The 57671-nt window shown below is 69.0% G+C and carries 47 protein-coding genes (1 of these 47 running past the window's edge); 34 read left to right on the top strand and 13 right to left on the bottom strand.

The window, feature by feature from the left end; translation table 11 throughout:
• From RQG77_RS15305 to RQG77_RS15260, 10 genes are all read left to right on the top strand, one after another.
• Window positions 1-414 carry the final stretch of a LacI family DNA-binding transcriptional regulator gene (locus RQG77_RS15305; protein ID WP_311245501.1) on the top strand. 606 nt of this gene lie to the left of the window's left edge, so only the last 414 of its 1020 coding nucleotides appear in the window; its start codon lies off the left edge, out of view; its stop codon occupies window positions 412-414.
• A complete protein-coding gene (locus RQG77_RS15300) occupies window positions 411-1958 on the top strand; it encodes a sugar ABC transporter ATP-binding protein (protein WP_311245500.1) in 1548 nt (515 codons plus the stop codon). Before RQG77_RS15305 ends, RQG77_RS15300 begins: the two co-directional genes overlap by 4 nt.
• A gap of 180 nt (window positions 1959-2138) precedes the next feature.
• Window positions 2139-3140 (top strand): substrate-binding domain-containing protein, encoded by a 1002-nt coding sequence (locus tag RQG77_RS15295; RefSeq protein ID WP_311245499.1) that lies wholly within the window; start codon window positions 2139-2141, stop codon window positions 3138-3140.
• Between the two features lie 95 nt (window positions 3141-3235).
• Window positions 3236-4843 (top strand): sugar ABC transporter ATP-binding protein, encoded by a 1608-nt coding sequence (locus RQG77_RS15290; RefSeq protein ID WP_311245498.1) that lies wholly within the window; start codon window positions 3236-3238, stop codon window positions 4841-4843.
• On the top strand, window positions 4840-5907 hold the full coding sequence (locus tag RQG77_RS15285; protein WP_311245497.1) for an ABC transporter permease: 1068 nt from the start codon (window positions 4840-4842) through the stop codon (window positions 5905-5907). The genes RQG77_RS15290 and RQG77_RS15285 overlap by 4 nt, the downstream gene beginning before the upstream one ends.
• On the top strand, window positions 5904-6941 hold the full coding sequence (locus tag RQG77_RS15280; RefSeq protein ID WP_311245496.1) for an ABC transporter permease subunit: 1038 nt from the start codon (window positions 5904-5906) through the stop codon (window positions 6939-6941). Before RQG77_RS15285 ends, RQG77_RS15280 begins: the two co-directional genes overlap by 4 nt.
• A gap of 166 nt (window positions 6942-7107) precedes the next feature.
• On the top strand, window positions 7108-7398 hold the full coding sequence (locus RQG77_RS15275) for a type VII secretion target (RefSeq protein ID WP_053097891.1): 291 nt from the start codon (window positions 7108-7110) through the stop codon (window positions 7396-7398).
• Window positions 7398-8708, top strand: a complete 1311-nt coding sequence (locus RQG77_RS15270; RefSeq protein WP_311245495.1) for a putative T7SS-secreted protein — start codon at window positions 7398-7400, stop codon at window positions 8706-8708. Before RQG77_RS15275 ends, RQG77_RS15270 begins: the two co-directional genes overlap by 1 nt.
• Window positions 8705-9205, top strand: coding sequence for a hypothetical protein (locus RQG77_RS15265; RefSeq protein WP_311245494.1), 501 nt, complete (start codon window positions 8705-8707; stop codon window positions 9203-9205). The genes RQG77_RS15270 and RQG77_RS15265 overlap by 4 nt, the downstream gene beginning before the upstream one ends.
• On the top strand, window positions 9205-9489 hold the full coding sequence (locus tag RQG77_RS15260) for a WXG100 family type VII secretion target (RefSeq protein WP_311245493.1): 285 nt from the start codon (window positions 9205-9207) through the stop codon (window positions 9487-9489). The genes RQG77_RS15265 and RQG77_RS15260 overlap by 1 nt, the downstream gene beginning before the upstream one ends.
• 1 nt (window position 9490) lies before the next feature.
• On the opposite strand, the gene RQG77_RS15255 is transcribed toward RQG77_RS15260, so the two are convergent.
• Genes RQG77_RS15255 through RQG77_RS15245 form a run of 3 tightly spaced genes read right to left on the bottom strand, consistent with a single transcriptional unit; the run spans window position 9491 to window position 14499 of the window.
• A complete protein-coding gene (locus tag RQG77_RS15255; RefSeq protein ID WP_396653421.1) occupies window positions 9491-11359 on the bottom strand; it encodes a glycoside hydrolase family 127 protein in 1869 nt (622 codons plus the stop codon).
• A complete protein-coding gene (locus tag RQG77_RS15250) occupies window positions 11356-12246 on the bottom strand; it encodes a carbohydrate ABC transporter permease (protein WP_311245491.1) in 891 nt (296 codons plus the stop codon). Before RQG77_RS15250 ends, RQG77_RS15255 begins: the two co-directional genes overlap by 4 nt.
• 21 nt (window positions 12247-12267) lie before the next feature.
• Window positions 12268-14499: an extracellular solute-binding protein gene (locus tag RQG77_RS15245; RefSeq protein ID WP_311245490.1), complete on the bottom strand. Its 2232-nt coding sequence runs from the start codon at window positions 14497-14499 to the stop codon at window positions 12268-12270.
• Window positions 14500-14689: 190 nt separating this feature from the next.
• On the opposite strand from RQG77_RS15245, the gene RQG77_RS15240 reads away from it, so the two are divergent.
• On the top strand, window positions 14690-15712 hold the full coding sequence (locus RQG77_RS15240) for a LacI family DNA-binding transcriptional regulator (protein ID WP_311245489.1): 1023 nt from the start codon (window positions 14690-14692) through the stop codon (window positions 15710-15712).
• Between the two features lie 87 nt (window positions 15713-15799).
• Here the strand turns inward: RQG77_RS15240 and RQG77_RS15235 are convergent, their stop codons facing one another.
• The gene (locus tag RQG77_RS15235) at window positions 15800-16645 is read right to left on the bottom strand and encodes an NAD(P)-dependent oxidoreductase (protein WP_311245488.1); all 846 of its coding nucleotides are present in this window, start codon (window positions 16643-16645) and stop codon (window positions 15800-15802) included.
• Between the two features lie 58 nt (window positions 16646-16703).
• Between RQG77_RS15235 and RQG77_RS15230 the strand changes: the two genes are divergently transcribed.
• The 5 genes from RQG77_RS15230 to RQG77_RS15210 all read left to right on the top strand — a co-directional run bounded on the left by RQG77_RS15230 (window position 16704) and on the right by RQG77_RS15210 (window position 22900).
• Window positions 16704-17717 carry a LacI family DNA-binding transcriptional regulator gene (locus RQG77_RS15230; RefSeq protein WP_311245487.1) on the top strand — a complete coding sequence of 338 codons (1014 nt, stop codon included), beginning with the start codon at window positions 16704-16706 and terminating at the stop codon, window positions 17715-17717.
• 273 nt (window positions 17718-17990) lie between these two features.
• Window positions 17991-18728 (top strand): L-ribulose-5-phosphate 4-epimerase, encoded by a 738-nt coding sequence (locus RQG77_RS15225; protein WP_396653420.1) that lies wholly within the window; start codon window positions 17991-17993, stop codon window positions 18726-18728.
• Window positions 18725-20368: an FGGY-family carbohydrate kinase gene (locus RQG77_RS15220; RefSeq protein ID WP_311245486.1), complete on the top strand. Its 1644-nt coding sequence runs from the start codon at window positions 18725-18727 to the stop codon at window positions 20366-20368. The genes RQG77_RS15225 and RQG77_RS15220 overlap by 4 nt, the downstream gene beginning before the upstream one ends.
• 49 nt (window positions 20369-20417) lie before the next feature.
• Window positions 20418-21941: an L-arabinose isomerase gene (araA, locus tag RQG77_RS15215; RefSeq protein ID WP_311245485.1), complete on the top strand. Its 1524-nt coding sequence runs from the start codon at window positions 20418-20420 to the stop codon at window positions 21939-21941.
• On the top strand, window positions 21941-22900 hold the full coding sequence (locus tag RQG77_RS15210; protein ID WP_311245484.1) for an aldose 1-epimerase family protein: 960 nt from the start codon (window positions 21941-21943) through the stop codon (window positions 22898-22900). Before araA ends, RQG77_RS15210 begins: the two co-directional genes overlap by 1 nt.
• Before the next feature lie 168 nt (window positions 22901-23068).
• On the opposite strand, the gene RQG77_RS15205 is transcribed toward RQG77_RS15210, so the two are convergent.
• Window positions 23069-23734 carry a type 1 glutamine amidotransferase domain-containing protein gene (locus tag RQG77_RS15205; protein WP_311245483.1) on the bottom strand — a complete coding sequence of 222 codons (666 nt, stop codon included), beginning with the start codon at window positions 23732-23734 and terminating at the stop codon, window positions 23069-23071.
• 94 nt (window positions 23735-23828) lie between these two features.
• Between RQG77_RS15205 and RQG77_RS15200 the strand changes: the two genes are divergently transcribed.
• The gene (locus RQG77_RS15200; RefSeq protein WP_311245482.1) at window positions 23829-24728 is read left to right on the top strand and encodes a LysR family transcriptional regulator; all 900 of its coding nucleotides are present in this window, start codon (window positions 23829-23831) and stop codon (window positions 24726-24728) included.
• 185 nt (window positions 24729-24913) lie between these two features.
• On the opposite strand, the gene RQG77_RS15195 is transcribed toward RQG77_RS15200, so the two are convergent.
• Complete coding sequence (locus RQG77_RS15195; RefSeq protein ID WP_056313942.1) at window positions 24914-25501, bottom strand: antibiotic biosynthesis monooxygenase; 588 nt, start codon at window positions 25499-25501, stop codon at window positions 24914-24916.
• A 202-nt stretch (window positions 25502-25703) separates the two neighbouring features.
• Here RQG77_RS15195 and RQG77_RS15190 point away from each other — a divergent pair, with 202 nt between their 5' ends.
• A complete protein-coding gene (locus RQG77_RS15190) occupies window positions 25704-26888 on the top strand; it encodes a thiolase family protein (protein ID WP_311245481.1) in 1185 nt (394 codons plus the stop codon).
• A gap of 85 nt (window positions 26889-26973) precedes the next feature.
• Here the strand turns inward: RQG77_RS15190 and RQG77_RS15185 are convergent, their stop codons facing one another.
• A complete protein-coding gene (locus tag RQG77_RS15185; RefSeq protein WP_311245480.1) occupies window positions 26974-27879 on the bottom strand; it encodes a hypothetical protein in 906 nt (301 codons plus the stop codon).
• 585 nt (window positions 27880-28464) lie between these two features.
• On the opposite strand from RQG77_RS15185, the gene pulA reads away from it, so the two are divergent.
• Window positions 28465-34497 carry a pullulanase-type alpha-1,6-glucosidase gene (gene pulA, locus RQG77_RS15180; protein WP_311245479.1) on the top strand — a complete coding sequence of 2011 codons (6033 nt, stop codon included), beginning with the start codon at window positions 28465-28467 and terminating at the stop codon, window positions 34495-34497.
• A gap of 60 nt (window positions 34498-34557) precedes the next feature.
• On the opposite strand, the gene RQG77_RS15175 is transcribed toward pulA, so the two are convergent.
• Together RQG77_RS15175 and RQG77_RS15170 are read right to left on the bottom strand one after the other, a co-directional pair.
• Window positions 34558-35523: an aldo/keto reductase gene (locus RQG77_RS15175; RefSeq protein WP_311245478.1), complete on the bottom strand. Its 966-nt coding sequence runs from the start codon at window positions 35521-35523 to the stop codon at window positions 34558-34560.
• Window positions 35523-37583: a beta-galactosidase gene (locus RQG77_RS15170; RefSeq protein ID WP_311245477.1), complete on the bottom strand. Its 2061-nt coding sequence runs from the start codon at window positions 37581-37583 to the stop codon at window positions 35523-35525. The genes RQG77_RS15175 and RQG77_RS15170 overlap by 1 nt, the downstream gene beginning before the upstream one ends.
• A 218-nt stretch (window positions 37584-37801) precedes the next feature.
• On the opposite strand from RQG77_RS15170, the gene RQG77_RS15165 reads away from it, so the two are divergent.
• From RQG77_RS15165 to RQG77_RS15150, 4 genes are all read left to right on the top strand, one after another.
• On the top strand, window positions 37802-39304 hold the full coding sequence (locus RQG77_RS15165) for a CoA-acylating methylmalonate-semialdehyde dehydrogenase (protein WP_311245476.1): 1503 nt from the start codon (window positions 37802-37804) through the stop codon (window positions 39302-39304).
• Between the two features lie 68 nt (window positions 39305-39372).
• On the top strand, window positions 39373-40581 hold the full coding sequence (locus RQG77_RS15160) for an acyl-CoA dehydrogenase family protein (RefSeq protein ID WP_311245475.1): 1209 nt from the start codon (window positions 39373-39375) through the stop codon (window positions 40579-40581).
• Window positions 40578-41480, top strand: a complete 903-nt coding sequence (mmsB, locus tag RQG77_RS15155) for a 3-hydroxyisobutyrate dehydrogenase (protein ID WP_311245474.1) — start codon at window positions 40578-40580, stop codon at window positions 41478-41480. The genes RQG77_RS15160 and mmsB overlap by 4 nt, the downstream gene beginning before the upstream one ends.
• A gap of 46 nt (window positions 41481-41526) precedes the next feature.
• A complete protein-coding gene (locus RQG77_RS15150) occupies window positions 41527-42303 on the top strand; it encodes an enoyl-CoA hydratase-related protein (RefSeq protein WP_311245473.1) in 777 nt (258 codons plus the stop codon).
• A 118-nt stretch (window positions 42304-42421) separates the two neighbouring features.
• Here the strand turns inward: RQG77_RS15150 and RQG77_RS15145 are convergent, their stop codons facing one another.
• The 3 genes from RQG77_RS15145 to RQG77_RS15135 are packed head-to-tail and all read right to left on the bottom strand — an operon-like array spanning window position 42422 to window position 43882.
• Window positions 42422-42865 (bottom strand): YdeI/OmpD-associated family protein, encoded by a 444-nt coding sequence (locus RQG77_RS15145; protein ID WP_311245472.1) that lies wholly within the window; start codon window positions 42863-42865, stop codon window positions 42422-42424.
• Entirely contained in the window at window positions 42862-43344 is a 483-nt protein-coding gene (locus RQG77_RS15140) for an SRPBCC family protein (protein WP_311245471.1), read from the bottom strand. The genes RQG77_RS15145 and RQG77_RS15140 overlap by 4 nt, the downstream gene beginning before the upstream one ends.
• 1 nt (window position 43345) lies before the next feature.
• The gene (locus RQG77_RS15135) at window positions 43346-43882 is read right to left on the bottom strand and encodes a MarR family transcriptional regulator (protein WP_311245470.1); all 537 of its coding nucleotides are present in this window, start codon (window positions 43880-43882) and stop codon (window positions 43346-43348) included.
• A gap of 131 nt (window positions 43883-44013) precedes the next feature.
• Between RQG77_RS15135 and RQG77_RS15130 the strand changes: the two genes are divergently transcribed.
• The 3 genes from RQG77_RS15130 to RQG77_RS15120 are packed head-to-tail and all read left to right on the top strand — an operon-like array spanning window position 44014 to window position 47559.
• A complete protein-coding gene (locus tag RQG77_RS15130; RefSeq protein ID WP_311245469.1) occupies window positions 44014-44790 on the top strand; it encodes an electron transfer flavoprotein subunit beta/FixA family protein in 777 nt (258 codons plus the stop codon).
• Between the two features lies 1 nt (window position 44791).
• Window positions 44792-45763: an electron transfer flavoprotein subunit alpha/FixB family protein gene (locus RQG77_RS15125; RefSeq protein WP_311245468.1), complete on the top strand. Its 972-nt coding sequence runs from the start codon at window positions 44792-44794 to the stop codon at window positions 45761-45763.
• 2 nt (window positions 45764-45765) lie between these two features.
• Window positions 45766-47559 carry a cytochrome b/b6 domain-containing protein gene (locus tag RQG77_RS15120; protein WP_311245467.1) on the top strand — a complete coding sequence of 598 codons (1794 nt, stop codon included), beginning with the start codon at window positions 45766-45768 and terminating at the stop codon, window positions 47557-47559.
• 113 nt (window positions 47560-47672) lie between these two features.
• Here RQG77_RS15120 and RQG77_RS15115 read toward each other — a convergent pair whose 3' ends face one another.
• Window positions 47673-48179, bottom strand: a complete 507-nt coding sequence (locus RQG77_RS15115; protein ID WP_311245466.1) for a GNAT family N-acetyltransferase — start codon at window positions 48177-48179, stop codon at window positions 47673-47675.
• Between the two features lie 130 nt (window positions 48180-48309).
• Between RQG77_RS15115 and RQG77_RS15110 the strand changes: the two genes are divergently transcribed.
• The 8 genes from RQG77_RS15110 (at window position 48310) to rocD (ending at window position 57560) form a co-directional block, all read left to right on the top strand.
• Window positions 48310-48870 carry an acyl-CoA thioesterase gene (locus RQG77_RS15110; RefSeq protein ID WP_311245465.1) on the top strand — a complete coding sequence of 187 codons (561 nt, stop codon included), beginning with the start codon at window positions 48310-48312 and terminating at the stop codon, window positions 48868-48870.
• Between the two features lie 4 nt (window positions 48871-48874).
• Entirely contained in the window at window positions 48875-49699 is an 825-nt protein-coding gene (locus tag RQG77_RS15105) for an SDR family NAD(P)-dependent oxidoreductase (protein WP_311245464.1), read from the top strand.
• A 49-nt stretch (window positions 49700-49748) separates the two neighbouring features.
• Window positions 49749-53444: a bifunctional proline dehydrogenase/L-glutamate gamma-semialdehyde dehydrogenase gene (locus RQG77_RS15100; RefSeq protein WP_311245463.1), complete on the top strand. Its 3696-nt coding sequence runs from the start codon at window positions 49749-49751 to the stop codon at window positions 53442-53444.
• A 96-nt stretch (window positions 53445-53540) separates the two neighbouring features.
• On the top strand, window positions 53541-53975 hold the full coding sequence (locus tag RQG77_RS15095) for a hypothetical protein (RefSeq protein WP_311245462.1): 435 nt from the start codon (window positions 53541-53543) through the stop codon (window positions 53973-53975).
• Window positions 53975-54205 (top strand): helix-turn-helix transcriptional regulator, encoded by a 231-nt coding sequence (locus tag RQG77_RS15090; protein WP_311245461.1) that lies wholly within the window; start codon window positions 53975-53977, stop codon window positions 54203-54205. The genes RQG77_RS15095 and RQG77_RS15090 overlap by 1 nt, the downstream gene beginning before the upstream one ends.
• Window position 54206: 1 nt before the next feature.
• Window positions 54207-55250 (top strand): NAD(P)-dependent alcohol dehydrogenase, encoded by a 1044-nt coding sequence (locus RQG77_RS15085; protein ID WP_311245460.1) that lies wholly within the window; start codon window positions 54207-54209, stop codon window positions 55248-55250.
• Between the two features lie 220 nt (window positions 55251-55470).
• Complete coding sequence (ddaH, locus tag RQG77_RS15080) at window positions 55471-56358, top strand: dimethylargininase (protein ID WP_311245459.1); 888 nt, start codon at window positions 55471-55473, stop codon at window positions 56356-56358.
• Window positions 56355-57560, top strand: a complete 1206-nt coding sequence (gene rocD / locus RQG77_RS15075) for an ornithine--oxo-acid transaminase (protein ID WP_311245458.1) — start codon at window positions 56355-56357, stop codon at window positions 57558-57560. The genes ddaH and rocD overlap by 4 nt, the downstream gene beginning before the upstream one ends.
• Window positions 57561-57671 lie beyond the last annotated feature (111 nt).

Here is a 57671-nt window from a genome sequence, read left to right as displayed (position 1 = left end):
CGCGCTTTTCACACGAGGGCCAAGTCGTGGGGCATCCGTGAACGGCCCATCGTCGTCGGAGACTGGTCGGCCGATTTCGCGTACGACTTCGCGAAGGGCCTCACGCGGCTGCCGGACTACACGGCGATCTTCGCCGCCAACGACGACATGGCGATGGGGCTGATCCACGGGCTGCACGACAGGGGCTTCGAGGTGCCGAGAGACCTCAGCGTGGTCGGGTTCGACGACATCCCGCTCGCGCGGCACTTCATCCCGCCGCTCACGACGGTGCGCCAGGACTTCGGAGCGCTGGGCGTCGCGGTGGTCGAGATGCTGCGTGCGGCCATCGAGGGCCGTGACATCCCTACGCTCACCCGGATCCCCACCGAGCTCGTCGCCCGCGGCTCGTCCGCCGCACCCCGGGAGGTGCGATGACACCCGTCCGTGGTCCCGAGCCCGTGGTGCGGCTCGAGGGCATCACGGTCGAGTTCCCCGGTGTGCGCGCGCTCGACGGCGTCGACTTCCGCCTGTTCCCCGGCGAGGTGCACGCCGTGATGGGAGAGAATGCCGCGGGCAAGTCGACACTCGTCGCGGTGATCACCGGCACGCTCTCTCCCGAAGAGGGCGTGGTGCTGGTCGACGGCGAGCCGCGACGCTTCTCGGGAGTCGCCGACAGCCGAGCGGCCGGCATCGCGACGGTGTTCCAGGAGGCGCAGCTGAGCCCCAACCTCAGTGTGGCCGAGAACGTGATGCTCGGGCGTGAGCGCCGGGGCCGGTTCGGCATCGACTGGCGCAGGACCAGGGCGGATGCCGCCGAGGCGCTGGCCAGGCTGGGGCTCGACGACCTCGACCCCAAGACGCCGCTGTCGATGCTGACGCCGGCGCAGAAGCAGCTGGTCGCTCTCGCTCGCGCGGTCGTCGACGACCCGAGGGTGCTCATCCTCGACGAACCCACCTCGAGCCTCGACGTCGCCGAGGTCGCCACCCTGATGCGGGTCATCCGGGGTCTGCGGCAACGGGGGGTCGCGATCCTGTTCATCTCGCACTTCCTCGAGCAGGCGTTCGCGATCAGCGACCGCATGACCGTGCTGCGCAGCGGGCGACGCGTCGGCGAATATGCGACGCGCGACCTCGACCGAGCCGACCTGATCTCGAAGATGCTCGGCAAGGACATCGACAGCCTGAGGGCGCTCGGCTCGGAGCGCAAGGCGCATCACTACGCGTACGACGGAGAGCCGGCCATGCAGGCGTCGGGTGTCGGTCGACGCGGTGAGCTGGAGCGGATGGACGTCGAGATCCAGAGGGGCGAGATCGTGGGGCTCGCGGGGCTCCGGGGCTCGGGTCGCACCGAGCTCGCCTCGTTGCTCAGCGGTTCGGTGCGCACCGACAGCGGAGAGCTCTGGGTCGACGGCGAACGGGTGCAGCTGCGGAGCCCCTCGGCGGCGCTGCGGCACCGCATCGCGCTGTCGGCCGAGAACCGGGGAACGCAGGGCATCATCGGCGAACTCACGGCACGCGAGAACATCATCCTCTCGCTGCAGGCGCTGCGCGGATGGACTCGTCCTCTCTCGCACGCCGAGTCGAGGGGCTTGGTGGAGACCTACGTCGAGGCGCTGCACCTCGACCCTGCGGACCTCGACCGTCCGGTCGGCTTCCTGTCGGGGGGAACGCAGCAGAAGGTGCTTCTCGCTCGAGCACTGGCGGTGCGCCCGCACGTGCTGATCCTCGACGAACCCACCCGGGGGATCGACATCGCGGCGAAGGTCGAGGTGCAGCGCCGCATCAGCCAGCTGGCCGGAGACGGCGTGGCAGTCGTGTTCATCTCGTCCGAGCTCGAAGAGGTCGTGCGGCTCAGCGACCGCATCATCGTGCTGAAGGACCGCGAGAAGATCGGCGAGCTCAGCAACGGTCCGGGGGTGACCGTCGACACGGTGGTCGAGATGATCGCCGCCGAGCTGAGTCACAGCGCAGAACTGTGATCGGTAACAACTTCGCTCGACATTGATATGCCCGATTTGGTAACGAACTCTTGTGTTTCAGAAATTGTTCCCGGTAACATCGCCGCAGGACATGCGAAGCAGCTGTCCTGCAATCACGACAGGACCATGACTGGTCCGCCACTGCCGGAGTGACCACCGGCATCTCAAAGAGGAGAAGAAATGTCCGCGAAGAAGCGCATCCGCGTCGCGTTCGGCCTGGCAGCAGTCGGCGCACTCACCATCGGCCTTGCGGCCTGCTCGTCCGGTGACTCGGGCGGCTCAGGCGACGGCGGCGGCTCGGAGGAGATCACGACCGTCGGCTTCGTGGCCGTCGGCCCCGAAGGCGCCTGGCGCGAGGCGAACGAGCAGAACATCCAGGACACCTTCACGGAGGAAGCCGGATACGAGCTCAAGTACGCCCCCGCCACGAACCTCGACCAGAAGTCGCAGATCGACGCGTTCACGTCGTTCGTCGATGAGGGCGTCGACGTCATCCTGCTGTCGGCCACCGAGGCCTCCGGCTGGGAGGACTCGCTCAAGCGTGCGCAGGAGGCGGAGATCCCCGTGATCCTGCTCGACCGCGGCATCGAGCCCGACGACGACAGCCTGTATGTGACCCGCATCGCACCCGACAACGTCGAGGTCGCGAAGGAGGTCGGCACGTGGGCTGCGGCCACGTTCCCCGACGGAGGCAACTACGTCGTGCTCGAGGGTCCGGCCGGAGTCGGCGTCGTGAACGAGCGCAACACGGGCTTCGACGAGGGCCTCGGCGACTCATCGCTCACGAAGCTCGACGCGCAGACCGCGAACTGGTCGGCGGAAGAGGGCAAGAGCGTCTTCGAGACCATGCTGAAGTCCTCGAACAACGACATCCAGCTCGTGTTCGCCCAGAACGACGAGATGGGACTCGGTGCGGCTCAGGCTGCGGAAGAGGCCGGACTCGTCGTCGGCGAAGACGTCAAGATCGCCACGATCGACGGCACGAAGAACGCCATGCAGGCGCTCGCCGACGGTCAGCTCAGTTACGTGCACGAGTACAACCCGCTGTTCGGTGAGACGGCGATGGAGGTCGTCGAGAAGACGCTCGCCGGCGAAGAGGTCGAGTCGTACATCGTCGTCCCCAGTGAGGCGTTCGACTCGGCCGAGGCGGCCCAGGCCGTGCTCGCCGACCGCAAGTACTGACCGAGCACCGAACCCGACGCCGGAGTGATCCGGCAGCGAGCCCGGGTGGGGCAGGAGCACTGCGCCACCCGGGTTCTGCAGACGGAGAGACAGCGATGAACGAAGCACTGCCCATCGTCGAGATGCGGGGGATCTCAATAGAGTTCCCGGGCGTGAAAGCCCTCGACGGAGTCGATTTCCGCCTGTTCCAGGGCGAGGTCCACGCGCTCATGGGAGAGAACGGCGCAGGAAAGTCGACCCTGATCAAAGCCCTGACCGGCGTCTATCAGATCGACTCGGGGTCGATCGTCGTCGCCGGGCAGGAGCGCAGCTTCGGCGGCGCCGGCGATGCGCAGGATGCCGGGATCTCGACGGTGTACCAGGAGGTCAACCTCGCACCCAACCTCTCGATCGGCGAGAACGTGATGCTCGGGCATGAGACGCGAGGTGTGTTCGGCATCAACTGGACGGCCACCCACCGAGCCGCGACCGACGCTCTCTCCCGACTCGGCCTGGGGCACCTCGACACCCGCCGACCGCTCTCGACACTCTCGATAGCGCTGCAGCAGCTCGTCGCCATCAGCCGCGCGATGGCGATCAAGGCCAAGGTGCTCATCCTTGACGAGCCGACCTCGAGCCTCGACGCCGCCGAGGTCGAGGGCCTCTTCACCGTGATCCGCGCTCTGCGAGATCAGGGCGTCGCGATCCTCTTCGTCTCGCACTTCCTCGATCAGGTCTACGCGATCAGCGACCGCCTGACGGTGCTGCGCAACGGACAGTACGAGGGCGAGTACCTCACCCGCGACCTCGACCGTCATGCCCTCATCTCGACCATGATCGGCAAAGACCTCGATGCGCTCACGTCGCTCGGGGGCAACCGCCGCCGTGCACCGCGCGAGGCCGACGAGAAGCCGCTGCTCGCGGCATCCGGCATCGCACGCCGCGGAGCGGTCGAGGCGACCGACCTCGACATCCGCCCCGGCGAGGTGATCGGCTTCGCCGGGCTGCTGGGCTCCGGGCGCACCGAGCTCGCCCGACTGCTCTATGGTGCCGACCGCACCGACGAGGGCACGATCGAGCTGCACGGACGCCGGGTCGACCTGAAGTCGCCCGCCGATGCGCTGCCTCGCCGAATCGCCTTCTCGACCGAGAACCGCCGCGACGAGGGGATCATCGGAGACCTGACCGTGCGCGAGAACATCGTCCTGGCGGTGCAGGCAGAGCGCGGCTGGGCGCGGCCCATGAGCCGCAAGGAGCAGGACGCGATCGTCGACCGCTACATCGAGCAGTTCAACGTGCGCCCGGCCGACCCCGACCGGATGATCAAGAACCTCTCCGGCGGCAATCAGCAGAAGGTGCTGCTCGGGCGCTGGCTCGCGACGCAGCCCGAGCTGCTGATCCTCGATGAGCCGACCCGCGGCATCGACGTCGGTGCCAAGGCCGAGATCCAGGAGGCGGTGGCCGAACTCGCCGAAGACGGCGTCGCCGTGGTGTTCATCTCCTCCGAGCTCGAAGAGGTCGTGCGTCTCTCCGAACGGATCGTCGTGCTGAAGGACCACCGCAAGATCGGCGAGATCCAGAACGGCCCCGACGTCACCGCGCAGGTGATCGTCGATGTGATCGCCGCCCACGGAGTGGAGGCCGCTGCCGAGACGCTCGACGACACCGACGGCGCCGTGCCCGATAGCATCGCCCCCACGACCGACAAGGAGGCAGCGCGATGACCGCGTCAGCCGGCACCACCATCTGGCGGGATCTGATCCACAAGCCGTTCTTCTGGGGCATCGTCGCGATCCTCGCGCTGCTCGCCCTGAACGTGATCAAGGATCCGACCTACCTCGCGCTGTCGATCAACCCCAACAACGGCAACCTCGTCGGCAACCTGATCGACATCCTGCGCCAGGCGGCGCCGATCATGATGATCGCGATCGGGATGTCGCTCGTGATCGCCACCGGTGGCATCGACCTCTCGGTCGGATCCCTGATGGCCGTCGCCGGGGCGGTCTCGATGGAGTTCCTCAGCGCCGCGGGCGACTCGTTCGGCGCAGCGCTCGCCGCGGTCGGACTCGCGCTGGTCATCACCGGCATCCTCGGGGCGGTCAACGGTCTGCTCGTCGCCTATGTCGGGCTGCAGCCGTTCATCGCGACACTCGTGCTCATGCTCGCGGGTCGAGGAATCGCCAAGGTGATCACCGGCGGGCAGAACACCACGGCGTCGAACGACGCGTTCCGCTGGATCGCGAACGGCTTCGTGATCGGCATCCCCGTGGTGTTCATCCTCGCCGTGCTCATCGTGATCGCCGTCGGCTGGGTCGTCAGGCGCAGCGCGCTGGGACTCATGATCGAGGCCATCGGCATCAACCCTCGGGCCAGCCGCATGGCGGGAATCAAGCCGAAGGGCCTGCTGCTCACGGCGTACATCATGAGCGGCATTCTCGCCGGCATCGCGGGTGTCATGTCGGTCGGCAGCGTCATGACCGTCGACATCTCCCGCACCGGATACCAGCTCGAGCTCGACGCGATCCTCGCGGTCGTGATCGGCGGTGCCTCGTTGGCGGGCGGGAAGTTCTCGCTCAGCGGCGCGTTCGTCGGAGCGCTGCTCATCGCCACCCTCGACAAGACCGTGCTGTATCTCGGCGTCTCGTCGTCGGCGACCCCGGCGTTCAAGGCCATCGTGATCGTCATCCTGTGCCTGCTGCAGTCGCAGCGGGTGCGCAGCTGGTTCCGTCGACGCCGGAGGGCGCGACCGGTCGAACAGATCATCGCGAAGGAAGAGGTGTCCGCATGAGCGTCCTGACCGCCACGCCGGCTCCTCAGGCAACCGAGACCGTCGTCGACCGCCTGCGACGCATGATCACGGCGAATCCCTCGGTGCTGCCGACCATCGCCTCGGTCGTCATCTTCGTCGGCATGGTGATCTTCGGTGAAGTCGCCTACGGCCGCATCCTGCAGTTCAGCACCGTCTCGAACCTGCTCATCAACAACGCGCACCTCATCGTGCTCGCCGTCGCGCTGACGTTCGTGATCCTCACCGGCGGCATCGACCTCTCGGTGGGGTCGATCATCGCGGTGTCGTCGGTGGCCGGCGTCATGCTCTCGAACGCCGGATGGAACGCCTTCGCCGTGATCGTCGCGATGATCGGCATCGGCGTGCTCTTCGGCATCGTCTCGGGAGTGCTGATCCGGTACTTCAACGTGCAGCCGTTCATCGCGACGCTGGCGATGATGTTCCTCGGGCGCGGCCTCGCGTCGCTGCTCAGCACCAAGCCGGAGCGACTCGGTGAGGAGTCGCCGATCCGGTGGATCGGCACGCAGCTGAAGATCATCGACGGCCCCAAGGTCAACGACCTCGTGATCACCCCTGCGGTGCTCGTCGCCGTGATCGTCGTGGCGGCCGCGTTCTTCGTGCTGCACCGCACGCGCACCGGACGCACGGTCTATGCGATCGGCGGATCCGAGAGCTCCGCTCTGCTGATGGGGCTTCCCGTGCAGCGCACCAAGGTGCTCGTCTACGTGATCAGCGGTGGCCTGGCCGGTCTCGCCGCGGTGCTGTACACCGCACGACTCGGCACCGCGCAGAACATCACCGGCATCGGATGGGAGCTCGATGCGATCGCCGCCGCGGTGATCGGAGGCACCGTGCTCACCGGGGCTTACGGTTACGTGCTGGGCTCGGTCGTCGGTGCGCTGGTGCTCGGGCTGATGAACGTGCTGATCACGCGCGACGGCGGCATCCCACCCGAGATGACGACGATCATCACCGGCGGCATCCTGCTGGTGTTCGTGCTGCTGCAGCGGGCGGTCACCCGCAAACGGGAGTAGCACCGTTCGCATCATCTGAATGGCCCCATCTCGCATAGAGGTGGGGCCATTCGCGTGTCTGAGCACCCTGAAGGTCCCATCTCGGAACACCGGTATTCGAGCCGCGGATGTCGGTTACGTCCTCATATGAAGACGTAACGTTGTCTTTCGTGACCGATGGCGTGCGATGACGGATGTGGAGACCGACGAGCTGCGCGCCTTCGCGACGAAGGCCGCCAGTCTGCGGGGCGACTTCGGCTCGGCGGTGGTCGCGCAGTCGTCGGGGCTGGGCGCACGCTCGATCACCGCGGCGGTGGCGCGATTCGGCGACGCATGGACGACGGCACTGGGGCGCCGTCTCGCGGACGTCGACATGGTGGCGGAGAACCTGCGGCAGACGGCCGAGGTGTTCGACCGGGGCGATGAGGCGTCGAGCAGCGAACTCGACCAGATGATCTGGGCCGAGAGCGACTACTGATGTCCGAGCTGGGGATGACGAACGACCCGGTCGCGCTGATACCGGGCTCGTATGCGGCGGCGCATACGGTCGCGTCCGCGTGGCGGTCTCGGTCCGAGGCCGCCACTGCCCTTCGGGACGGGTTGCGGGGCCTCGAGGTCGATTCCGCGTGGACGGGGTACCCGTATGAGAAGTACCTCGAGCGGGCGGAATACGTGCGGTCGTCGTGGCAGAGGTGCGGCGAGTACTTGATGAGTGGCGCCGCCGCTCTGTCGGCCTATGGCGATGCTCTGCGATGGGCGCAGGACGAAGCCGCACGCGCCATCGACCTGTGGGAGCAGGCGGAAGCAGCGACGATCGCTTCACGCCAGGAGCACCAGGTGAAGGTGCGTGAGCTGGAACGCGACCTTCACCTGCGACACGTCGAACTCGACGTCCCGTTCGTCGACGGCGGCGCGGACCTGCGCGCACAGGCGATCGACGTCTTGACGAACGCACGGGGTGTGCTGGATCGCTACGCCGTCGACGCTGCCAACGCCATCCACGCAGCGGCGGATGGCGCGCCCCTGCAGACGCCGAAGCAGGCCGAAGCCGCGACGAACTGGGCAGTCGTCGGGGCGATCGGCTCGATCATGTTCGAGACCGCCGTACTCAACCCGGCGATCGAGCAACTGAACTTCATCGCCTCGATGGGCAACGCGCTCATCAACCACCCCGACATCCTCCTCGAACTCCTCGGCGGAGTCGCGCTCGTGGTCGGCGGCGGCACGATGATCGGCGGCGGAGGTGCGCTCGCGATCACCGGGGTGGGAGCTGCACCCGGTGGCGGTCTCGCCTGGGCCGGCGTCGGGGTGGCCGGGGCCGGACTTGCCGCAGCCGGGCACGCCGGGACGCGATGGATGAACGAGGCCACGGGCGACGACGCCGTCTCCGTCGCTCAACGCCCACCCCCTCACCCCGAACACGGGGGTCGTGACATCAAGGGCCAGTACAACGGCGACGGGCAACGTCCTTGGGTCGATACCGAGAAGATCGGGCTCGATGAAGTCGCTAGCGATACCGGGTACGACATCATCCGCGACAAGGTGCGTGCGACCATCGACGGGTATTACAAGCCCGGCGCGACGACTGAGCAGCACCGATACTACGACGGCCTATACAAGAATCCCGACGGCACCTACACCGGCGTGGAGGTCAAGGGAGGAACCGGGAGTCGGGACGTGTATCAGAGAGGATTCGACAGCACGGTCAGCCCCGATCGTCCAGCCACAGCCGTCATCAACGGCGAGAGAATACAGATCACCAAAGTGATACTTAAGGAAGTCAAGTGACGAAGCCCACACACATCACCCAGAGGAATGGACGTTCCCGCGGCGCGCTCCTCGACGATTTCCGCCCGTACTCCGAACAGATCCGGTTCGTTCTGCTTCAGATGAACGGATCCTCGTTCTGGGCCTACAGTTTGTGGCGAGCGCCGGAAGGTGCTGATCTGCTGGACAGCATCCCATTCAGCGAGGAGTACATGCAGTGCGCCGGCACCGCCGATGCACTGGCGCTGGAGGTTCGCCGCATCGAGGCCGACGGCACCCCCCACCAGTACGCGATCGGCAAGCCCGGCGGCGACCGCGCCGGGGCGCCCACCGAGGTGATCCACTACGACGACGGTCGCCACAGCACCACGGTCTACCCCCACGAGGTCTTCACGGCCGACGAGGCGGCGGTCGTCTTCTACACGTACTTCCTCACCGACGACGTGTCTCAGCCCTACGAGCTCCGCGACCTGCACCTGAGCTGGCCGACGCCCGAGCCCGACGAGGGTCAAGGCTGATGCGCATCCGCGTCGATCACGAACCGCTCGCCCAGTCGATCGCCGTTCTCGCCGACACGGCGCAGCAGATCCGAGCCCTCCTCGACGACCTGGACTCCGAAGCAACCGAGCTGAAGCACCTGTGGACCGGGCACGCCCGAGACGCCTACTCCCGCGCTCACCGCGAGTGGAACGACTGCGCCGCCGCCATGCACACCGCTCTCACGAGCGCCGCAACCGCCGCCGCCCGCGCGCAAGCGCGCACTCGCGAGGCCGAAGCCCACGTCGCGGGCCTCTGGAGCTGACTCAGACCGTCGGGATCCAGACCCGCATGGTCGACGGACCACGTCGAGCCCAGTCGTGATAGGCGATCAGCGGAGAATCGACCGTCTCACCGGTCGAGCGATGGCGCACCGGCAGCATCACGTGACCGTCGCTCTCGACAGGGTCGCCGACCACGACCGCGTCGCCGACATCAGCGCCGAGATCGATCGACTCGAGCGCCAGAACTTCGGGGCCTCGTTCGATCACGACGCTGCCCCGCACCGCATCCACCATCGGATGCGGTGCCGTGGCCCGCGCCACGATCGGCAGGTTCAGCTCGACGACGTCGCCGGCGCGGAACGCGTGAGCGACCTCGACCGCGCCCTCGGGGGCAGGGGACTCCACGACCTCGCTGCCGCTGTGCACGCGCACCGTCGCGCCCTCGGCCCACGACGGTACCCGCAGCGTCAGGGTGAACTCGGCGTCCTCGGCGATCGTGACGCGAACATCACCCTCGGCGGGGTAGCTCGTCGCCACGTCGAACGCGACGACCCGCCCGTCGGGCAGCACCGTGCGCACGGTCGTCGGCGCGTACTGGTGCAGTTGCACGCCGTCGTCGTCGGCGCTGGCCACATACGCGGCGAGGCTCGCGAAGGTGCGGGCGACGTTCGGCGGGCAGCACGAGACCTCGAACCACGGGGCCCGCAGTGATGACGAGGCGCGCGGCGACGTGGCATCCGGATCCGCCGGCGTTCCCGGCGTCCGCTGGTGCAGCGTGTTGGCGTAGAAGAACGATCGCCCGTCGTCACCGGGCGAGGTCGCGACGACGTTGAACAGGGTCCGCTCGATCAGGTCGGCGTACTGCGCCTCACCGGTCGCGAGCAGCAGCCGCCACGAGAACATGATCGAGCCGATCCCGGCGCAGGTCTCGGAGTAGGCGCGGTCCGGCGGCAGCTCCCAGTCGTCGCCGAACGCCTCGTCCTGGTGGTGCGACCCCTGGCCGCCGGTGACGTAGGTGCGCCGTTCGATGGTGCGGTCCCACTGCGACCGCAGCGAGGCGAGCAGCGCGTCGTCCGACAGCTCGGCGGCGACGTCGACGGCCGCGGACGAGAGGTAATTCGCCCGCACGGAGTGCCCGCGAAGAGCCTCGGCGTCGCGCACCGACACGTCGTCCTGGAAATAGCTGCGCCCCCATTCGATCTCGCCCAGCGACCCACGCCCGTGCCGCTCGACGAACAACGCTGCCTGATCGATGAAGCGCTGCTCGCCGAGCGCTCGACCGAGCTCCGCGAGACCGACCTCGACCTCGGCATGCCCGCAGATCGCGTCGCGTCCGTCGGCGCCGAACTCGCGGCAGACGAGGTCGGCGGCGCGGCGGGCGATGTCGATCAGACCGTCGTCGGCATCCGGCCGGGTGCGCACCCGGGCGACGGCGGCCTGGAACAGGTGACCGAGGCAGTAGAGCTCGTGTCCCCATTGCAGCGCCGACCACCGCTCGCCCTGACCGACACGGCCGAACATCGTGTTGAGGTATCCGTCGGGCTCCTGCGCGGCGGCGACCCGGTCGACGACCCGGCGGAATCGCTGCTCGAGGTCGCTGTCGGCTGCGGCATCCGTCCGTCCGATCTCCCACGCGAGCGCCTCGAGATACTTGTAGATCTCGGAGTCGGCGAACTCGCGGCCGCGACGCCCTGCGGGAAGCGTGCCGGCGGCGGCGAGATCGAAGTTCGGCAGCCACCCCTCCGACTCGAGTCGCGACTCGATGTGCGTGAGCGTGGCAGTGCCGTTGACGGCCTGGCGGTCGCCCCAGAACCCTCCGGTGATGCGCACCTCGTCGAGTCCGAGGGGGCGCAGACGGCCGCGGGTGGGGACCACGGGAGCGGCAGGTGTGGTGGTGTCGAACATGGTCATCCCTTGAAGGCGCCGGACATGAAGCCCCGCACGTAGTGTCGTTGCAGGATCAGGAAGAGCAGGATGCAGGGGAGCGCCAGCACGACGACCCCCGCCTCGGTGGCGCCGTAGTCGACGACGCCCTGCACCTGCCCGCGGAGGTTGGCCACCGCGAGCGGCAGCGTCATGCGGTTGGTGTCGTTGATGAGGATGAGCGGGGCCATGAAGTCGTTCCACGCCGTGAGGAACGCGAACAGCCCGACCGTGACGAGACCCGGCTTGACCGCCGGAAGCAGCACCCGCCACAGGGCGCCCCAGCTGGAGCAGCCGTCGACCATTGCGGCCTCATCCATCTCTTTCGGAATCGACTCGAACGAGATGCGCATCATGAACATCGAGAACGGCAGCTGGAACATCGTGATCACGAGCGCGACGCCGACGAGCGAGTTCTGCAGGCCGACCGCGTTGAGAATCACGTAGAGCGGAATGAGCAGCGTCGCGTACGGCACCATCAGGATCGCGAGGGTCAGCAGGAACAGCGCGTTCTTGCCGGGGAACGAGAAGCGCGCGAACGCGTATCCGCCCAGCAGCGAGATGAACAGCGTGAGCGCCACCGTGAGCACCGAGACGAAGAGCGAGTTGCCCAGGTACACCCAGATGCCCGCCTGGTATTCGCCGAGGGCGGCGTAGTTGCCGAAGCCCCAGCCGTCGGTCTGGCTGGTGCCGGCCATCGGGCTGACCGACGAGACGCCGGTCCAGATGAGCGGATAGAGGAAGATCACCGCGAGGGCTGTGGTGAACACCCAGTACGGGATGCCGAAGACGACGCGGGCGACCTTCGAACGGTACCGAGGCGCGGTGGGCTGATGATTCGGGGCGACGATCGTGCGGGTCAATGTCTGGGACATGATTCTCTCTCAGCTCTCGGTTCAGTTCTCATCCGGGCGGCGGAACGCGCGCAGCTGGAAGACGTTGATGACGATGAGTGCGAGCAGCACGATCACCGAGAGGGCACCGGCGATGCCGAGGCTGTTCTGCCCCTGGAAGGCGACGTTGTAGATCAGCTGCACGACGGTCATGGTGCTGTTGTCGGGGCCGCCCTTGGTCAGGATGTAGAACTGCTCGAACGCGAGCAGCGATCCGGTCACGCACATCACGGTGGTGAGCGCGAAGGTCGGCTTGAGCAGCGGCACCGTGATGTCGCGGAACGTCTGCCACCGGTTCGCGCCGTCGATGCGGGCGGCTTCGTAGACGTCGTCCGGAATGCCCTGCAGGCCGACCAGCATCAGCAGCATGTAGAAGCCCGCATAGCGCCAGACGATCAGGAAGATCGTCGACCACAACGCGCCTTCGGGAGTGCCGAGGAACGTGATTCCCCACGACTTCATGAGGTTCGCGAAGGGCCCGGCGATGGGGGAGTACAGCACGTAGAAGAGCAGCGAGGCGGATGCGAGACCGAGGGCGCTCGGGATCAGGAACGCCGTGCGCAGGAAGCCCTTCCACCGGGTCGATTCCTGCACGAGCAGGGCGAGTCCGAGACCGAGGCCGATCAGGATGGCGGTCGTGATGACCGTGTAGAGCAGGGTGAAGCGGATCGAGTCCCAGAAGAGGCGGTGCATGACGGCATCCGCGTAGTTCTCGGGGAAGTTGATGCCCTGGTTGCCGCTCAGCAGGGGCCAGTCGGATGCCGACATCTGCACCACCAGCACGAGCGGCACGATGAACAGCAGGGCGACGAAGATCGCCGTCGGGGCCGCGTACAGCCAGCCCTGCACCGGGCCGCCGAAGGCGGTGCGGCGTCTGCGGCGACGCAGCGGAGGTGCGGTCGAGGTCATCAGATTCTCTTTCGATCGGAGGTGCGGGGCGTGCGGGAGGATCGCGGTGATCTCCTCGTTGTCGGCCGGCACCGAGTCGTCGCCGTTCAGCACGGCGTTGCGCACCAGCGTCAGCCACGGGCTGCCCGGAGCATTGAACGCCTGCTGGAAGTTCAGCGCCACCGGGGTGTCGCCCTGAGCTGCCACCTCGTTGATCGTGACCAGACGCGGGTCGGCCGCGGCATACTCGTTGTCGGCCAGGTCGCCGCGCGAGACGGCGTTGCCGTCCTTCGCGAGCACCTCGACCTGGGCATCCTCCGACATCATCCAGTTGAGGAAGTTCCAGGCCTGCGCCGCCTTCTTCGAATCCTTCGAGATGCCGATGCCGTCGCCGCCGACGAAGGTCGAGGCGCCGCCGTCGACACCGGGGATGCCGGCGACTCCCGCGTCGAACTCGAGGGAGGGGAGGAGCGTGGCCGGGAACGGCATCACGCCGACCTTGCCCTCGCTGAACGCGGCGGTCCAGGTGGGGCCTGCCTCATCGGTCGAGGAGGGGAGGATCGCGCCGGCATCCTGCAGCTCGGCCCACGTGTCGTAGACCGCCTGGGCGGAGTCGCCGTCGAGCAGGGATTCGGTGCCGTCGTCGCTCATGACCTCGTCGCCGGATGCCCAGATCGAGGGGAACCAGGTGAAGACCAGGCAGCCACCGCAGTTGAGGCCGGTCGCCGTGCCGTACGTGTCGGGCTTGTTCAGCGCCTGCACGGCCATGGCCGCCTCGGCGAACTCTTCGAGCGTGGCGGGTGCCTTCTCGGGGTCGAGGCCCGCCTCGGCGAACAGCTCCTTGTTCCAGAAGAGCATCGACAGGTCGAGGGCGAACGGCAGCACGTACTCGGCGCCGTCGACCGTGCCCGCCGACAGGTGCCCCGGGTTGATCTCGTCCTTGAAGTCGAGACCGTCGATCTGCTCGGACATGTCCTGGAAGAGACCCTGCTGCGCCCAGTTGGGCACGTAGACGATGTCGGCGGCGAACAGATCCGGCAGCCCGTCGGACCCGGCCGCCGCGCCGACCTTGGCGACGTAGTCGTCGTTGGGGACGACCGTGAGCTCGACCTGGTTCTCATGGCTGGCGTTGTAGGCGTCGACGAGCAGCTTGGCCTGGCGCTCGATGGGCGCGCGGGTCCACAGCGTCAGCGTGGTGCCGTCGTCGGTGCCCTCGGCAGGGATGGGCTCGTCTGAGGCGGTGTCGTCAGCGGCGGGTGCGCAGGCGGCGAGACCGCCGACGAGCAGGCCGGCCGCGATGACGGCTGCTGCTGCCCGGCGTGCGGCGTGTGTACGGGTGGTGTTCATGGGCGGGGGCTCCTCTGGGCTCGTCCTTGAGCGGGTGCGGTGTGGCGCTTCGACAGTGCAGCGCCGGGTGTGGAGATGAGGTGGAGATCGGGTTCTTCGAAATCTACGAAAACCCTTTCGAAAGGTATAGCGTGGTTTCAGCGGGGGCGTCAACCCTCGTTCCGATAACCTTTCAGCAACAGGGAGTGGGATGAGCGACACGACGGCAGCACGGGCGGTGACCCTCGGCGACGTCGCCGCGCGCGCCGGAGTCTCGATCTCGACGGCCTCCAAGGCGCTGAACGATCGGGGCGATGTATCGGCGGCGACCCGGGCCAAGGTGCGCGCGATAGCCGATGAGCTCGCCTTCACGCCCAACGCCATGGCGCGCGGACTGCTCGCCGGGCGTACGGGAACCGTCGGGCTGCTCACGAGCGACCTCGAGGGTCGCTTCATGATCCCGATCCTGATGGGAGCCGAGGACGCCTTCGGCGCCGGTCGCATCAACGTCTTCCTGTGTGATGCGCGGGGTGACGCGATCCGCGAGCAGCACCATCTGAAGGAGCTGCTGAGCCGCCGGGTCGACGGCATCATCGTGGTGGGTCGGCAGACCGACCCTCGACCCTCGCTCGGGCAGGAGATCCCTGTACCGGTCGTCTACGCGTACGCCCCGTCGGATGACCCGCGCGACCTGTCGCTGACTCCCGACAACTACGCCGGAGGGCGTCTCGCGATCGAGCACCTGCTGGCCTGTGGGCGGCGGCGCATCGCGCACATCTCGGGCGACCCGACGTATGCCGCAGCTCAAGACCGCCTCGCCGGGGCCAGGGCCGCCCTCGCCGAAGCAGGCCTCGAGCTCGTCGGCGAGCCGATGTTCTCGGAGTGGACGGAGCACTGGGGGCGGGACGCCGCGGCGATGCTGCTGAACCGGCATCCCGACATCGACGCCGTGTTCTGCGGCTCTGACCAGATCGCTCGCGGCGTGCTCGACTCGGCGCGGGATCTCGGACGCACCGTTCCCGACGACCTTGCAGTGATCGGCTACGACAACTGGGAGGTGCTCGCCACCAACGCCCGGCCCGAGCTCACCAGCATCGACGCCAACCTGCAGCAGCTCGGTCGTCAGGCGGCGCTGCGGGTGTTCGATGCGATCGACGGCATCGACATCGGCGAGGGTGCGCACCACCTGCCGGTGCGGCTCGTGATCCGCGGATCGACCATCGCCCGGCGCTGAGCCGCCCCTGGGTCTTCGAATCGCGCAAATGACCCCATCTCTTCCCGAAACAGGGTCATTTGCGCGATTCGAAGGCGGTCCGTCCGTTCAGACGTGATCGCGCCAGGAGTGCTGCGGGTCGAACCCCAGCACCCGTCGGGCCTTGTCGATCGACAGCAGCGTCTCGTTCGGCCCGAACTCGCGGGCGACCGGCACGTCGGGGAAGACCTCGGCGAGCAGCTCGGCGTTCGGCCGCGACATCACCGTGTCGGCCGCCGCGATGATGAAGTTGTCGAACCCGGGGGCTGCGACCTCGAGGGCGCGCTGCACCGCCTGCGCACCGTCGCGTGCATCGATGTACCCCCAGAGGTTCCACTTGCGGCGGAGCGCGTCGGCGTCGAAGTCGGGGAACTCGGCGTAGTCCTCGGGATTCATGACGTTCGAGAACCGCAGGGCAGTGATCGACAGATCCGGATGCCACCGCACGAGCTCCCTCGCCAGCTGCTCTTCGAGCGTCTTGACCAGCGAGTAGACCGATTCGGGGCGGGCGGGATAGTCCTCGTCGACCGGCACGTAGGGCGGCGGCACGTCGAACGGCAGGCCCAGCACGGTCTCGCTCGAGGCGTAGACGACGCGCCGGATGCCGAGGCGCACCGCCGCCCAGAAGACGTTGAACGTCGCAGGCATGTTGTTGTGGAAGGTCGCCACGTCGCTGCGGATGCCGGGGGCGGGGATCGCGCCGAGATGTACGACGGCGTCGATGCCCGCGTGTCGGTCGCCGACCGCGGTGAAAGCATCCACGACCTGGCCGTAATCCGTGAGGTCGACCTGCACGAAATCGGGGCCGCGAGTGCCCGCGACATCCATGCCGATGACCTCGTATCCCTGGGCGCGGAGTTCCCGCGCGACGACGCTGCCGAGCTTGCCCGATGATCCGGTGAGTGCGATGCGCATGTCACCAGAGTGGCACGAAGGCGAGGCCGTCGGGGCCGCTCGGCATACACTCGTCGGCGTGAGTGACACGAGCAGCGAGCCCCGTCGCACCGTCGGCGTGCGCGACGTCGCCGTGCGCGCGGGGGTGTCTCGCCAGACGGTGTCGCGGGTGCTGAACGACCACCCCGAGGTCGCTACCGAGACCCGCGAACGAGTGCTCGCCGCGATGACCGAGCTCGGCTACCGCATGAACAATGCCGCGAGGGCGCTGGGCACCCGCCGCTCCCGCACGCTCGGCGTGCTGGCCACGGATGCGCTGCACTACGGACCCTCGCGCAGCATCGCCGCGCTCGAGGCCTCGGCCCGCGAGGTCGGCTATTGGCTGAGCGCCGCCTTCGCGGATGCCGGAGATGCCGACGCGGTCATCGCCGCGGTCGACCACCTCGTGATGCAGGGAGTCGAGGGCATCGTCGTCGTCGCGCCCCATGCCCACACCCTCGATGCGCTCGACGAGGTGCGCATCGGCGTTCCCGTCGTGACCCTCCATGCCGCCGACCGGGGTGCGCGTGGCCTCTCGGTCGACCAGGCAGCCGGAGCCCGGCTCGCCGTCTCGGCGCTCGCCGATGCCGGGCACACGCGCATCGCGCACCTCGCCGGGCCGGCCGACTGGCTCGAGGCCGAGTCGCGCGCCGAGGGGTTCGCCGCTGAGCTCGCCGCACGAGGGCTCGCCGCAGGGCCCGTGTTCGAGGGTGACTGGACCGCGGGATCGGGTTATGCAGCGGCTGACGCCGTGCGGGACTCGGGTGTGACGGCGGTCTTCGCGGCCAACGACCAGATGGCACTCGGGCTGCTCGGCGGCCTGCAGGAAGTCGGGCTCACCGTGCCCGGCGACATCAGCGTGGTGGGCTTCGACGACACCCCGGATGCCGCCTACTACTGGCCGAAGCTCACGACCGTGCGACAGGACTTCTCGGAGCTGGCCCGCCGCGCGGTGGCGGCGGTGCTGGCGGGGAGCGCCGGGGCTGCGGCATCCGATCTCCCGCCCGTGGCGCCAGTGCTGGTGACTCGGGATTCGGTCGCTCCGCCGCGCTGAGCCGCGCAGGGTGTGTGCCGGCACGCTGCGGGTCGATTCTGCACGGGCCGCGCGGTGCGGGGTCAGTTCCGCATATGTCGCGCGGTGCGGGGTCAGTTCTGCAGGTGAATACCCCGAAACCGATGCGAAAGTGACCACGCACGAGACGAGAGGTGCGAAAGTGACCCCGCACACGGCGGCGCCGAGCGGTCGCCGGCGTCTTGACGGTCCGCCGACCTCCGTGACACACTTCTGTGACCGGTCACAGTGACCACCGCCGACCCTGAGGTACCCGTGAGCAACGAAGCCCCCGCCTTCTCCGCCGAGAACGTCTTCTCCCCTGAGATCGACGCATCCATCCAGGCTGTCCGCGAGGACGTCGCCCGTCTGCACGGCGAACTGGTCCGCTACGACCTCATCGTCTGGACCGGCGGCAACGTCTCGGGCCGCGTGCCCGGCGCCGACCTGTTCGTGATCAAGCCCTCCGGCGTCAGCTATGACGACCTCGCCCCCGAGAACATGATCCTGTGCGACCTCAATGGCGCAGTGATCCCCGGCACTCCCGGCAGTGAGCGCTCGCCCTCGAGCGACACCGCGGCCCACGCCTACGTCTACCGCCACATGCCCGAGGTCGGCGGCGTGGTGCACACGCACTCGACGTTCGCCGTGGCCTGGGCCGCCCGCGGCGAAGAGATTCCCTGCGTCATCACGGCCATGGCCGACGAGTTCGGCGGGCCCATTCCGGTCGGCCCGTTCGCGATCATCGGCGACGACTCGATCGGCCGCGGCATCGTGCAGACCCTCACCGGCCACCGCAGCCGCGCGGTGCTCATGCAGAACCATGGCCCGTTCACCATCGGGGTGGACGCGAAGGATGCCGTCAAGGCCGCCGTCATGGTCGAGGACGTCGCCCGCACCGTGCACTACGCGCGAGAGGCCGGCCCGCTGATCCCGATTCCGCAGGAGGCCATCGACAGCCTCTTCGCCCGCTACCAGAACGTCTACGGACAGAACTCGGACGCCCGACGATGAGCGACACGACCGACACGCCCCCCGGCGACACGACCACCACGCCCCGCGACGAGAAGACCACCGCCCGCGACGACATCGCCGCCGGCCGCACGAGCCTCGGCATCGAGCTCGGCTCGACGCGCATCAAGGCCTGCCTGATCGGCCCGAACGCCACCGAGGTGCTCGCCACCGGCTCGTTCGCATGGGAGAACCGGCTCGAAAGCGGACTCTGGACCTACGCGATCGACGAGGTCTGGGCAGGCCTCCAGGCGGCATACGCCGGTCTCGTCGCGGACGCGGAGAACCGCTACGGCGTGCGCCCCGAGACCTTCGGAGCGATCGGCATCTCGGCCATGATGCACGGCTACCTCGCGTTCGACGCGCAGGGCGAGCTGCTCACGCCGTTCCGCACCTGGCGCAACACCAACACAGGTGTCGCGGCGGCCGAGCTGACCGAGCTGCTCGGCGTGAACATCCCGCTCCGCTGGTCGATCGCCCACCTGCACCAGGCGGTCGTCGACGGCGAGGAGCACGTGCCCCAGCTCGACTTCGTAACGACCCTCGCGGGCTACGTGCACACCCGCCTGACCGGCGAGCGCGTGCTCGGAGTCGGCGACGCGTCCGGCATGTTCCCGATCGACTCGGCCACCGGAGACTACGACGAGCGGATGCTGCAGGTCTACGACGCCCTCGCCGCCGACCGCCTTCCGGCGACGGCTCGAGACCTGCTCCCGACAGTCCTCCCCGCCGGCTCCGCGGCAGGAACGCTCACGGCCGAGGGGGCAGTGCTGCTCGATCCGACGGGCGCTCTGCAGCCCGGCATCCCGCTCTGCCCGCCCGAAGGCGACGCCGGCACCGGCATGGTGGCGACGAACTCGGTGTCTCCGCGCACGGGCAACGTCTCTGCGGGCACGAGCATCTTCGCGATGGTCGTGCTCGAGCATCCGCTGGCCGAGGTGCACCACGAGCTCGACCTCGTGACGACACCCGCCGGCGACGCCGTGGCGATGGTGCACTGCAACAACGGTGCCAGCGAGCTCGCCGCCTGGGCCGGGCTCTTCACCCGCTTCTCGGCCGCTGCGGGGCAACCGCTGAGCGACGATGCCGTCTTCGATGCGCTCTTCCGCGAGGCGCTCGACGGCGAGGCGGATGCCGGTGGGCTCATCGCCTACAACCACCTCGCCGGCGAGCCGATCGCCGGCCTCACCCAGGGGCGTCCGCTGTTCGTGCGCACCCCCGACAGCGCCTTCACGCTGGCGAACTTCATGCGCTCGCAGCTCTACGGCGTCTTCGGCACGCTCGCGCTGGGGATGCAGGTGCTCGCCGCCGAGGGCGTCGAACTCGACCGCATGTTCGCGCACGGGGGGATGTTCCGCACCGCCGGGGTCGCGCAGCGATTCCTCGCCGGAGCCCTCGGCGCCCCGGTCGCGGTCGGCGAGCTCGCCTCCGAAGGCGGGGCGTGGGGCATCGCCGTACTCGCCTCGTATCTCGCGCACGCCGAGACGCAGACCCTCGGGGAGTACCTCGACGACGACGTCTTCGCCTCGGCATCCCTCGCGGTCGCAGACCCCGACCCTGCCGACGTCGCCGGCTTCACCGCCTACCTCGACCGTTACCGCGCGGGCCTCGCCATCGAAGCCGCCGCGACCACCGCTGTCTGAACCATCCCCACTGACTTCTCCCGCTGACCGGAACACCGAAGGACCCCTCATGCCCCGCACTCCGCTCTCCACCTCGCTCGACGGCTACGAGGTCTGGTTCCTCACCGGCAGCCAGCATCTCTACGGCCCCGAGACGCTCGCGCAGGTCGCCGAGCAGTCGCAGCAGATCGCCCGCATCCTCGACGAGGCCGGCGAGGTTCCGGTCACCATCGTCTGGAAGCCGGTGCTGACCGATGCCGCGGCCATCAAGCGCACGGCCCTCGAGGCCAACGCCGACGACAGGGTCATCGGCCTGATCGCGTGGATGCACACGTTCAGCCCGGCGAAGATGTGGATCGCGGGTCTCGACGCCCTGCAGAAGCCGCTCGCCCACCTGCACACGCAGGCGAACGTCGAGCTGCCGTGGGCCGACATCGACTTCGACTTCATGAACCTGAACCAGGCGGCGCACGGCGACCGCGAGTTCGGCTACATTCAGACGCGCCTCGGTGTGCCCCGCAAGACCGTCGTCGGTCACGCGAGCGACCCGCGGGTGCGCCAGGAGATCGCGACGTGGCAGCGTGCGGCCGCCGGTCTCGCGGCATCCCGTTCGCTCAAGCTCGCCCGCTTCGGCGACAACATGCGTTTCGTCGCCGTCACCGAGGGAGACAAGACCGAGGCCGAGCTGCGCTTCGGCGTGCAGGTCAACACCTGGGGCGTGAACGATCTGGCGGATGCCGTCGCCGCGGCATCCGAGTCTGAGGTCGACGCGCTCGTGGCCGAGTACGAAGAGCTGTACGAGGTGGTGCCCGAGCTGCGCCGCGGTGGCGACCGACACCAGTCGCTGCGCGACGGCGCGGCGATCGAGATCGGTCTGCGGACGTTCCTCGAGGAGGGCGGCTTCGGCGCCTTCACCACATCGTTCGAAGACCTCGGCGCACTGAAGCAGCTGCCGGGTCTCGCGGTGCAACGCCTGATGGCCGAGGGGTACGGTTTCGGCGCCGAGGGCGACTGGAAGACCGCGATCCTCGTGCGCGTCGCCAACGTGATGGGTGCGGGACTGCCGGGTGGTGCGAGCCTCATGGAGGACTACACCTATGACATGACCCCCGGCGACGAGCTGATCCTCGGGGCGCACATGCTCGAGGTCTCGCCCTCGCTCACGACCGCCAAGCCCACTCTCGAGATCCACCCGCTCGGCATCGGCGGCAAAGACGACCCGGTGCGCCTGGTCTTCACCGCCGACCCCGGTCCTGCGATCGTCGTGGCCCTCAGCGACATGCGCGACCGGTTCCGCCTCACCGCGAACGTCGTCGAGAACGTGCCGCCGCGTCAGTCGCTGCCGAAGCTCCCGGTCGGCCGCGCCGTGTGGAAGCCGCAGCCCGACTTCAACACCTCCGCCGCCGCCTGGCTGACCGCGGGTGCCGCGCACCACACGGTCATGTCGACCGCCGTCGGGCTCGAGGCTTTCCGCGACTTCGCCGAGATGGCGGAGGTCGAGCTGCTCGTGATCGACGACGCGACCACGCTCCCCGAGTTCCAGAAGCAGGTCCGCTGGAACCAGGCCTACTACCGACTCGCGCAGGGGCTGTGATGGTCGACGTCTCTTCGGCCGCCGTCGATCTCGCGACCGCGGCGCGTCCGCGCTCGGGTCGTCAGCTGCGCATCGCCGGTCACGGATATGAAGCCGTCATCGCGAGCATCGGCGCCTCGCTGCGCGTACTGTCGTTCGAGGGGCGCGATCTGGTCGTGCCGTTCGACGCCGACGAGGTGCGCCCCGGATACCGCGGCACCACCCTCGCGCCGTGGCCCAACCGCATCGTCGACGGTCGTTACACGTTCGGTGGCGCCGAGCATCAGCTGGCCCTCACCGAGCCCGCTCGCGGCCAGGCGCTGCACGGCCTGCTCGCGTGGGCCGAGTTCGAGGATCGTCTCGTGCTCGACGACCGCGTCGTGCTCGCGGCCGTCATCGAGCCGCAGGCCGGATACCCGTTCCGCGTCGAGGTCGAGACCGAGTACCGCATCGACGCCGACGGACTGCATCAGACCGTCACGGCGCACAACCTCGGGGCGGATGCTGCGCCCTGGGGCACCGGACCGCATCCCTATCTCGTCGCCGGCCCCGGCGGCCGGGTCGATGACTGGACGCTCACCCTGCCGGCATCCGAGGTGCTCACCGTCACCGACGACCGGCTGAGCCCGGTGGCTCTCGAGGGTGTGGCCGAGCATCCGCAGTGGGACTTCCGCGCTGCGCGCCCGATCGCCGACGTCTTCATCGACCACGCCTTCACGGGCCTCGCCCGCGAGGGCGGAGTCGCCGAGGTGCGGGTGGTGACGGATGCCGGCACCGGCGTCGCGATGACGTTCGACGAGCGCTGCCCGTGGGTGCAGGTGCACACGGCCGACAACCCCGAGATCGACGCGATCCACCGCATCGGCCTGGCGGTCGAGCCCATGACCTGCCCGCCCGATGCCTTCAACTCGCGAACCGACCTCGTCGTGCTCGAACCGGGAGCTGCGCACGCGGCATCCTGGAGTATCTCCGCGGTCTGAGACGTGTCGCAGGCTTCCGGTCGCAGTTCGTGCCGCTGTTGATGTGGCTCGATCGTTCCGGTCGCAGTTCGTGCCGCTGGTGATGTGGCTCGATCGTTCCGGTCGCTCTTTGTGCCGCCGGTACCACGCAGGCGCGGCACGAACTGCGACCGGAATGCAGCCGACACGTCAGGCGAGGGCCGCGACCAGGGCCTGAGCGGCGGATGCCGACGACTGAGGGTTCTGGCCGGTGATGAGCAGTCCGTCGACGACGGTGTGATCACTCCACGGGTCGGTCACCTCGACGCTCGCGCCCAGCTCGCGCAGCGAGGTCTCGAGCAGGAAGGGCGCGTGGTCGGCGAGCCCGCCGATGCGCTCCTCCTCATCGGAGAAGCCGGTGATGCGGCGTCCGGCGACGATCGGCTCGCCGGCGGAATCGAGCGCGGGCAGCAGTGCGGCGAGACCGTGGCAGACGGCGGCCAACGGGCGGCCGCCGGCGATGGTCGCCGAGATGAGCGCTGCCGAGTCGGCATCCACTGCGAGGTCCTGCATCGGGCCGTGGCCGCCCGGGTAGTAGACGGCCGCGTAGTCGGCGCTGTCGACGTCGGCCAGCACCAGGGGAGTGCTGAGCCCCGAGATCTCAGCGAGAGCGGCGGCATCACCCTCGCCCAGGCTGGCCGTGTCGGCCACCGGCTCGATGCCGCCGGGAGTCGCGAACACGACGTCGTGCCCGGCTTCGGTGAGCAGGCGGTAGGGCGCGAGCAGTTCCTCGGCCCAGTAGCCGGTGGGGTGCTCGGTGCCGTCGGACAGGGTCCAGGTGCGGGCGCCGGTGACGACGAAGAGGACGGATGACATGGATGCTCCCAAGGGGTCTGACGACGGATGCCGTGCGGATGCGATATCGGGGACAACCACGACCGATGAAACCCGATTCCGATAGATTGCCGATATGAGCAATCGGATTACCGATGGATTGCAAGATGTCGGCCTGTGGCGCACCTTCCTCGCCGCGTACCGATCGGGCTCGGTGTCCGCTGCCGCGCGCGTGCTGGGACTCGCGCAGTCCTCGGTGACGACGCAGCTTCAGGCGCTGGAGGCGAGTGTCGGCGAGCCGCTGTTCGTGCGGCATGCGCGCGGCATCCGTCCGACGCCACGCGCCGACGAGCTCGTCGCGCGAGTCGCCGGCCCGCTCGACGAGCTGGCGGATGCTCTGGGCACGCGCCCCGCCGCCGAACCGCCGATCGTGCGCGTGGGCGGGGCGGCCGAGTTCCTCGCGCGCGTCGCCGTGCCCGCTCTCGCGCCGGCCGTTGCAGACGGACTGCGAGTCACCGTGTCGGCGGGCCTCGCCGACGATCTTCTCGACGACCTCAGAGTCGGCAGCCTCGACCTGGTGGTCTCGGCCGTGCGGCCACGCGGTCGCTCGCTGCCCAGCCTGCCGTTCTTCGATGAGGAGTTCGCGCTCGTCGCCGCCCCGTCGCTGGGGATCGTGCCATCGTCGCACCTGAGACCGGATCCTCTCGGCGAGGTTCCCCTGCTCGCCTACGCGCGGGATGTCCCGATCCTCCGGCGGTATTGGCGTCACACTTTCGGCATCCGTCTCGAGCGAGAGCCCGCGCTCGTGGTCGCCGATCTGCGCGCGCTCGCGGCCGCTGCCGTCGGAGGCGCGGGGGTGACCGTGCTGCCGACCTATCTGATCGCCGACGAACTCGCCGACGGCCGCCTCGTGGTGCTGCGCGAGACCGATGACCCGCCCATCAACACGCTGCACCTCGTTCGCCGCCCCGGTCCGCTGACCGACGGCGTCGCGCTCGTCGAACGCACGCTGCGCGCGGCGGTCGTCGGCCTCTGAGCAGTGGCGCGGTGGCTTCCCGCTGGTGCGGGGCCAGTTCTGCATCCGCCCGCGGTGCGAGGCGAGTTCTGCATCCGCTCGACCGGTGCGGGGTCAGTTCTGCACCCGAAACCCGCGATTCCGATGCGTTTCTGACCCTGCATGGCGGCGCCGGCAGGGGGGGTAGCGCCGGCAGACCCGCCGCCTCAGCGGGTGAGCCAGCGGCGCAGTGACCGCGTGACGAACGGCAGCACCCAGTAGGCCATGATCGGGGTCAACACCGCTGTCGTCGCCAGCACGCGCAGCCAGATCGGCAGCTCGTTCCAGCCGGGAACCGGGCTCATCGCATAGGTGAAGGCGAGGTTGACGGGGAAGAATCCGAGCCAGATCGACACGGCCTGCTTCCATCGCGGGGGAGTGCTGACCATCGCGACCGTGGTCGTCGAGCCGTCGGCGCGGGGCAGGGTGATCGTGTCGGTGGTCGGCTCGTCGAACCAGCCCTCGATGCCGGTGCGGCGCTTCACGCGCTCGCTGCGTACGAACTGGTCGCCGGTCGACTTCCACCACTCCCGCTCGCCCGACTGCTCCCAGGCGATCAGCGACTTCTCGTCGGTGAAGCGGTAGAGCATGTGCCAGACGTGCGAGTCCTCGCCGTCGCGCACCCATCCTGATCCGAGGAAGCCCGGATACCGGTGGGCGAGATTCACGCCGGTCTGCACCCACGCCGTGGCGGCGGCCACGTGCTCGGGGTCGACCTCGCGGCGGATGGAGACGGTGATGGGTTCGCTGGACATGGTGGGGTCCTCGGAGAGAGCGGATCGCCCGGGTCACGGGCGCCTCGACGGTGGGGGATGCGCCGGGGTGCGGGCGCACCAACGATTGTATTTCGGATGCGGTGGGTCACCGCTCGTTTTCGCGGCGCGCGAAGACGGCATCCGTCGCTCCGATGCCAGCGGCATCCGCCGCTGACGCCGCGACAGGGAGAGAATGGGACGCATGAGCACGCGCAGCGAAGCCGTCCTGATCGATGTCGTCCGCACCCCCGTCGGGCGGGGCAAGCCGGGTGGTGCCCTGTCGGGCGTGCATCCGGTCGATCTCGCGGCCGGAGCGCTCGCCGCGATCCTCGAGCGCAGCGGGCTCGAATCCCGGCAGATCGACGACGTGCTGCTCGGCTGCGTGAGTCAGGTGGGCGACCAGTCGTCGAACATCGCCAGGCAGGCCGTGCTCGCCGCCGGGTTCGACGAGTCGATCCCGGGGGCGACGATCGACCGCCAGTGCGGGTCGAGCCAGCAGGCGGTGCACTTCGCGGCGCAGGGGATCATCGCCGGCGCATACGACGCGGTCATCGTCGGCGGCGTCGAGTCGATGAGCCGCGTGCCGCTCGGGTCGTCTGCGGCCGGCGGAACTCCGATGTCGCCGCGGCTGCGGGAGCGATACCCCGAGGGGCTCGTGAACCAGGGGGTCTCGGCCGAGCTGATCGCCGAGCGGTGGAACCTCGATCGAGCCGCCCTCGACGCCTATGCCGCCGAGTCGCACCGCCGCGCCGCCGCCGCGTGGACCGAGGGGTTCTTCGACCGCACGGTCATCCCGGTCGCGGAGGCTCCCGATGCCGTGACCGATGAGACCGTCCGAGCCGGGACGACCGCTGAGGGACTCGCGGGACTTCAGCCGGCCTTCCGGACGGATGCGCTCGCCGCCCGATTCCCCGAGGTCGACTGGCGCATCACCCCCGGCAACTCGTCGCCGCTCACCGACGGGGCATCCGCCGCGCTGCTGATGAGCGCCGAGCGCGCCGAAGCACTCGGGCTCACGCCGCGGGCGAGATTCCACGCGTTCACGGTGGTCGGAGACGACCCGCTTATGATGCTCACGGGGCCGATCCCCGCGACACGTCGCATCCTCGAGCGCACCGGCCTCGCGATCGACGACCTCGACGCGTACGAGGTCAACGAGGCATTCGCGTCGGTGCCGCTCGCCTGGGCGGCCGAGGTCGGGGCGGATGCCGCCAAGCTCAACCCGCGCGGAGGGGCGATCGCGCTCGGCCACGCCCTCGGCTCGTCGGGAACACGCCTGCTCGGAACACTCGTCGATCAGCTCGAGGCCGTCGGCGGGCGCTTCGGCCTGCAGACCATGTGCGAGGGCGGCGGCATGGCGAACGCGACGATCATCGAGCGGCTGTAGCCCCGGCATCCGGTCTTTCGAATCGCGCGATTGACCCGATATGCGGTCCGAATAGGGTCATTCACGCGATTCGAACGGGTCCAGGTCAGCGCCGCAGAGCCGCGGCCACGCGACGCACGAGCTCTTTCGGTTTCGTCAGGAGCGGTGACGTCACCTCGATGACCGTCCAGCCGGCTGCCCGGAGACGCGCGATGCGCTCCACATCCGCCGCCCACCTGTCGCCGTGCAGCATTCCGAGGTATTCGACGATGACGCGCTCGTGCCGATAGGCCATGTCCACGCAACCGAGAAAGCGACCGCGATCGTCGAAGAGGTCGACATTGAGCTCGGGCTCGGGCAGACCAGCCATGATCAGGATGCATCGCACCTTCGTCTCTCGAGGCGACCAGGAGTCCTCTCGGACCAGACCGAGCGCCGTCCGAAGGCGCGCGGCGCCGCGGCGCCGTCCGGCGTCGAGCGCGGCTCGAAGCTCGTCGACGGTGCTGAGGGGCGGGCGGCCCGGTGACGGTCTGCCCCGACCCTGCCGCCACGTCCTGCACAGGTAGTCTCCGAGCGCCACGACATCGAGCAGGGGGAGTGTGCCCAGCGACACCCAGGTGGCGGACGCGGACGTGACCCGGAGGCCATTCTGATCGCTGATCGAGGTGAGGCTCGCGAGGGTCCTGTGCCCCGTGATCCCGGCTGCTCGGGGGAACGGAGTCGCTCCGGCGGCGCTGACGTGGAGGGGCAGGTCGGTATAGCCCGCGATCGCGTCTGCATCAGTGAACTCCAGCGGTAATGGTGCACCCCAGATCGACGCTGCCGTCTGGTGGCTGAAGAAATGTCCCGTGTGCAGCCCGGGAGCATAGGTGCGTGCGCGGTGCACCCTCGCCTGTCGCTGCCGTTCGTATGGATCCTCGATGTCGCGGAACGACGGTGTGCTGCCGCGGGGGATGCGCACTCCGTGGAACGGCGCCTTCAGGTCCCGACCGCGAAGGCGACTGCGGCTCACCCCGTACAGGCGAGCGATTCGGACCGGGAATCCGTCGCCGCATTCGTCTGGAAGCTTCGTCGTTCGTCCCATGGCGCCACGGTGACATGGTTCCGAGAGTCTCTGTTCGCACTGTCCACAGCCAGTGGCCTTCGAATCGCGCAAATGACCCGAAATTCCGTCGAGATGGGGTCATTCACGCGATTCGAACGCCAGACAAGACAGTCGAGACGGTAAAGACAGAGAAGACCCCCGCCGACCCGATTCGGCGGGGGTCCTTCGCGGTGTGTCACCGCAACGGGAGCAGACGCTCACCGTGGTGCGCGGATGACGTGACTACCCGATCCGGTCTGAGTCTGTGTCCGCGCATCTGCAGTTGTAGTCGGCGAAGGTGTCCGGACGGTGAACGCCGCGATAAATCCTCATCGGCGCGGATGCGGGCGTCTGGAAGCGCTTGCGACTTTCGGCCAGCAGCATCCCTGGCATCCCTGACTTTTCGCCACAGCCAGACTGCAAGCGCTTGCAGTTCTCACTCCCGCCCTGCTAGCTTCACTCGCAAGCCTTCGGACACGTCGTCGTGTCCGCCCGCCACCCAGGGAGCATCACTTGTTCAAGCCGGCTCGGTCGAAGACGACCGCCTCACGTCCGCTCGCCCTTCTCGCCGCCGCCGCGCTCGTCGTCTCGGGGTTCGGCGCCGCCGGCACCCTAGGCGCACCGCCCGCTTCCGCCGCCGACCGCACGGTGGCCCTTGTGGGCTCACTGCAGTCCGAGCTCGGCTGCGCTGCCGACTGGGCCCCCGACTGCGCCGAGACAGAGCTCGAACCCACGGGCGCCGAGGGCATCTACTCCGCCGAGTTCGAGGTACCCGCCGGCACTTGGCAGTACAAGGTCGCAGTGAACGACACCTGGGACGAGGCATACGGCCTCGACGGCGGCGCCGACGACATCCCCCTCACGGTCGCGGGCCCCACGACCCTCCGCTTCACGTTCGACGACACCCTCAAGCGGGTGGGACTCGAGGCGACCGAGCTGCGCGGCGGATACACGGCAGACGACGACGCGCTGATCACGAGCCCGGCGCGCCAGGCCGGGGCCGGCGAGCAGTTCTACTTCGTGATGACGGATCGCTTCGCGAACGGCGACACCTCGAACGACACCGGCGGCCTCGAGGGTGACCGGCTCACCACCGGGTTCGACCCCACCGACAAGGGCTTCTACCAGGGCGGCGACATCGCGGGCATCCGCGATAGCCTCGACTACATCGAGGGGCTGGGCACATCGGCGATCTGGCTGACACCGAGCTTCGCCAACAAGCCGGTGCAGGGCGAGGGGGCGAACGCCTCGGCCGGGTACCACGGCTACTGGATCACCGACTTCACGCGCATCGACCCGCACCTCGGCACCAATGAGGAGCTGCAGGCGCTGATCGCGGACGCGCACGCCCGCGGCATCAAGGTCTACTTCGACATCATCACGAACCACACCGCCGACGTGATCGACTACACCGAGGGCCAGTACTCCTATATCGACCAGGCGACCAGCCCCTACACGGATGCCGCGGGCGCGGCGTTCGACCCGGCCGACCATGCGGGCACCGACGGCTTCCCCGAGCTCGACCCGGCCACCAGCTTCCCGTACACGCCGGTGGTCGCCGACAGCGAGGCCGACGTCAAGGTGCCGGCCTGGCTGAACGACCCGACGCTGTACCACAACCGCGGAGACTCGACCTGGTCGGGGGAGTCGGTCACGTACGGCGACTTCAGCGGACTCGACGACCTGATGACCGAGCACCCCACGGTCGTCAACGGCTTCGTCGAGGTGTACGAGCAGTGGGTCGATCTCGGGATCGACGGCTTCCGCATCGACACCGTCAAGCACGTGAACTTCGAGTTCTGGGAGAAGTGGACCGCCGACGTCCTCGACTACGCGCATGAAACGGGCAACGACGACTTCTTCATGTTCGGCGAGGTCTACGACGCCGATCCGGTCAAGCTCGCACCGTACGTGCGAGACACCGACATGAACTCGATCCTCGACTTCACCTTCCAGTCCTCCGCCGTCAGCTATGCCTCGGGCAACTCCGCCAAGGGGCTGCAGTCCCTGTTCGCGGGCGACGACCGCTATACGACGCCCGATTCGTCGGCGACCGCTCTGCCCACCTTCCTCGGCAACCACGACATGGGCAGGGTCGGATCCTTCCTGCAGTCGACGGATGCTCCACTGCAGCGTGATGAGCTGGCACACGAGCTCATGTTCCTCACCCGTGGTCAGCCGGTCGTCTACTACGGCGACGAGCAGGGCTTCACGGGCGCCGGCGGCGACAAGGACGCCAGGCAGTCGCTCTTCGCCACGCAGGTCGCCGAGTACGCCGACCAGAACCTCATCACGGGCGAGCAGGCCGGCTCCGTCGACCGCTACGCGACGGATGCCGCGCTCTACGAGCACATCGCTGCGCTGTCCGAGCTCCGTGAGTCGAACCCGGCTCTCGGCGAGGGTGCGCAGATCGAGCGCTACGCGGCGTCCGGCGCCGGTGTTTACGCCTTCTCTCGGGTCGATGCCGACGACAAGGTCGAGTACCTGGTCGCGGTGAACAACGCTGCGACCGCGCAGACGGTCGACCTCGCGACGCTCACCGCCGACGCGTCGTACGAGGTGCTCTACGGCGACGCCGCACCCCTCACGACGGATGCCGGTGCGGCTGCCACGATCACGGTGCCCGCGCTGTCGGCCGTGGTCTGGAAGGCCGACTCGACCGTCACGGCGCCGTCCGAGGCGGCATCCGTCGAGGTCGCCGTGCCGACCGCCGGAGCCGGTGTGGCCGGACAGTCCGCAGTGCAGGCCGACATCGCCGACCAGTGGGCGCAGACCAGCTTCGCCTGGCGCGTCGTCGGCTCCGACGAGTGGCAGGCCCTCGGCACGGCGGAGGACACCGACCCGCGCGTCTTCCACGACATCCGTGATCTCGCGAACGGGACGCTCGTCGAGTATCGGGCGGTGACCACGGATGCCGCCGGCAACCACGCCGCAGCCTCGACGTACGCGTCGGTCGGCAACGCCGTGACGCTGGAGGCCGGCGAGGAGCCCGAGTCGCCGATCGACATGGTGACCGTGCCCGGCAGCCTCAACTCCGAGATGGGCTGTGCGGGCGACTGGGACCCCGCCTGCGAGAAGGCGAAGCTGACCCTGCGCGCTGATGGCGTGTGGGAGGGCACCTTCGATCTGCCGGCCGGCGACTACGAGTACAAGGCCGCGGTGAACGGCAGCTGGGCGATCAACTACGGAGCGAACGGCGTTCCCGACGGCTCGAACGTCACGCTCACCCACGCGGGCGGGCCGATCACCTTCTACTTCGACCCGCGCACGAACATCGTGCAGTCCACAGCCGACGGCCCCATCGTGACGCTGCCCGGCTCCCTGCAGGACGAGCTCGGCTGCGCGGCCGACTGGTCGCCCGACTGCCTCGGCACCCTGATGGCAGACGGCGACCGTGACGGCGTCTACGAGTTCTCGACCGCGGATCTGCCGACCGGCGCCTATGAGCTCAAGGTCGCGCACGGCCTGAGCTGGGCCGAGAACTACGGCGCCGACGGCGTGCCGGGCGGGGCGAACATCTCGTTCAGCGCCACAGAGGGCACGGTGACGTCGTTCCGCTACACGCTGGCGACGCACGTCCTCGAGGTAGGCAGCGACACCCCGCAGCTCCCCGGCGTCGGCGAGCAGCGCGCGCACTGGGTCGATGCCGAGACGATCGCGTGGCCGGCCACGCTCGGGTCCGTCGACCAGGCGGCCTATCAGCTGTACTCCTCGGCAGACGCCTCGCTCGTGGTGGCTGACGGCGAGGTCACAGGAGCAGAGCCGGTGGCGCTCGAAGTGATCGAGGACGGCCTGACCGACGAGCAGCTCGCCCGATTCCCGGCGCTCGGTGGCTACCTCGCCCTGCGAGTGACCGATGCGGATGCTGCGGCGCTGCTGCGCACGCAGCTCGCGGTCGCCCAGCGCGACGCGGCGGGCACGCTCACGGCGTTCACCGGTGTGCAGATCGCGGGAGTCCTCGACGACCTCTATGCCGCCGCGCTCGACGATGTCGACCTCGGCGTGACGTTCTCGGGCAAGAAGCCGACGTTCCGGCTGTGGGCGCCGACCGCGCAGAGCGCGACGCTGCTCACCTGGAACGAGGGGGCCGAGGGCGACCCCGTGCGCCACGAGGCCACGTGGGATGCGGCATCCGGTGTCTGGTCCGTCGCGGGCAAGAAGGATCTCAAGGGTGACGAATACCTCTGGGAGGTCGTCGTCTACGCTCCGACCACCGGCGCGATCGAGACCAACCAGGTCACCGACCCGTACTCGACTGCCCTCACGCTGAACTCGCAGCGTTCGGTCGCCGTCGATCTCGATGACAAGGCCTGGCAGCCGAAGCAGTGGCAGAAGGCCGAGTCGCCGGTCGTCGAGCGCGCGGTCGACCGCGCGATCTACGAGCTGCACATCCGGGACTTCTCGATCAGCGACGAGACGGTTCCGGAGGCGGAGCGCGGCACCTACCTGGCGTTCACCCGCGACAGCGCGGGCACCGACCAGCTGAAGCAGCTCGCGGATGCCGGCATCAACACCGTGCATCTTCTGCCCTCCTTCGACATCGCGTCGATCGAGGAAGACAGAGCGGCACAGGCCGTGCCCGACTGCGACCTCGCCTCGTTCGGCCCGGCCGATTCGGCTCAGCAGGCCTGCATCCAGGCCGTCGCCGATGCCGATGCGTTCAACTGGGGCTACGACCCGTACCACTTCTCGACCCCTGAGGGCTCGTACGCGGTCGACGCCGCGGGCGGCGCCCGGGTGAGCGAGTTCCGGTCGATGGTCGGTGCGCTGCACGACATGGACCTGCAGGTCGTGCTCGACCAGGTGTTCAACCACACCGCGGCATCCGGTCAGGCCGAGAAGTCGGTGCTCGACCAGGTGGTCCCGGGCTACTACCACCGGCTCAACGCGGCAGGCGGCGTCGAGACCTCGACGTGCTGCCAGAACGTCGCGACCGAGCACCTCGCCGCACAGAAGCTCATGGTCGACTCGGTCGTGACCTGGGCGCGTGACTACAAGGTCGATGGATTCCGGTTCGACCTCATGGGTCACCACTCGACGACGAACATGCAGGCGATCCGTGACGCGCTCGACGCGCTGACCCTCAAGAACGACGGTGTCGACGGATCCACGATCCACCTGTACGGCGAGGGCTGGAACTTCGGCGAGGTCGCCGACAACGCCCTCTTCGAGCAGGCCACGCAGGGCCAGCTCGGCGGCACCGGCATCGGGACGTTCAACGATCGGCTGCGCGATGCCGTGCACGGCGGCAGCCCGGTCGACTCGTCGTCGACGTTCCGCCAGGGCTTCGGCACAGGTCTCGGCACCGATCCGAACGGCGATCCGATCAACGGCACCGTCGAGCAGGCGCTCGCCGACCTCGGACACGAGACCGATCTGGTCAAGCTCGGGCTCGCGGGCAACCTGCGCGACTTCTCGTTCACGACGAGCGACGGCGCGGTGACGGCAGGAGACGGCATCGACTACCGCGGCTCGGCGGCAGGCTACGCCGACCAGCCCGACGAGGTGATCGACTACGTCGACGCGCACGACAACGAGACGCTCTACGACCTCTCGGTGCTCAAGCTGCCGGTGGACACCCCGATGGCCGACCGCGTGCGCATGAACACACTGTCGCTGGCGACCGTGACGCTCTCGCAGTCGCCCTCGTTCTGGCACGCCGGCACCGAGCTGCTGCGGTCGAAGTCACTCGACCGCAACAGCTACAACGCCGGGGACTGGTTCAACCGCATCGACTGGACGGGGCAGGAGTCGACGTTCGGCTCCGGGCTCCCTGCCGCAGCCGACAACGAAGAGAAGTGGCCGATCATGGCACCGCTGCTCGCCGATCCCGCGCTCAAGCCGGCCCCGGCCGACATGGCGGCAGCCGAGGCATCCGCTCTCGATCTGCTGCGGGTGCGCGAAGAGGTCGACCTGCTGCGGCTCGGCTCCGCCGAGCTGATCCAGCAGAAGGTCACCTTCCCGAATGGCGGTACGGAGGCAACGCCGGGCGTGATTCTCATGCAGATCGACGACCTGACGGGACCCGATGCCGACGCCGAGCTCGACGGGGCGCTCGTCGCGTTCAACTCCTCACCCACGCCGGTCACGCAGACGGTGGCAGGCCTGGCCGGGCGCTCGTTCGCGCTGACGCCGGCCCAGGCGAACGGAGCGGATGCCGTGGTCAAGACCACGACGTGGGATGCCGCGACCGGCACCGTGACGATCCCCGCCCGCTCGGTCGCCGTACTCGTCGACGACCAGGTGCAGCCGATCGACACCCTGGTGCGTGCCACCTCCGACGTGCTGGTGAAGGCGGGTAAGACCGCCACCGTGAAGGTGACCGTCACTGCTGGCGACGGCAGCGCACCGGTCGGCACCGTGACGGTGCACGACCGCGGCAAGGTCGTCGCGACGGTCGAGCTGACGCCGGCGGACAGGGGAAAGGTCACGGTCTCGGTGCCGAAGCTCGGTCGGGGGATCCACCTGCTCACGGTGCGATTCGACGGCACGGAACCGTGGCAGGACTCCCGCGGCCCGCGCAGCCTGCCCGTGATCGTCTACTAGAACGACGAAGACCGGATGCCGGGGCGCATGTCCTCGGCATCCGGTCTTCGTGTGGGCGTCCTACCAGGCGTACGCTTCGGGCGCTGTGCCGCCGGGGCCCGGCCAGACGCGGTCGAGTTCGGCGAGCGTGTCGGCATCGAGCACCACGTCGAGCGCCTCGACGGCCGAGTCGAGCTGGTCGAGCGTGCGCGGGCCGATCACCGGGGCGGTCACCGCCGGCTGGTGCAGCAACCAGGCGATCGCGACGACACCGGGGCGGATGCCGAGTTCGGCGCAGAACTCCTCGTAGCGTTCGATCGCGGGGCGTCGGTCTCCGAGCGCGTCGAGGCTCGACCGCGAGCGATCGGTCTTCTGCAGCACGCCGCCGAGCTGTCCGCTGGCCAGCGGCGACCAGGGCAGCAGGCCCATGCCGTACTGCTCCGCGGCGGGCACGACCTCGAGCTCGACGGTGCGCTCGGTGAGGTTGTACAGCGACTGCTCGGTCACCGGGGCCGGATAGCCGGATGCTGCGGCGATCTCGTGCACGCGCGCCAGGTGCCACCCGGCGAAGTTCGAGCTGCCGAGATAGGTGATCTTGCCCTGCTCGCGCAGCGTCGCGAACGCGCTGAGCGTCTCGTCGATCGGCACCTCGCGGTCGATGTGGTGCATCTGGTACAGGTCGATGTGGTCGGTGCCGAGGCGCCGGAGCGAGGCATCGACCGACGCGCGGATGTGCACCGCCGACAGCCCGCGATCGTTCGACCGGGGGCCCATCACGCCGAACACCTTGGTCGCGACGATCAGGTCGTCGCGGGTGCCGCGGTCCTTCATCCAGCGCCCGACGATCTCCTCCGACTGCCCGGGGTGATCGCCCCACCGGCCGCCGCCGTAGACGTCGGCGGTGTCGATGAAGTCGATGCCTGCGTCGACCGCCCGATCCAGGATGGCGCGCGAGGCGTTCTCGTCGATCACCGGGCCGAAGTTCATGGTGCCGAGAGCCAGGCGGCTCACGCGCGCCCCCGCTCGTCCGAGACGTGTGTACTGCATCAGCTGTTCTCCTTCTGCACGTGGTGCGATGGTCGCGAGTCGTTCGTGTCGACGAACGCCCATCCGAACGCTCCGAGCTCGCGACGCGGGTCGGTCGAACCGGTGAGCACATCGGTTCCCGGCACGTCGACCGCGAACGGCTCGGTGCTGTGGTTGATGACGGTGAGGATGCTGCCGCGCCGCGCGATCTCGACGTGCTCGGGCAGTCCCTCGATCTCGGCCGTCACTCCGGCCTCGGCCGCGAGCCATCCCAGCACCGCGCGCATGCCGTCGTCGTCGGGGATGGTCGCGAGGTAGTACCCCCGCCCTTCGCCGAAGTCCTTGCGCGTGAGCGCGGCTCGCCGCGCGGTGCGCCCCTCGGTGAAGCGGCCGAGCACCTCGGCATCCTGCACGATCAGCTCTTCGGCGAAGTACTGTCCGACGATGCGACCGGCCGGCCCGTCGAGCGGTGCCTCCGACTGCCCGGGTCCGTCGGGCACCGCGTGGCTCGCGACCTCTCCGGCCGAATCGGCCGAGCGCACGGACTCGGGCGGCACGAGCGCCCCGAAGTCCTCGAGCGCCACACCGAGGGCGTCGCGCAACGAGACGATGAACCCGCCCTCGCGGAACGCGTCGTCCTGGTCGACCACGTCGCTGAACGCCGAGACGAACAGGTTGCCGCCTTGCTCGACGTAGGAAGACAGATTCGCGGCTCCGTCGTCGCTCAGCAGATACTGCTGCGGTGCCACGACGAGCGAGTACCCGCTGAGGTCGCTGGTCGTGTTGACGATGTCGACCGCGAGGTTCTGCCGGTGCAGCGCCGCGTGCCAGCGGTGCGAGAGCGTGAGGTAGTCGAGCACGATCGGGTGGTCGCGGCCGTCGATGGCCCACCAGTTCTCCCAGTCGAACACGAGCGCGATCTTCGCCCCCGAGGTCACATCCGGCAGGTCGGGAAGCTGGGCGAGCTGTCCGCCGAGTTCTGTGACCTCTCGCCACGTGCGCGTCTCGAGCCCTGCCTGCGGCACCATCGCCGAGTGGAACTTCTCGCTGCCCCGACGCGACTGGCGCCACTGGAAGAACATGATGCCGTCGGCACCGCGGCCGACCGCCTGGGCGCTGATCGCCGCCATCTGTCCCGGCGCCTTCGGCGCATTGGTCGGCCGCCAGTTGAGCGCATTGGTCGACTGCTCGGTGAGGATCCACGGCACGCCCGGCTTGAGCCCCCGCATGAGCTCGCGCGCGAACGCCGCTCCGCGGAACGACTCGGGGTCGTTGGGGTCGGGGTAGTTGTCGTCGCAGATCACGTCGACCTCGTCCGCCCACTTCCAGTAGTCGGCCGGCGGGAACGCGCCCATGAAGTTCGTGGTGATGGGCTGCGTCGCCCCCGAGGCGCGGATGATGTCGCGCTCCATCACGTACAGCTCGAGCAGGGTGTCGGAGGTGAACCGCTTGAAGTCGAGCACGCTGGTCGGGTTGATGCTGTACGGCGCCTTGCGCGGCGGCACGATCTGGTCGAACGCGGTGTAGCGCTGCGACCAGAAGTCGGTGCCCCACGCGTGGTTGAGGGCGTCGATCGTCTCGTACTTGCGCTGGAGCCACACGCGGAACGCGTCGCGCGCCGCGTCGGAGTAGTCGTAGTGCAGGTGGCATCCGTACTCGTTGTTGACGTGCCAGAGCACGACCGCAGGATGCTGCGCATAGCGTTCCGCGAGTGCCGTGACGAGCTCGGACGCGAGGCGACGGTAGACGGGCGAGGCGGGCGCGTACGCCTGACGGCTGCCCGGCCAGAAGGTCGAGCCGTCGGCATCCTGCGGCAGCATCTCGGGATACGCGGCAGACGCCCACGGGGGAGGGGATGCGGTCGCGGTGGCGAGGTCGACCTGGATGCCGCCCTCGTGCAGCAGCCCGATGATCTCGTCGAGCCACTCCCAGTCGAACTCGCCCTCGACCGGCTGGATGCGCGACCACGAGAAGATCCCGAGGCTCACGAGCGTCACACCCGCTTCGCGCATCAGCCGGACGTCTTCGGGCCAGACCTCTCGTGGCCACTGCTCGGGGTTGTAGTCGGCGCCGTAATGCATGGATCTCCTGGGTCGGTTCTCTGGGCCTGCACCTTCGACCCTAGCGGGGAAGCGCTTTCCTTCCCAGTGCGCCGTTCGAATCGCGCAAATGACCCGATAAACACCGCGCATCGGGTCATTCGCGCGATTCGAACGGATGCAAGGACGCCCTAGTAAATCGCAGGATGCCGAAGTATCATCGTCATAGTGCCAACGACGGCGCGAAGGGACATCGCACAATGACTCGTACCATTCCCCATCTCGTAGGCGGAAAGCACCTCACCCCCGAGGGTGGACGCTTCGCCGACGTGTTCGATCCGAGCACGGGATCCGTCCAGGCGCGCGTGCCGCTGGCCTCCGCCGACGAGGTCGCCGCCGTGATCGCGAACGCCGAGGACGCCCAGGTCGCATGGGCCGCGACCAATCCCCAGAAGCGGGCGCGCGTGCTGCTGCGGTTCCTCGATCTGGTGCAGCGCGAGATGCAGTCGCTTGCCGAACTGCTCGCGAGCGAGCACGGCAAGACCGTCGACGATGCGAAGGGCGACATCCAGCGCGGACTCGAGGTCATCGAGTTCTCCGCCGGCGCTCCGCACCTGCTCAAGGGCGAGTACTCGACGGGCGCCGGAGCCGGGATCGACGTCTACTCGATGCGTCAGCCGCTCGGAGTGGTCGCCGCGATCACCCCCTTCAACTTCCCCGCCATGATCCCGCTGTGGAAGGCGGGCCCCGCTCTCGCGGCCGGCAACGCCGTGGTGCTCAATCCCAGCGAGCGCGACCCCTCGGTGCCGGTGCGCATAGCCGAGCTGTTCCTCGAGGCGGGGCTCCCCGCCGGCGTCCTCAACGTCGTGCACGGAGACAAGGAGGCGGTCGACGCGCTTCTGACCGACGATCGCATCCGCGCCGTCGGTTTCGTCGGCTCGACCCCGATCGCCGAGTACATCTACTCGACGGCGGCCGCTCACGGCAAGCGGGCGCAGTGCTTCGGTGGCGCCAAGAACCACATGATCGTCATGCCGGACGCCGACCTCGACCAGGCCGTCGATGCGCTCATCGGCTCGGGCTACGGCTCGGCGGGGGAGCGTTGCATGGCGATCTCGGTCGCGGTGCCGGTCGGACAGGAGACGGCGGATGCTCTCGCCGCCAAGCTCACCGAGCGCGTCGCGCAGCTGCGTATCGGCCCTTCGCTCGCGAGCGACGTCGACTACGGGCCGCTGGTCACGCGCGCCGCGGTCGAGCGGGTCGAGGGGTACATCCAGCAGGGCGTCGACGAGGGCGCGACGCTGCTGGCCGACGGTCGCGGATTCACGGTCGAGGGGCACGAGCAGGGCTTCTATCTCGGACCGACGCTGTTCGACCACGTCACGACCGACATGGCGATCTACCGGGAGGAGATCTTCGGCCCGGTGCTCGTGATCGCGCGCGCCGCCGACTACGAAGAGGCGCTGCGCATGGCGTCCGAGCACGAGTACGGCAACGGCGTCGCGATCTTCACGCGCGACGGCGATGCCGCCCGTGACTTCGCCGCCAGGGTCGAGGTCGGCATGGTCGGAGTGAACGTGCCGATCCCCGTGCCGATCGCGTATTACACGTTCGGCGGCTGGAAGCGCAGCGGATTCGGCGACTTGAACCAGCACGGCGCCGACGCCTTCCGCTTCTATACGAAGACCAAGACGGTCACGAGCCGCTGGCCGTCCGCCGGGATCCGCGAGGGCGCCAGCTTCGTGATCCCCACCATGCACTGACCTTCCCCCCGGTCGTTGAGCGAGGAGCGCAGCGACGAGACGAAACGCACCACTGCGAAGGAACCACGATGACCATGACCACCGTCACCACCACCACCGCCGAAGAGCGCGAGGCCATCCTCGACGCCGTCCGCGAGTTCGCCGACACCGAGCTCGCTCCGTTCGCCGCCGAGCGCGACGAGAAGCACATCTTCCCTCGCGAATCCCTGGGCAAGGCCGGGGAACTCGGCCTCGGCGGCATCTATGTGCGCGAGGAGTTCGGTGGCACGGGCCTCAGCCGCTCCGACACGGTCGCGATCTTCGAGGAGCTCGCCAAGGGCGACCCGGCCGTCGCCGCCTACATCTCGATCCACAACATGGTGGTCTGGATGATCGACACCTATGGTGACGACGCGCAGCGCGGCGAATGGCTGCCGAAACTCACCGCGATGCAGGAGTTCGGGGGGTACTGCCTCACTGAACCGGGCGTCGGATCGGATGCCGCGAACGTCGCCACGAGCGCGGTGCGCGACGGAGACGACTACCTGCTCACCGGGGTGAAGCAGTTCATCTCGGGCGCGGGTGAGGCCGCGGTCTACGTGGTGATGGCGCGCACCGGCGAGCCGGGTGCCCGCGGCATCAGCGCCTTCCTCGTCCCGGGCGACGCCGAGGGGCTCAGCTTCGGTGCCCCCGAGAAGAAGATGGGCTGGCACGCCCAGCCCACCCGTCAGGTGATCCTCGACGGCGTCCGCGTTCCGGCATCCGGCATGCTCGGCGACGAGGGCCGCGGCTTCGCGATCGCGATGTCGGCGCTCAACGGCGGCCGTCTCAACATCGCGGCGTGCTCGCTCGGCGGTGCGCAGTGGGCCCTCGACCGTGCGGTGCAGTACGTGCACGAGCGTGTCGCGTTCGGCGAGCCGCTGGCCGAGAAGCAGTCGATCATGTTCGCGATCGCCGACATGCGCACCGACCTGCAGGCCGCTCGCCTCATGGTCAGGGACGGCGCTTCGGCGGTGGATGAGCAGGCACCGGACGCGACGATGCGCTGCGCCATGGCCAAGCGCTTCGCGACGGATGCCGGATTCGACGTCGCCAACCGCGCGCTGCAGCTGCACGGCGGGTACGGATATCTGCAGGACTACGGCATCGAGAGGGTCGTGCGCGACCTGCGGGTGCATCAGATCCTCGAGGGCACCAACGAGATCATGCGCCTGATCGTCGGCCGCGAGATGCTCCGACCCGCGGGGTCGGCGTCGCTCCAGCGGAGCGGCGGAGACCGGATGCGGAGCGCATCATGACCGAGGCGTCGAAGGCCCGCATCGCGTTCCTCGGCCTCGGACACATGGGGCTGCCGATGGCGAAGAACCTGGTCGCGGCCGGTCACGAGGTGCATGGGTTCGATCTGGTGCCCGCGGCGATCGAGGCGGCGCTGGCCGCCGGCATCCCGATCGCGGCGAGCGGGGCGGATGCCGTCGCCGAGGCCGACGTCGTCATCACGATGTTCCCCGCGGGCAGGCACGTGATCGACGCGTACCGCACCGAGCTGCTCGCCGCCGCGCGCCCGGACACCCTGTTCATCGAGTCGTCCACGATCGCGGTCGACGAGGCCCGTGCAGCCCACGCCCTCGCCCTCGCCGCGGGGCACCGCAACATCGATGCTCCGGTCTCGGGCGGGGTCGTCGGCGCCGAGAACGGCACGCTCGCCTTCATGGTCGGCGGCTCCGACGAGGACTTCGCCGCAGCTCTCCCCGTGCTCGAGATCATGGGAAAGCGCATCGTGCACTGCGGCGGCCCCGGCCTCGGGCAAGCGGCGAAGGTCTGCAACAACATGGTGCTGGCCGTCTCGCAGATCGCCGTCGCCGAGGCGTTCGTGCTCGGAGAGCGGCTCGGACTCGAGCATCAGGCGCTGTTCGACGTCGTGTCGCAGGCATCCGGTCAGTGCTGGTCGATCACGACGAACTGCCCGGTGCCGGGACCGGTGCCGACGAGCCCCGCGAACCGCGACTACCAGCCGGGCTTCGCGGGTGCCCTGATGGCCAAGGATCTCGGTCTCGCGCTGCAGGCGATCGAGCAGACCTCGACAGACGCGAAGATGGGGCGCCTCGCGCAGCAGCTCTACGCCGCGTTCGCCGCGGGTGAGGGCGCGGCGCGGGACTTCTCGGGCATCATCACCGACATCCGGGACGGGTCGGCGTGACACCCCCGCGACATACTGAGATGACCACGACGGAGAGGGCTTCACGATGACCGAGTACGAGACGATCCTGGTCGAGCAGCGCGGACGAGTCGGGTGGATCACCCTCAATCGACCCGAGGCGTTGAACGCCCTGAACAGTCGGCTCGCCGAAGAGGTCACCGCTGCGGCCGTGGCGTTGGACCTCGACGACGGCGTCGGCGCGATCGTCGTCACCGGATCCGAGAAGGCGTTCGCCGCAGGCGCCGACATCAAAGAGATGGAGGGCATGTCGGCGGCCGAGATGGTCGAGACCGACCACTTCGGCGTCTGGCACGAGTTCGCCGCGGTGCGCACGCCCGTGATCGCCGCCGTCTCGGGTTTCGCGCTCGGGGGAGGATGCGAACTCGCGATGATGTGCGACATCATTCTCGCCGCCGACACCGCGAAGTTCGGGCAGCCGGAGATCAACCTCGGCGTCATCCCCGGCATGGGCGGAACGCAGCGCCTGATCCGTGCGGTCGGCTACTACAAGGCGGCCGAGCTCGTGCTGTCGGGCCGGTTCATGGGAGCCGAGGAGGCGGAGCGCTCAGGACTCGTGTCACGCGTCGTTCCGGCATCCGATCTGCTCGCCGAAGCATCGACCCTCGCCGAGACCATCGCCGCGAAGTCGCTGCCGTCGGTGTTCGCCGCCAAGGCCGCCCTCGACGCCGCGATGGAGACGACCCTTGCCGACGGCCTGGCCCATGAGAAGAACGCATTCGCCGCCCTTTTCGACACCGAAGACCAGAAGGAAGGCATGTCGGCCTTCCGGGAGAAGCGTGCGCCCGACTTCCAGAATCGCTGAGCGCGCCCGATCGCTGTTCACAATTCAGCACGGACGTCGAAGAACGTGCCCGTCGGTGCCGAAGAGGCGCCGAGCGCCTCGGTTCTTGCTGAGTTGTGAACGACTCGGGTCCGAGACCTCAGCCGCGCAGCGCCTCGACGACCTTCTCGACGCGGCGGTCGCGGGTAGCGTCCTGCTTGGCCTCGGCGACCGTACGGGCATGCTCCTTGCGCACCGAGTACGACAGCGCGTCGAAGGCGGTGCGCAGAGCGGCGTCCGCATCGAGGGCCGTCGCGAGTGCGGGCGGGATCTCGACCTCCCGCTCGGCGGCGTCCACCCGGATGACCGCGTCGACCTCCTGGTCGATCTCGACCCCCAGGTCGGCCCGCACGGCCTTGCTGAAGCCGATCATGTTCGCGCCTCCCATGCGGGCGAGGCGCAGCCGGGCGGTGCGTCCGTCGATCGTTACGACGACGGGGAAGGTCTTGCCGGCACCGAACGAGGCCACCTGCTCGTCGGTGAGGACTATGGCGGCGGCGGGCCCCCGACCTTCGAGGGTGGTGTGCAGGCGCAGTTCGCTCATGCGGGCAGTGTACGCCCGCGTCCCTCGGCCCCTGCTTCTGATTCTGTGGCCAGCTGGTCGTTGCGCTCTTCGATCAGTCGCCGCATGTACGCGCCCAGGACGAGGCGGTCGACCACTCGGCCGAGAAAACCGAACGGCGAGTGGAATCGGATCGTGTCGCGCATCAGCGTGCCCTGCGGATGCTCCTCGAACACGTGCTCGTGCCAGAACGAGGCGAAGGGCCCCGAGATCTGCCGGTCGCGGAACCCGCGCGGCGGGTCGACGTCGTACACGATCGACCGCAGACGGAACGGGATGCCGAAGTGCCGTGCCCTCCACGTCACGGTCGTTCCCTCGCTGAACGTGCCGCCCGCCGGGCCCTCGACCATCGTCTCGCCGTATCGCTCCATCGACCGCAGGTGCAGCCCCGGGTCGAGGGCGACGGCGAAGACGCGCTCGGGAGTGGCGGAGATCACTCTTTCGAGCACGAACTCGACCATGTCAGAGCGCGTCCGGCTGCGGCTTCGGGTCGCTGAAGTCGCCGGCGGCCTTGCGCATCCGCGCGACGATCGCGACGAGCTCGGCGGCGTCGGCCTTGCTGATTCCCGGGTCGGCGAAGACGTCCTCGTTCAGCGCGACGGTCGCACGGTCGACGAGTTCGCGACCGGCCTCGGTGAGCGCGAGCAGTGCTGCACGTCCGTCGTGCGGGTGAGGTTCGCGCACGATCAGCCCGTCGCGTACGAGCCGCTCGGCGGTGCTCGTGACGGTCGTCGCGTGCACCTGCAGTCGGGCGACGACGCTCGACAGCGGCAGGCGTCCGGATCGGCTGAACGCCAGCAGGCGCAGCATCTCGTAGCGGGCGAAGCTGAGCGCGAAGGGCTTCAGCGCCGCATCCACTCTGGCGAGCAGCAGCTGCTGCGCCCTCATGACGGAGGTGACCACGGTCATGCCGTCGGCAGCGTCCGTCCACCCGTGCGCGAGCCACTGCCGCTTCGCCTCGGCGAGCGGATCCACGGGCAGAGGGCGGGGTCGGACCACGGTTCTACGGTAGGGCATCCGCTCGCACGAGCGGGGAGGCGGTGCGGGACGGCCGGCCTGGGTCTCAGTCGCTCGACGGATGGGACTCAGTATCAACGCGCTAGAATCGACGCAGTCGTGAGGAGCAATCGATGAAGATCTTCGTCCTGGTCAAAGAGGTGCCGGACACCTATGGCGATCGCAAGCTGGACCTCGAGACCGGACTCGCCGACCGCGGCGCCGGTGATGTGGTTCTCGATGAGATCACTGAACGGGCCCTCGAGGTCGCGCTGAGCCACGCCGACAAGAACGAGGGCACCGAGGTGGTCGCGCTCGCGATGGCCCCCGCCGGCTCGACGGCGTCGGTGCGACGGGCGCTCGCGATCGGAGCGGGTTCCGCCGTGCACATCGCCGACGAGCAACTCGCCGGAGCCGACCTCGGGCTCACCGCCGAGACCCTGGCCGCGGCGATCCGCCGCGCCGAGCCCGATCTCGTCATCACCGGCAACCTGTCGACCGACGGCTCGGGCGGCGTCATGGCGGCGATGCTCGCCGAGCACCTGGGCTGGGCCCAGGCGACCGCGCTCACGAGCGTCGAGATCACGCCGGAGGGCATCTCGGGAACCCGAGGGGCGGATGCGGGAGCGCAGCCGGTCTCGGCATCCCTTCCCGCCGTCATCTCGATCACTGAGGCGCTTCCGGATGCGCGCTTCCCGAACTTCAAGGGCATCATGGCGGCCAAGAAGAAGCCGCTCGAAGTGCTCACCCTCGATGACCTCGGTGTCTCGGCCGACCCTGCGGCCGCACCGCGCACGATCATGACCGCGGTTGCCGAGAAGCCACCGCGTGCGGCGGGCGTGAAGATCGTCGATGAGGGCGATGCCGCCGAGAAGCTGGTGGAGTACCTCGTGCAGAACAGGCTGGTGTGACATGACCTACCCCGAGAACCCGATCCTCGTCCTGGTTGACCTCGACCCTGCCGGAAACCCCGCCAGCAGCACCGCCGCCCTGATCGGCGCGGCGTCGACCATCGGCGCGCCGGTCGCGCTGGTCGTCGGGGGTTCCGCGGACGCCGCCGCGAAGGCCGCCGAGGCCGGAGCATCCGTCGTGCTCACGGCCGACGCCGACGAGGCGGCCCTCACGGTGCCGATCGTCGACGCCCTGCAGGCCGCTTTCGAGCAGGTCCGCCCGGATGCCGTACTGATCTCGAACTCCATCTCCGGTCGCGACGTCGCCGGCCGTCTCGCGGTGCGCGCGAAGCTCGCCCTGTCGGTCGACGCCGTCGGCGTCTCGCGCGATGACGAGGGCGTCGTCGCGCATCACTCGGTCTACGGCGGCGCGTACCTCGTCGACTCCGCGCCCACCTACGGCGCCGCGGTCATCACGGTGCGTCAGGGAGCCGTCGACACGCGCGCAGAGGCCGTGGCCTCACCCACTGTCGAGGCGCTGACCGTCGCGGCATCCGGTGCCGCAAGCGCGACCGTCGGTGCCGTCGAAGCCGTCGAGGCCACCTCGTCGCGCCCCGAGCTGCGCGGCGCGACCAGGGTCGTCTCGGGTGGCCGGGGACTCGCCTCGAAGGAGAAGTTCGTGCTCGTCGAGGAGCTGGCGGATGCGCTCGGTGCCGCTGTCGGCGCATCGCGGGCCGCCGTGGATGCCGGATACATCCCGCAGTCGCATCAGGTCGGTCAGACCGGAGTCTCGGTGTCGCCGCAGCTGTACATCGCACTCGGCATCTCGGGGGCGATCCAGCACCGGGCCGGCATGCAGACCGCGAAGAACATCGTCGCGATCAACAAAGACGGCGAGGCTCCGATCTTCGACGTCGCCGACTTCGGCATCGTGGGAGACCTGTTCACGGTCGTCCCGCAGGTGATCGCGGCCCTCGAGGCGCGGAAGAAGTAGACATGGCGACGCGGATGCTGAGGAGCGGGCTGCCGCGCGTGCGCGGTGGCGAGCCGTGGCCCCCCGGGGTCGCGGTCGATGAGCCGGGTGACGAGAGCGCCGCGTCTCCGTCGGCTCCGCCGTCTTCGCTCGACGAGCGCGAGACTGCGGCTCCGGTCGTCGAGTCGGCTGTCGCCTCCCCGGTCGCCGAGTCGGCTGTCGCCTCCCCGGGCATTGAGACCGCCGCTCCCTCCCCGGTCGTTGAGCGAGGAGCGCAGCGACGAGACGAAACGCGCCACGTTGCTAGCGCGGCCGTCACGGTGTCATCCGTGCGTCGCGGTCTCCCGCGCACGTCGGGAGGAGAGCCCTGGCCTCCCGCGGGTGTGACGCCTGCGGGGGCGGATGGCGTTTCGTCTCGGTCGGCTTCGCCGTCCTCGCTCAACGAGCAGGAGAACGCATCCGCCGTCGCTGCGGCTGTCGCCTCCCCGGTCGTCGAGCACGCATCGTCCCGCTCGGCGTCGGCATCCTCGATCGAGGAGGCCGCGGCTTCGGCCTCTGTCGCCTCGGCTGCCGAGCCGACGGCCGGCCAGGCCGTCGAGCAGACCGGATCCGTGCGCCGCGGCCTGCCGCGAGTCGCCGGCGGAGATCCGTGGCCGCCGGCCGGTACCGTTCCGCAGGTCGCCGCCTCGACGGACGCCTCCGCGGCCGCGACCGAGACCGCGGACGTCGTCCCGGTCATCGTGGCACCGTCTTCCGAGCCTGCTGCCGCCGAGGTCGCCGCGTCCGCTCCCTCCACGGCCGTGGCCCCGGCATCCGCATCCTTCGCTCTCGGTGATCCCTCGATCCCGCTGCCGGCACCGCGCACGGTGTGGAACGGCAGTGCGCCTCGGCGCATCACCGCGGCCGCTCCGGCATCCGCTCGTCCTCGTCCGCCGTGGACGCAGGCGATCGCCGGACTGCTCGGGGCCGCGGCCCTCGGCATCCTGGCTGCGGCAGCCGTGGCGTTCGTGCGGGCGCTGCTGAGCTTCCCGTTCATGCAGGACTTCCTCGCGGCGTTCCCCGGCGAGTACACGCCCGCCATCGCGGTCGAACCCGGGTTCGCGCCGTGGGTCAACTGGGCGCACTTCTTCAACGTGTTCCTGATGGTGCTGATCATCCGGTCGGGACTCCGCATCCGCAACGAGAAGCGCCCCACCGCGTTCTGGACTCCTCGGGGCGACCCCAAGGGCAAGGTCAGTCTGACGATCTGGTTCCATCAGGCGCTCGACATCCTGTGGCTCGTGAACGGCGTGATCTTCGTGGTGCTGCTGTTCGTGACCGGACACTGGGTGCGCATCGTGCCGACGAGCTGGGAGGTCATTCCGAATGCCCTGTCCGCCGCGCTGCAGTACGTCTCGTTCGACTGGCCGACCGAGCACGGCTGGGTGAACTACAACAGCCTGCAGCAGCTCGCCTACTTCGTGACCGTGTTCATCGCGGCGCCGCTCGCTGCCGCGACCGGCTTCCGCATGTCGGGCATGTGGCCGAAGAAGGCCGAGCGCCTGTCGAAGGCCTACCCGATCGAGTGGGCACGCGCGCTGCACTTCCCGGTCATGATCTACTTCGTGGTGTTCATCATCGGGCACGTCGCCCTGGTGTTCCTCACCGGTTTCCTGCGCAACCTCAACCACATGTACGCCTCGTCCGATGCCGTCGGCTGGACCGGGTTCTGGGTGTTCGTGGCATCTCTCGTGGTGATCGCCCTCGGCTGGGTGGCGGCGCGTCCGCTCGTGATCGCGCCGATCGCCAAGCTGTTCGGCAGCGTCTCAGGGCGCTGACCCGTTCGCGATTCCGCACAGATCTCTCCCGGACCCAGCGAAACGGCCCCCTGCCAGTGGCAGGGGGCCGTCATGCCGAATCGTGAACGCGAGGTTCGCGAGAGGCGCCGGACTCAGCGGACGAAGCGGACCTCGGTCAGCGTCTCGCCGAGGAACGGCTCGGTGTGACTGGCGCCGTCGAGCGCGAAACCGTTGCGCGTGTAGAAGCGGTGGGCGCGGGGGTTGTCGTCCGCGACCCAGAGGTAGAGCGACTCGTCCTTCTCGACCGCGGCGTCGAACAGCTTCTGGCCGATGCCGGTCGAGTGGTACGCGTCGAGCAGGTAGATGAAGTACAGCTCGCGGAACGCGGGAGCATCCTTGTCGCGGGCGGGGCCGGAGCCGACGAAGCCGACGATCTCTCCGTCGACGAGCGCCGCGCGCATCGTGAACTCGGGGCCCTGAGAGGCCCAGTGCGTCCACAGCTCGGCCATGCGCCGGGGCGAGACCTTCTCGAGCGCTGCCTTGCTGATCAGGTGGTCGTAGGTCTCGTGCCAGCACTGCGCGTGCACGCGACCCAGGGCTTCCGCATCCACATCACGGACCGGACGGACGATGACTTCAGACTGGGCTTCGGCGCTCATATCGCGACTCTACGCGCGGCCTCCGGGATCAGGAAATCGAGCGGAAGCGTTCCCACAGTGCCGATATGCCGGTGGAGGGTTTACACAACGATGTTCGCGATCGGTTCGTCGATGGCTACGATCAGTCCTCGTGAACGTGATCTGGCGCACTCTCCTCGTGATCCTCTCCGCCCGCCGCCGAGTGCGCCGAGGCAAGACGCTCGACGCAGCCTCCGTCAGCAGCATCAGGCTGACGACGCTCCCCACCGACATCGACATCCTGCGCCACATGAACAACGGCCGATACCTGTCGCTGTTCGACCTCGGCCGCTGGGACCTGCTGATCCGCACGGGACTGTTCGACGCGATGAACGAGAACGGCTGGTACGCCGTGGTGTCGAGCGAGACCGTGACCTTCCGCAAGTCGCTGCAGCTCTGGCAGCGGTTCGAGGTGCAGTCCCGGTTCATCGGACACGACGACAAGGCCGTGTTCCTCGAGCACCGAGCCGTCGTCGGCGGCGAGATCTACGCACGGGTGATCGTGCGCTCGCGGATGCTGCGCCGCACCGGCGGCACGGTGAGCAACGAAGAGCTGTTCGCCGCCGTCGGCAAGCCGGAGGGCGTGCCCGAGATCGACCCGTGGGTGCACGACTGGGCCGCGGCATCCGCTCTTCCTCCCGTGCGCAGCTCGGCGCCGAGCGTGTGGAACTGACGCCGTGAACGATCCGTGGGGTCTCGAGACGCGTGCGCCGGGGGCGACTCTGCTCGTGGGATGCGGCAAGCTCGGCGTGCGGCTCGGCGAACGACTGGTCGCAGGGGGCTCCGACGTCACGGCCATGCGACGCAGCGGGGGCGACATGCCTTTCCCGACCGTCGAGGCCGATCTCCGGCATCCGCTCGACCGCGAGCTCCCGGCGTTCGACTCGGTCGTGATCACGCTGCCGCCGAGCACCGAGGGCGACTCGATCTATCCGCCGGCGCTGCGCGGGCTCGCAAAGGCCTTGCCGTCGATGCCCGAGAGGGTCGTGTTCGTGTCGTCGACGCGGGTGTTCGAGGGTCGCCCCGGCGAGACGCCGCTGACCGAGCGCGATACTCCAGCCGTGTCGAGCGAGCGGGGCGGCGACCTGCTCGAGGGGGAGCACCTGGCGATGGAGCTGTTCGGCGCGCGTATCGTGCGCCCGGCCGGCATCTACGGGCCCGGGCGCGACTTCCTGATCCGTCGGGTGCTCGAGGGGGCGCCGATCGATCACACCCGCCGCACCAACCGCATCCACGAGACCGATCTCGTGCGCCTGCTCGAGGCCATGCTTCGGGCCGACTCGGCGCCGCCGCTGATCCACGCGGTCGACACCGAGCCGGTGCTGCTCGGAGATGTGGCCGCGCACATCGCTGCACGGCTCGGGGTCGAGGTGCCGCCGCATCTGGATCCGGAGGTCGGTGGCGGAACGGTGCTCGACGGGCACCTGCTGCAGGAGTTCCTGGGTGAGCTGGAGTACCCGACCTTCCGCACGGGGTACGACGAGATGATCGCCGCGCGCTGAGCGCCCGTCGCTCAACGGCAGGCACGCCTCTCAGTCTTAGGCTGAGATCATGGCCGACCCGACGCCCTCCACGGATCCCGAATCCGCCTCTCTCGCGGACCGTGCCGTCGAGCTCGCCCGCCGCTGGGTGATCGAGGCCGCGGCCGCCGATGTCGACCCGGCCGCCGAGCGGCTGGCCGGAGTGCTGCAGGATGCCAACGGCCTGCCGTTCACGCTGGGGTTCGTCGACGGCGTCATGCGCCCCGAGAGTCTGGGGGCCGCGGCATCCCAACTGCACCGCATCGCGCCGATCGTCCCCGACTTCCTGCCCTGGTACCTGCGTTCTGCCGTCCGCCTCGGTGGCGGGGTCGCGCAGATCCTGCCGAGCCCCGTGGTTCCCATCGCGCGCCGGGTGCTGCGCGACATGGTCGGCCACCTGGTCGTCGATGCCCGCCCCGCGAAGCTCGGACCGGCCATCGCCAAGATCCGCGAATCCGGCGCGCGACTCAACCTCAACCTGCTCGGTGAGGCCGTGCTCGGCGAAGCCGAGGCGCAGCGGCGGCTCGACGGCATCCATGATCTGATCCGTCGACCCGACGTCGACTACGTCTCGGTCAAGGTGTCGGCCATTATCAGCCACATCTCCATGTGGGCGTTCGACGAGGTCGTCGATGCCGTGGTCGAGCGGCTGCTGCCGCTGTACCTCACCGCAGCCTCCGACCGCACCTTCATCAACCTCGACATGGAGGAGTACCGCGACCTCGATCTGACGATCGCGGTGTTCACGCGCATCCTCGAGGATCCGCGGCTGCAGGGCCTCGAGGCCGGCATCGTGCTGCAGGCCTACCTCCCCGACGCCTTGCCTGCACTGCAAGAGCTCACCGCGTGGGCGCGGGAGCGCGTCGACCATGGCGGCGCCCCGATCAAGGTGCGTCTCGTCAAGGGCGCCAACCTCGCCATGGAACGCGTCGAGGCGCACATGCACGGGTGGGAGCAGGCGACCTACGACACCAAGCTCGACACCGACGCGAACTACCTGCGCTGCCTCGACTGGGCGCTGCGCCCCGAGAACATCGCGGCGGTGCACCTGGGCATCGCGGGGCACAACCTGTTCGGCATCGCGTACGCGTGGCTGCTCGCGGGGGAGCGCGGTCTGCGCGGACTCTCGGCGGCAGGAAGCGGAGCAGGGCAGCCGCCGATCGAGTTCGAGATGCTGCTCGGCATGGCGCAGGGGCAGGTGCAGGCCGTCTCGCGCGAGGTCGGCGAGGTGCTGCTCTACGTGCCCGTCGTGAAACCCGACGAGTTCGACGTCGCGATCAGCTATCTGGTGCGTCGGCTCGAAGAGAACGCGTCGAACGACAACTTCCTCTCCGCCGCGTTCCGGCTCGGCGACGACGAGTCGCTGTTCGTGCGCGAGCGCGACCGCTTTCTCGATGCGCTCGATCGCTCGACCTCGCAGACCCTGCAGGTCGGCGCGCTCCGCACCCAGGATCGTCAAGCCCCCGTGCACGAGTCGGTGCGCCCGGCCCCCGTGGCCGTCGCTCCCGAAGAAGAGTTGACGAAGGCTGTGCTCGGCATCTCGCGAGGGTCGGATGACTCGGGCGGGCCGTTCCTCGAGACCGCGGTCTACGCCCCGCGCGAGCTCGACGAGGGAACCGGCGGCGCCCCCGGTTTCACGAACACCCCCGACAGCGACCCGTCGCTTCCGGTCAACCGCGAGTGGGCACGCGAGATCCACGCGCGGATCGCCGAATCGACCCTGGGAGTCGCCACGATCGAGGCCGCCCGCATCGACGACACGGGGGCGCTCGAGAGCACGGTCGCCGGAGTGCGGGATGCGGGAGCCCAGTGGGGAGCGCGCCCTGCTGCAGAGCGCGCCGAGGTGCTGCTCCGGGCCGCCGCCGCACTCGAAGGCCGTCGCGGAGAGCTCATCGAGGTCGCCGCGGCCGAGACGGGCAAGGTCTTCGCCGAGGCCGACGTCGAGGTGAGCGAGGCCGTCGACTTCGCCCGCTACTACGCCGCCAAGGCGCGGGAGCTGGATGCCGTCGCCGGCGCCGCGTTCGAACCGGCACGCGTCACGGTGGTCGCGCCACCGTGGAACTTCCCCCTCGCGATCCCCGCCGGGGGAGTGCTCGCCGCGCTCGCCGCGGGATCCGGTGTCGTCTTCAAGCCCGCACCTCAGTCCCGACGCTGCGCCGCGGTGATCGCCGAGACGCTGTGGGAGGTCGGCGTGCCGCGAGATGTGCTCGCGCTCGTCGACATCGAGGAGGGCGACCTCGGCCGGGCTCTGATCGCGCACGAGTCGGTCGACCGCGTCATCCTCACCGGCGCCTGGGAGACGGCCGCGCTCTTCCGGTCGTGGCGGCCGGACCTGCCGTTGCTCGCCGAGACCAGCGGCAAGAACGCGATGATCATCACCGCATCCGCCGACCTCGACCTCGCCGTCGCCGACCTGGTGCGCAGCGCGTTCGGGCACGCGGGGCAGAAGTGCTCCGCGGCGTCCTTGGCGATTCTCGTCGGGCCCGTCGGTCGCTCCAAGCGCTTCGCCCGACAGCTCGCCGACGCCACGCGCTCGCTGCATGTCGGCTGGCCCACCGACCCGCTCGCCGAGGTCGGACCCGTGATCGAGCGGCCGCAGGGCAAGCTCGCCTGGGCGCTCACCGAGCTCGAGGGCGAGGAGCAGTGGCTCATCGAACCCGCGGTGTCGGCCGACGATCCGAGCGGACGGCTGTGGCGACCCGGCATCCGCGTCGGGGTGCAGCCGGGGTCGCGATTCCACACCGAGGAGTTCTTCGGGCCGGTGCTCGGGATCATGCATGCGCCGACGCTCGAGAGCGCGATCGAGATGCAGAACGCCGTCGCCTACGGGCTGACCGCCGGGCTGCACACGCAGGATCCGGATGAGCTCGAGCTGTGGCTCGACCGCGTGCAGGCCGGAAACCTCTACGTGAACCGCGGCATCACCGGAGCGATCGTGCAGCGCCAGCCGTTCGGCGGGTGGAAGCGGTCATCGGTGGGCCCCGGCACCAAGGCCGGCGGGCCGAACTATCTGATCGGGCTCGGATCCTGGCGCTCGAGCGGATCCGGTCCCGTGTCGAGCACCCTGCACCTGCGCGGCCTCGACTCCCGCATCACCGAGCTGATCGAGTCGGCGCAGCCCTCTCTCGACTACGAGGCCTTCGAATGGCTGCGCCGCTCGGCGCTGTCGGACGCACTCGCCTGGGATCGAGAGTTCGGGCAGGTGCGCGATGTCTCGCGTCTCGGCGTCGAGCGCAATCTCTTCCGTTATCGTCCGGTTCCCGTCGCGATCAGGGCGACCGCGGATGCCGGATGGCAGGAGCTGCTGCGCGTGGTCGTCGCCGCCGTGCGCGCCGGCGCCGGCTTCGTGCTGTCGACGCCCGTCGGGCTGCCGTCTGAGGTGCGCCGCGCGCTCGGCACGCTCGGGGCGGTCGTCTACATGGAGAGCGACGACGAGTGGATCGAGCGGATGCGACGACGCGACGGCGCATCGGGCGACGTGTTCGCGTCATCGGATGAGGCTCCCCGGCCGAGCCGGGTGCGGCTCGTCGGCTCGCGTGACGCGGTCGCGACGCTGCACCGCGCGCTGGCACGGGCGGTCGACGGCGACCCCGACCTCGCGGTGTACGACGGCGAGGTCACCTCGGCCGGACGCATCGAGCTGCTGCCTTTCGTGCACGAGCAGGCGATCGCGATCACTGCGCACCGCTACGGCAACCCCGACGACTGGAGCGCCTCGGTCATCTGAGCGCTGCGACTCAGCGCAGACCATGTAAAGAATTCTTGACACGATGGATGCCGCGGGCATACTCTCATGTCAAGAATCTTTTACATGGGAGGCATCATGGCTTACGAAGAGCGCAACGCCTGGTCGGGTCTGCTCGTCGGTGCGGTCGTGATCACCGCGTACGTCGTGATCGTGCTGCAGCAGGCCGCCGGGCGTCCGGTGACCGAGGTCGACTGGCTCCCGCTCATGCTCTGGACGATCGGGATCGGCATCGTGGCCACGATCATGATCAGCATCGTCTGGGGGATCATCGCCGGCGCGAAGGATCCTGAGGGTGTCGGCGAGTCCGACGTGCGGGACCGCGACATCAGCCGCATGGGCAGCCGCGTCGAGCAGGCCTTCGTCGTGATCGCGGGGCTCGGCGTGATCGCCCTGTGCGCGGTGGATGCCGACGTCTTCTGGATCGCGAACACGATGTTCGCAGGCTTCGCCGTCTCGGCCATGGTCGGCAGCATCGCGCGAGTCGTCGCCTACCGCCGGGGGCTCGTCTGATGGTCAAGCCCACCCTGGTCTCCAACCGCATCCGCGCTCACCGCGAGGGTGCGGGTCTCACCCAGGCCGAGCTCGCGTGCAGCATCGGCGTGACCCGGCAGACGCTCATCGCGATCGAGCAGGAGAAGTACTCCCCGTCGCTCGAGCTCGCGTTCCAGATCGCCCGCGCGTTCGGCGTCGGGCTCGACGATCTGTTCCACTACCCCGAACCTTCGACGAAGGATGCCTGAGATGACCGAGACGATGCCCGCCTGGGTGCGGAAGACCTACGGCTCTGCCGACGGGTTCCGGCTCGAGCAGATCCCGAAGCCGGTGCCGCGCCGCGGAGAGGTGGTGCTGCGCGTCGCGGCGACGTCGCTCAACGCGGGTGACGTGCGGCTGATGCTGGGCGATCCGCTGCTGGTGCGCCCGGTCTTCGGCCTCACGCGTCCCAAGTACCCGGTGCGGGGCATGGAGGTCTCCGGCACCGTCGTCGCCGTCGGGCCGAACGCGATCGGAGCGGAACTCGGAGAGCGGGTCGTAGGGGAACTCGTGGGCGGCGGAGGACTCGCATCCCACGTCGCGGTGCCCGCCGATCGGCTCGTGCCGATCCCTCCCGATGTCGCCTCCGAGGCCGCGGCCTGTCTGCCCGTTGCCGCAGGCACGGCCTGGCAGGCGCTCGATCGTGCCGGCATCGGCATCCACTCCGAAGTCCGGATCGAGCGGCACCGCTCCGAGCATGCGGTTCCGCGCGTGCTCGTCATCGGCGCCTCCGGGGGAGTCGGCACGTTCGCAGTGCAGCTCGCGGCGCTGCGAGGGGCGGAGGTCTGGGCGACATGTGGGGAGCGCAACTCCCGTCTCGTCGAGCATCTCGGCGCGGTGCGCACCCTCGATCATCGTCGCTCGCCCCTGTCGGCACTGCCCGCCGGCCACTTCGACGCGGTGATCGACATCGCCGGGGGAACCGGGCTGCGCGACCTGCAGCGCCTGGTCGTCGCCAGTGGGTCCGTGGTGCTCGTCACGGGAGACGGCGGGCGCGTGCTCGGACCGATTCCCCGGATGCTCAAGGCGGCGTTCCTGTCGATCGGATCGACCCGTCGCATCCGCCCGCTCGCGGCGACGCCGCGCACCGAGGTCCTCGCGAAGCTGCTGGAGCTGACCGCAGAGGGGCGGATCACGCCGGTGATCCAGCGCGAATACGGATTCGACCGTGCTTCCTCCGCCCTCGCCCACCTCGAGGCCGGGCACACGGTCGGCAAGGTCGTCGTCCACGGCGCCCTCGAATCGCGTGAATGACCCGGTATCGACGGTCGATCGGGTCATTCACGCGATTCGAAGCAGGCGGCCCGCGCTCTGGCGGCGTCGCGCTCTGGCGGCGTTCAGGGGGCGGGTGACAGAATGGATGCTGGCGTGCCCGAGTCGCATCTTCCCTGGGCGCCGGCTCTCACCGAGCGGCGCGGGTCGAAGGACCGCCGGGCCCCTGGACAGCGTCCGCCGCATCCGTTCGAGGAGCCCCATGTCTGTCGAAACCACTGCGTCGACGTCCGAGACCGCCACTCCGGTGCGCACCGCACACCACCGTCACTATCTGATGTGCAAGCCGTCGCACTTCACGGTGAACTACTCGATCAACCCGTGGATGGAGCCGGCCAAGCCGACCGACACCGCGCGGGCCGTCGAGCAGTGGCAGAAGCTGCACGACCTGTACCTCGAGCTCGGTCATGAGGTCGAGCTGATCGAGCCGCTCGCCGGATACCCCGACATGGTCTACACGGCCAACGGCGGGTTCCTGATCGACGGCCGCGCCTACGTGCCGAAGTTCCGCTTCGTCGAGCGTCAGGGCGAGGCCCCGGCCTTCGCCGACTGGTTCCGCGGCGCCGGCTACGACACGGTGATCCCCGAAGAGGTCAACGAGGGCGAGGGCGACTTCCTGCTCGTGGGAGATGTGATCCTCGCCGGCACCGGCTTCCGCTCGACGGGTGACAGCCACCGCGAGGTCGGAGAGGTCTTCGGCCGCGAGGTCGTGTCGCTCAACCTCGTCGACCCGCGCTTCTACCACCTCGACACCGCCATCGCGGTGCTCGATCCGGTGCAGGGCGTCGAGAACGGCGGCCCCGAGCACGCGAACATCGCGTACCTCCCCGGAGCGTTCGACGACGCGAGCCGAGCGATCCTCGAGGAGCGCTTCCCCGACGCGATCCTCGTGTCGGATGAAGACGGCTCGGTGTTCGGACTCAACTCGGCGAGCGACGGCTACAACGTGGTCATCTCGCCTCGCGCCAAGGGCTTCGAGGCGCAGCTGCGCGAGCGCGGCTACAACCCGATCATGGTCGACCTGTCCGAGCTGCTGCTCGGCGGCGGCGGGATCAAGTGCTGCACCCTCGAACTGCGCGGTGAGGCATGACCGCCGTCGAGCCGGGCATCGAGGTCACGGCCGAGCCGCACGTCGCCCACAACTACCACCCGCTGCCGGTCAACATCGCGCGCGGTGACGGCGCCTGGGTGACGGATGTCGAGGGCAAGCGCTACCTCGACCTTCTCGCCGCCTACTCGGCGGTGAACTTCGGGCACCGGCATCCGGCTCTCGTGGCCGCGCTCACCGAGCAGCTCGGTCGGGTCACGCTGGTCAGCAGGGCGTTCCAGAGCGATCGGCTCGAACCGTTCGCCGCGGCGCTCGCCTCGCTCGCGGGCAAAGACATGGTGCTGCCGATGAACACGGGAGCCGAGGCCGTCGAGACGGGCATCAAGGTCGCCCGCGCCTGGGGATACCGCGTCAAGGGCATCGCCGAGGGCAAGGCGCGCATCATCGTCGCCGCCGGCAACTTCCACGGGCGCACCACCACGATCGTCAGCTTCAGCGACGACGAGCAGGCGCGGGCGGACTTCGGTCCGTACACCCCCGGCTTCGACGTCGTCCCCTACGGGGATGCGGATGCCGTCGCCGCCGCGATCACCGACGACACCGCCGCCGTGCTAATCGAACCCATCCAGGGTGAGGGTGGAGTGGTGATCCCGCCGGAGGGGTACCTGCGCCGCATCCGCGAGATCTGCGACGAGAAGAACGTGCTGTTCATCGCCGACGAGATCCAGTCGGGTCTCGGCCGTGTGGGTGAGACGTTCGCCTGCGACCGCGAGGACGTCGTGCCCGATCTGTATCTGCTGGGCAAGGCGCTCGGCGGGGGGATCCTTCCCGTCTCCGCTGTGGTGGGGAACACCGATGTGCTCGGTGTCATCCGGCCCGGTGAGCACGGATCGACCTTCGGTGGCAATCCGCTGGCCGCGGCCGTCGGACTCCGCGTCGTCGAGATGCTCGAGTCGGGGGAGTTCCAGGAGCGGGCCCGTGCGCTCGGCGCGCATCTCGCCGCCGGCCTCGAGCCGCTGATCGGTCACGGTGTGACCGAGGTGCGCATCGCAGGCCTCTGGGCGGGAGTCGACATCGACCCCGCCAAGGGCACCGGGCGCGAGATCGCCGAGAAGCTCCTGGTCCGTGGAGTGCTCGTCAAAGACACCCACGGCCAGACCATCCGCATCGCTCCGCCGCTGGTCATCAGGGCGACGGAACTCGACTGGGCGGTCGAGCAGCTGAAGCTGGTCCTCGGGGCCTGACCCCCTGTCCGCCGGGCGACACGCCCGGCGGACAGCCCGGATTTGCCGGAACCCCGGAACCCACGTAACTTATTACTTGTTCGCCCCACAGGGAAGCGGAGAGGCCGAGAG

The sequence above is a fragment of the Microbacterium sp. WCS2018Hpa-23 genome, from assembly GCF_031843845.1.
Taxonomy (GTDB): domain Bacteria; phylum Actinomycetota; class Actinomycetes; order Actinomycetales; family Microbacteriaceae; genus Microbacterium.
The sequence above is the reverse complement of the archived record's forward strand: the minus strand, read 5'-3'. Positions and strand labels throughout refer to the sequence as shown.

Excerpts from the sequence above, each read along its gene's own strand:
- RQG77_RS15300 (WP_311245500.1), top strand. The coding sequence starts at position 411 with ATGACACCCGTCCGTGGTCCCGAGCCCGTGGTGCGGCTCGAGGGCATC.
- RQG77_RS15295 (WP_311245499.1), top strand. The coding sequence starts at position 2,139 with ATGTCCGCGAAGAAGCGCATCCGCGTCGCGTTCGGCCTGGCAGCAGTC.
- RQG77_RS15290 (WP_311245498.1), top strand. The coding sequence starts at position 3,236 with ATGAACGAAGCACTGCCCATCGTCGAGATGCGGGGGATCTCAATAGAG.
- RQG77_RS15285 (WP_311245497.1), top strand. The coding sequence starts at position 4,840 with ATGACCGCGTCAGCCGGCACCACCATCTGGCGGGATCTGATCCACAAG.
- RQG77_RS15280 (WP_311245496.1), top strand. The coding sequence starts at position 5,904 with ATGAGCGTCCTGACCGCCACGCCGGCTCCTCAGGCAACCGAGACCGTC.
- RQG77_RS15275 (WP_053097891.1), top strand. The coding sequence starts at position 7,108 with ATGACGGATGTGGAGACCGACGAGCTGCGCGCCTTCGCGACGAAGGCC.
- RQG77_RS15270 (WP_311245495.1), top strand. The coding sequence starts at position 7,398 with ATGTCCGAGCTGGGGATGACGAACGACCCGGTCGCGCTGATACCGGGC.
- RQG77_RS15260 (WP_311245493.1), top strand. The coding sequence starts at position 9,205 with ATGCGCATCCGCGTCGATCACGAACCGCTCGCCCAGTCGATCGCCGTT.
- RQG77_RS15255 (WP_396653421.1), bottom strand. The coding sequence starts at position 11,359 with ATGACCATGTTCGACACCACCACACCTGCCGCTCCCGTGGTCCCCACC.
- RQG77_RS15250 (WP_311245491.1), bottom strand. The coding sequence starts at position 12,246 with ATGTCCCAGACATTGACCCGCACGATCGTCGCCCCGAATCATCAGCCC.
- RQG77_RS15245 (WP_311245490.1), bottom strand. The coding sequence starts at position 14,499 with ATGAACACCACCCGTACACACGCCGCACGCCGGGCAGCAGCAGCCGTC.
- RQG77_RS15240 (WP_311245489.1), top strand. The coding sequence starts at position 14,690 with ATGAGCGACACGACGGCAGCACGGGCGGTGACCCTCGGCGACGTCGCC.
- RQG77_RS15235 (WP_311245488.1), bottom strand. The coding sequence starts at position 16,645 with ATGCGCATCGCACTCACCGGATCATCGGGCAAGCTCGGCAGCGTCGTC.
- RQG77_RS15220 (WP_311245486.1), top strand. The coding sequence starts at position 18,725 with ATGAGCGACACGACCGACACGCCCCCCGGCGACACGACCACCACGCCC.
- araA (WP_311245485.1), top strand. The coding sequence starts at position 20,418 with ATGCCCCGCACTCCGCTCTCCACCTCGCTCGACGGCTACGAGGTCTGG.
- RQG77_RS15210 (WP_311245484.1), top strand. The coding sequence starts at position 21,941 with ATGGTCGACGTCTCTTCGGCCGCCGTCGATCTCGCGACCGCGGCGCGT.
- RQG77_RS15205 (WP_311245483.1), bottom strand. The coding sequence starts at position 23,734 with ATGTCATCCGTCCTCTTCGTCGTCACCGGCGCCCGCACCTGGACCCTG.
- RQG77_RS15200 (WP_311245482.1), top strand. The coding sequence starts at position 23,829 with ATGAGCAATCGGATTACCGATGGATTGCAAGATGTCGGCCTGTGGCGC.
- RQG77_RS15195 (WP_056313942.1), bottom strand. The coding sequence starts at position 25,501 with ATGTCCAGCGAACCCATCACCGTCTCCATCCGCCGCGAGGTCGACCCC.
- RQG77_RS15190 (WP_311245481.1), top strand. The coding sequence starts at position 25,704 with ATGAGCACGCGCAGCGAAGCCGTCCTGATCGATGTCGTCCGCACCCCC.
- RQG77_RS15175 (WP_311245478.1), bottom strand. The coding sequence starts at position 35,523 with ATGCAGTACACACGTCTCGGACGAGCGGGGGCGCGCGTGAGCCGCCTG.
- RQG77_RS15170 (WP_311245477.1), bottom strand. The coding sequence starts at position 37,583 with ATGCATTACGGCGCCGACTACAACCCCGAGCAGTGGCCACGAGAGGTC.
- RQG77_RS15165 (WP_311245476.1), top strand. The coding sequence starts at position 37,802 with ATGACTCGTACCATTCCCCATCTCGTAGGCGGAAAGCACCTCACCCCC.
- RQG77_RS15160 (WP_311245475.1), top strand. The coding sequence starts at position 39,373 with ATGACCATGACCACCGTCACCACCACCACCGCCGAAGAGCGCGAGGCC.
- mmsB (WP_311245474.1), top strand. The coding sequence starts at position 40,578 with ATGACCGAGGCGTCGAAGGCCCGCATCGCGTTCCTCGGCCTCGGACAC.
- RQG77_RS15150 (WP_311245473.1), top strand. The coding sequence starts at position 41,527 with ATGACCGAGTACGAGACGATCCTGGTCGAGCAGCGCGGACGAGTCGGG.
- RQG77_RS15145 (WP_311245472.1), bottom strand. The coding sequence starts at position 42,865 with ATGAGCGAACTGCGCCTGCACACCACCCTCGAAGGTCGGGGGCCCGCC.
- RQG77_RS15140 (WP_311245471.1), bottom strand. The coding sequence starts at position 43,344 with ATGGTCGAGTTCGTGCTCGAAAGAGTGATCTCCGCCACTCCCGAGCGC.
- RQG77_RS15130 (WP_311245469.1), top strand. The coding sequence starts at position 44,014 with ATGAAGATCTTCGTCCTGGTCAAAGAGGTGCCGGACACCTATGGCGAT.
- RQG77_RS15125 (WP_311245468.1), top strand. The coding sequence starts at position 44,792 with ATGACCTACCCCGAGAACCCGATCCTCGTCCTGGTTGACCTCGACCCT.
- RQG77_RS15120 (WP_311245467.1), top strand. The coding sequence starts at position 45,766 with ATGGCGACGCGGATGCTGAGGAGCGGGCTGCCGCGCGTGCGCGGTGGC.
- RQG77_RS15115 (WP_311245466.1), bottom strand. The coding sequence starts at position 48,179 with ATGAGCGCCGAAGCCCAGTCTGAAGTCATCGTCCGTCCGGTCCGTGAT.
- RQG77_RS15100 (WP_311245463.1), top strand. The coding sequence starts at position 49,749 with ATGGCCGACCCGACGCCCTCCACGGATCCCGAATCCGCCTCTCTCGCG.
- RQG77_RS15095 (WP_311245462.1), top strand. The coding sequence starts at position 53,541 with ATGGCTTACGAAGAGCGCAACGCCTGGTCGGGTCTGCTCGTCGGTGCG.
- RQG77_RS15090 (WP_311245461.1), top strand. The coding sequence starts at position 53,975 with ATGGTCAAGCCCACCCTGGTCTCCAACCGCATCCGCGCTCACCGCGAG.
- RQG77_RS15085 (WP_311245460.1), top strand. The coding sequence starts at position 54,207 with ATGACCGAGACGATGCCCGCCTGGGTGCGGAAGACCTACGGCTCTGCC.
- ddaH (WP_311245459.1), top strand. The coding sequence starts at position 55,471 with ATGTCTGTCGAAACCACTGCGTCGACGTCCGAGACCGCCACTCCGGTG.
- rocD (WP_311245458.1), top strand. The coding sequence starts at position 56,355 with ATGACCGCCGTCGAGCCGGGCATCGAGGTCACGGCCGAGCCGCACGTC.